Source organism: Marilutibacter maris (assembly GCF_003233695.1).
Classification (GTDB): domain Bacteria; phylum Pseudomonadota; class Gammaproteobacteria; order Xanthomonadales; family Xanthomonadaceae; genus Marilutibacter; species Marilutibacter maris.
The window spans coordinates 2,617,713-2,671,808 of the sequence record NZ_CP029843.1 but is presented as its reverse complement, the minus strand read 5'-3'; the positions used below and the strand labels follow the sequence as shown (position 1 = coordinate 2,671,808).

General features: G+C 70.0%; 57 protein-coding genes, 3 pseudogenes and 1 riboswitch (2 of these 61 running past the window's edge). Of the genes and pseudogenes, 26 read left to right on the top strand and 34 right to left on the bottom strand.

The features are described 5' to 3' along the window. The 7 genes and pseudogenes from miaA to C9I47_RS11695 form a co-directional block, all read left to right on the top strand. Positions 1-840, top strand: a pseudogene (gene miaA, locus C9I47_RS11725) (tRNA (adenosine(37)-N6)-dimethylallyltransferase MiaA) (it extends 122 nt beyond the left edge of the window). 214 nt (positions 841-1,054) lie between these two features. Continuing rightward, positions 1,055-1,342 (top strand): RNA chaperone Hfq, encoded by a 288-nt coding sequence (gene hfq / locus C9I47_RS11720; protein ID WP_111266906.1) that lies wholly within the window; start codon positions 1,055-1,057, stop codon positions 1,340-1,342. 187 nt (positions 1,343-1,529) lie between these two features. Continuing rightward, entirely contained in the window at positions 1,530-2,924 is a 1,395-nt protein-coding gene (gene hflX / locus C9I47_RS11715; protein WP_111266905.1) for a ribosome rescue GTPase HflX, read from the top strand. A 183-nt stretch (positions 2,925-3,107) separates the two neighbouring features. After that, positions 3,108-4,211, top strand: coding sequence for an FtsH protease activity modulator HflK (gene hflK / locus C9I47_RS11710; protein WP_111266904.1), 1,104 nt, complete (start codon positions 3,108-3,110; stop codon positions 4,209-4,211). Continuing rightward, positions 4,208-5,071 carry a protease modulator HflC gene (hflC, locus tag C9I47_RS11705; protein ID WP_111266903.1) on the top strand — a complete coding sequence of 288 codons (864 nt, stop codon included), beginning with the start codon at positions 4,208-4,210 and terminating at the stop codon, positions 5,069-5,071. Before hflK ends, hflC begins: the two co-directional genes overlap by 4 nt. 1 nt (position 5,072) lies before the next feature. Then, complete coding sequence (locus C9I47_RS11700) at positions 5,073-5,267, top strand: DUF2065 domain-containing protein (RefSeq protein ID WP_111266902.1); 195 nt, start codon at positions 5,073-5,075, stop codon at positions 5,265-5,267. Positions 5,268-5,513: 246 nt separating this feature from the next. After that, positions 5,514-6,806 (top strand): adenylosuccinate synthase, encoded by a 1,293-nt coding sequence (locus C9I47_RS11695; protein ID WP_111266901.1) that lies wholly within the window; start codon positions 5,514-5,516, stop codon positions 6,804-6,806. Positions 6,807-6,822: 16 nt separating this feature from the next. On the opposite strand, the gene C9I47_RS11690 is transcribed toward C9I47_RS11695, so the two are convergent. Genes C9I47_RS11690 through ompR form a run of 3 tightly spaced genes read right to left on the bottom strand, consistent with a single transcriptional unit; the run spans position 6,823 to position 9,781 of the window. Beyond that, complete coding sequence (locus C9I47_RS11690) at positions 6,823-7,776, bottom strand: alpha/beta hydrolase (RefSeq protein WP_111266900.1); 954 nt, start codon at positions 7,774-7,776, stop codon at positions 6,823-6,825. Further along, positions 7,773-9,053 (bottom strand): ATP-binding protein, encoded by a 1,281-nt coding sequence (locus C9I47_RS11685; RefSeq protein WP_223250368.1) that lies wholly within the window; start codon positions 9,051-9,053, stop codon positions 7,773-7,775. The genes C9I47_RS11690 and C9I47_RS11685 overlap by 4 nt, the downstream gene beginning before the upstream one ends. A gap of 5 nt (positions 9,054-9,058) precedes the next feature. Further along, positions 9,059-9,781 carry an osmolarity response regulator transcription factor OmpR gene (gene ompR / locus C9I47_RS11680; RefSeq protein WP_111266898.1) on the bottom strand — a complete coding sequence of 241 codons (723 nt, stop codon included), beginning with the start codon at positions 9,779-9,781 and terminating at the stop codon, positions 9,059-9,061. Positions 9,782-9,966: 185 nt separating this feature from the next. Here ompR and C9I47_RS17730 point away from each other — a divergent pair, with 185 nt between their 5' ends. The 3 genes from C9I47_RS17730 (at position 9,967) to C9I47_RS11665 (ending at position 11,761) form a co-directional block, all read left to right on the top strand. Continuing rightward, positions 9,967-10,506, top strand: coding sequence for a hypothetical protein (locus tag C9I47_RS17730; protein WP_111266897.1), 540 nt, complete (start codon positions 9,967-9,969; stop codon positions 10,504-10,506). A 61-nt stretch (positions 10,507-10,567) separates the two neighbouring features. Next, a complete protein-coding gene (locus tag C9I47_RS11670) occupies positions 10,568-10,864 on the top strand; it encodes an EF-hand domain-containing protein (RefSeq protein WP_190238495.1) in 297 nt (98 codons plus the stop codon). 9 nt (positions 10,865-10,873) lie between these two features. Further along, positions 10,874-11,761, top strand: coding sequence for a sterol desaturase family protein (locus C9I47_RS11665; RefSeq protein WP_111266895.1), 888 nt, complete (start codon positions 10,874-10,876; stop codon positions 11,759-11,761). A gap of 14 nt (positions 11,762-11,775) precedes the next feature. Here C9I47_RS11665 and C9I47_RS11660 read toward each other — a convergent pair whose 3' ends face one another. The 4 genes from C9I47_RS11660 to C9I47_RS11645 all read right to left on the bottom strand — a co-directional run bounded on the left by C9I47_RS11660 (position 11,776) and on the right by C9I47_RS11645 (position 17,371). After that, positions 11,776-12,225, bottom strand: a complete 450-nt coding sequence (locus C9I47_RS11660) for a GFA family protein (protein ID WP_111266894.1) — start codon at positions 12,223-12,225, stop codon at positions 11,776-11,778. 165 nt (positions 12,226-12,390) lie between these two features. Further along, complete coding sequence (gene gcvP / locus C9I47_RS11655) at positions 12,391-15,276, bottom strand: aminomethyl-transferring glycine dehydrogenase (protein WP_111266893.1); 2,886 nt, start codon at positions 15,274-15,276, stop codon at positions 12,391-12,393. 51 nt (positions 15,277-15,327) lie between these two features. Beyond that, a riboswitch (glycine riboswitch) is annotated at positions 15,328-15,484 on the bottom strand. 181 nt (positions 15,485-15,665) lie between these two features. Next, the gene (locus tag C9I47_RS11650; protein WP_111266892.1) at positions 15,666-16,931 is read right to left on the bottom strand and encodes a multidrug effflux MFS transporter; all 1,266 of its coding nucleotides are present in this window, start codon (positions 16,929-16,931) and stop codon (positions 15,666-15,668) included. Continuing rightward, positions 16,931-17,371, bottom strand: a complete 441-nt coding sequence (locus tag C9I47_RS11645) for a VOC family protein (protein ID WP_111266891.1) — start codon at positions 17,369-17,371, stop codon at positions 16,931-16,933. The genes C9I47_RS11650 and C9I47_RS11645 overlap by 1 nt, the downstream gene beginning before the upstream one ends. 225 nt (positions 17,372-17,596) lie before the next feature. Here C9I47_RS11645 and C9I47_RS11640 point away from each other — a divergent pair, with 225 nt between their 5' ends. Beyond that, the gene (locus C9I47_RS11640) at positions 17,597-19,975 is read left to right on the top strand and encodes a Tex family protein (protein ID WP_111266890.1); all 2,379 of its coding nucleotides are present in this window, start codon (positions 17,597-17,599) and stop codon (positions 19,973-19,975) included. A gap of 802 nt (positions 19,976-20,777) precedes the next feature. Here C9I47_RS11640 and C9I47_RS11635 read toward each other — a convergent pair. The 6 genes from C9I47_RS11635 to C9I47_RS11610 all read right to left on the bottom strand — a co-directional run bounded on the left by C9I47_RS11635 (position 20,778) and on the right by C9I47_RS11610 (position 25,950). Next, on the bottom strand, positions 20,778-22,793 hold the full coding sequence (locus tag C9I47_RS11635) for a M2 family metallopeptidase (RefSeq protein ID WP_111266889.1): 2,016 nt from the start codon (positions 22,791-22,793) through the stop codon (positions 20,778-20,780). A gap of 87 nt (positions 22,794-22,880) precedes the next feature. Beyond that, positions 22,881-23,384 (bottom strand): hypothetical protein, encoded by a 504-nt coding sequence (locus C9I47_RS11630; RefSeq protein WP_111266888.1) that lies wholly within the window; start codon positions 23,382-23,384, stop codon positions 22,881-22,883. 83 nt (positions 23,385-23,467) lie between these two features. Beyond that, positions 23,468-23,728: a cell division topological specificity factor MinE gene (gene minE / locus C9I47_RS11625; protein WP_111266887.1), complete on the bottom strand. Its 261-nt coding sequence runs from the start codon at positions 23,726-23,728 to the stop codon at positions 23,468-23,470. 2 nt (positions 23,729-23,730) lie between these two features. Beyond that, positions 23,731-24,540 carry a septum site-determining protein MinD gene (gene minD, locus C9I47_RS11620; RefSeq protein ID WP_111268108.1) on the bottom strand — a complete coding sequence of 270 codons (810 nt, stop codon included), beginning with the start codon at positions 24,538-24,540 and terminating at the stop codon, positions 23,731-23,733. Between the two features lie 25 nt (positions 24,541-24,565). Then, the gene (minC, locus tag C9I47_RS11615) at positions 24,566-25,351 is read right to left on the bottom strand and encodes a septum site-determining protein MinC (protein ID WP_111266886.1); all 786 of its coding nucleotides are present in this window, start codon (positions 25,349-25,351) and stop codon (positions 24,566-24,568) included. Next, a complete protein-coding gene (locus C9I47_RS11610; protein ID WP_111266885.1) occupies positions 25,348-25,950 on the bottom strand; it encodes a GNAT family N-acetyltransferase in 603 nt (200 codons plus the stop codon). The genes minC and C9I47_RS11610 overlap by 4 nt, the downstream gene beginning before the upstream one ends. Positions 25,951-26,096: 146 nt before the next feature. Here C9I47_RS11610 and C9I47_RS11605 point away from each other — a divergent pair, with 146 nt between their 5' ends. From C9I47_RS11605 to C9I47_RS11575, 6 genes and pseudogenes are all read left to right on the top strand, one after another. Beyond that, positions 26,097-27,350 carry a sensor histidine kinase gene (locus C9I47_RS11605; protein WP_111266884.1) on the top strand — a complete coding sequence of 418 codons (1,254 nt, stop codon included), beginning with the start codon at positions 26,097-26,099 and terminating at the stop codon, positions 27,348-27,350. A gap of 121 nt (positions 27,351-27,471) precedes the next feature. Continuing rightward, a complete protein-coding gene (locus C9I47_RS11600) occupies positions 27,472-28,113 on the top strand; it encodes a response regulator (protein WP_111266883.1) in 642 nt (213 codons plus the stop codon). Positions 28,114-28,196: 83 nt separating this feature from the next. After that, positions 28,197-28,265 (top strand): annotated as a pseudogene (locus C9I47_RS17935) (DNA-binding response regulator); the annotation flags it as partial. A gap of 479 nt (positions 28,266-28,744) precedes the next feature. Next, positions 28,745-29,911 (top strand): polyketide cyclase, encoded by a 1,167-nt coding sequence (locus C9I47_RS11585; RefSeq protein WP_111266881.1) that lies wholly within the window; start codon positions 28,745-28,747, stop codon positions 29,909-29,911. 121 nt (positions 29,912-30,032) lie between these two features. After that, positions 30,033-30,416: a DUF423 domain-containing protein gene (locus C9I47_RS11580; RefSeq protein WP_111266880.1), complete on the top strand. Its 384-nt coding sequence runs from the start codon at positions 30,033-30,035 to the stop codon at positions 30,414-30,416. A 3-nt stretch (positions 30,417-30,419) separates the two neighbouring features. After that, complete coding sequence (locus C9I47_RS11575) at positions 30,420-31,094, top strand: DNA-3-methyladenine glycosylase family protein (RefSeq protein WP_111266879.1); 675 nt, start codon at positions 30,420-30,422, stop codon at positions 31,092-31,094. Between the two features lie 30 nt (positions 31,095-31,124). Here the strand turns inward: C9I47_RS11575 and C9I47_RS11570 are convergent, their stop codons facing one another. From C9I47_RS11570 to C9I47_RS11540, 8 genes are all read right to left on the bottom strand, one after another. Then, on the bottom strand, positions 31,125-31,925 hold the full coding sequence (locus C9I47_RS11570; RefSeq protein ID WP_111266878.1) for a M15 family metallopeptidase: 801 nt from the start codon (positions 31,923-31,925) through the stop codon (positions 31,125-31,127). Positions 31,926-31,968: 43 nt separating this feature from the next. Further along, positions 31,969-32,499, bottom strand: coding sequence for a hypothetical protein (locus tag C9I47_RS11565; RefSeq protein WP_111266877.1), 531 nt, complete (start codon positions 32,497-32,499; stop codon positions 31,969-31,971). 9 nt (positions 32,500-32,508) lie between these two features. Beyond that, a complete protein-coding gene (locus C9I47_RS18085; protein WP_262982901.1) occupies positions 32,509-32,634 on the bottom strand; it encodes a hypothetical protein in 126 nt (41 codons plus the stop codon). Positions 32,635-32,699: 65 nt separating this feature from the next. Next, positions 32,700-32,876 (bottom strand): DUF4177 domain-containing protein, encoded by a 177-nt coding sequence (locus C9I47_RS11560; RefSeq protein WP_111266876.1) that lies wholly within the window; start codon positions 32,874-32,876, stop codon positions 32,700-32,702. Then, a complete protein-coding gene (locus C9I47_RS11555; RefSeq protein WP_111266875.1) occupies positions 32,869-33,087 on the bottom strand; it encodes an Arc family DNA binding domain-containing protein in 219 nt (72 codons plus the stop codon). The genes C9I47_RS11560 and C9I47_RS11555 overlap by 8 nt, the downstream gene beginning before the upstream one ends. After that, the gene (locus C9I47_RS11550; RefSeq protein ID WP_111266874.1) at positions 33,084-33,452 is read right to left on the bottom strand and encodes a hypothetical protein; all 369 of its coding nucleotides are present in this window, start codon (positions 33,450-33,452) and stop codon (positions 33,084-33,086) included. The genes C9I47_RS11555 and C9I47_RS11550 overlap by 4 nt, the downstream gene beginning before the upstream one ends. 186 nt (positions 33,453-33,638) lie before the next feature. Beyond that, complete coding sequence (locus tag C9I47_RS11545; RefSeq protein WP_111266873.1) at positions 33,639-34,502, bottom strand: SPFH domain-containing protein; 864 nt, start codon at positions 34,500-34,502, stop codon at positions 33,639-33,641. A 126-nt stretch (positions 34,503-34,628) separates the two neighbouring features. Further along, entirely contained in the window at positions 34,629-35,561 is a 933-nt protein-coding gene (locus C9I47_RS11540) for a hypothetical protein (RefSeq protein WP_111266872.1), read from the bottom strand. Between the two features lie 165 nt (positions 35,562-35,726). On the opposite strand from C9I47_RS11540, the gene purT reads away from it, so the two are divergent. Both purT and C9I47_RS11530 read left to right on the top strand, forming a co-directional pair. Then, positions 35,727-36,941, top strand: coding sequence for a formate-dependent phosphoribosylglycinamide formyltransferase (gene purT, locus C9I47_RS11535; protein ID WP_111266871.1), 1,215 nt, complete (start codon positions 35,727-35,729; stop codon positions 36,939-36,941). A gap of 62 nt (positions 36,942-37,003) precedes the next feature. Continuing rightward, a complete protein-coding gene (locus C9I47_RS11530; RefSeq protein ID WP_111266870.1) occupies positions 37,004-37,285 on the top strand; it encodes a hypothetical protein in 282 nt (93 codons plus the stop codon). A 25-nt stretch (positions 37,286-37,310) separates the two neighbouring features. Here C9I47_RS11530 and C9I47_RS11525 read toward each other — a convergent pair whose 3' ends face one another. Both C9I47_RS11525 and C9I47_RS11520 read right to left on the bottom strand, forming a co-directional pair. Next, positions 37,311-38,522: an endonuclease/exonuclease/phosphatase family protein gene (locus C9I47_RS11525; protein WP_111268107.1), complete on the bottom strand. Its 1,212-nt coding sequence runs from the start codon at positions 38,520-38,522 to the stop codon at positions 37,311-37,313. Positions 38,523-38,674: 152 nt separating this feature from the next. Continuing rightward, positions 38,675-39,427, bottom strand: a pseudogene (locus C9I47_RS11520) (arginyltransferase); the annotation flags it as partial. Between the two features lie 198 nt (positions 39,428-39,625). Here C9I47_RS11520 and C9I47_RS11515 point away from each other — a divergent pair. After that, on the top strand, positions 39,626-40,300 hold the full coding sequence (locus C9I47_RS11515; RefSeq protein WP_190238494.1) for an EF-hand domain-containing protein: 675 nt from the start codon (positions 39,626-39,628) through the stop codon (positions 40,298-40,300). A gap of 121 nt (positions 40,301-40,421) precedes the next feature. On the opposite strand, the gene C9I47_RS11510 is transcribed toward C9I47_RS11515, so the two are convergent. From C9I47_RS11510 to C9I47_RS11490, 5 genes are all read right to left on the bottom strand, one after another. Beyond that, positions 40,422-40,925 carry a hemerythrin domain-containing protein gene (locus tag C9I47_RS11510; RefSeq protein WP_111266867.1) on the bottom strand — a complete coding sequence of 168 codons (504 nt, stop codon included), beginning with the start codon at positions 40,923-40,925 and terminating at the stop codon, positions 40,422-40,424. 237 nt (positions 40,926-41,162) lie between these two features. Then, positions 41,163-42,395, bottom strand: coding sequence for an RNA polymerase sigma factor (locus tag C9I47_RS11505; protein ID WP_111266866.1), 1,233 nt, complete (start codon positions 42,393-42,395; stop codon positions 41,163-41,165). A gap of 108 nt (positions 42,396-42,503) precedes the next feature. Then, positions 42,504-43,421 carry a hypothetical protein gene (locus tag C9I47_RS17725; protein ID WP_190238493.1) on the bottom strand — a complete coding sequence of 306 codons (918 nt, stop codon included), beginning with the start codon at positions 43,419-43,421 and terminating at the stop codon, positions 42,504-42,506. Between the two features lie 7 nt (positions 43,422-43,428). Then, positions 43,429-44,340, bottom strand: coding sequence for an acyl-CoA thioesterase II (tesB, locus tag C9I47_RS11495; RefSeq protein ID WP_111266865.1), 912 nt, complete (start codon positions 44,338-44,340; stop codon positions 43,429-43,431). Positions 44,341-44,400: 60 nt separating this feature from the next. Further along, positions 44,401-44,967: an N-acetylmuramoyl-L-alanine amidase gene (locus C9I47_RS11490; RefSeq protein WP_111266864.1), complete on the bottom strand. Its 567-nt coding sequence runs from the start codon at positions 44,965-44,967 to the stop codon at positions 44,401-44,403. Positions 44,968-45,038: 71 nt separating this feature from the next. Between C9I47_RS11490 and C9I47_RS11485 the strand changes: the two genes are divergently transcribed. The 6 genes from C9I47_RS11485 to C9I47_RS11460 all read left to right on the top strand — a co-directional run bounded on the left by C9I47_RS11485 (position 45,039) and on the right by C9I47_RS11460 (position 50,292). Next, positions 45,039-45,563, top strand: coding sequence for an MOSC domain-containing protein (locus tag C9I47_RS11485; RefSeq protein WP_111266863.1), 525 nt, complete (start codon positions 45,039-45,041; stop codon positions 45,561-45,563). A gap of 2 nt (positions 45,564-45,565) precedes the next feature. Then, the gene (locus C9I47_RS11480) at positions 45,566-46,108 is read left to right on the top strand and encodes a hypothetical protein (RefSeq protein WP_111266862.1); all 543 of its coding nucleotides are present in this window, start codon (positions 45,566-45,568) and stop codon (positions 46,106-46,108) included. Between the two features lie 17 nt (positions 46,109-46,125). Next, positions 46,126-48,303 (top strand): bifunctional 23S rRNA (guanine(2069)-N(7))-methyltransferase RlmK/23S rRNA (guanine(2445)-N(2))-methyltransferase RlmL, encoded by a 2,178-nt coding sequence (gene rlmKL / locus C9I47_RS11475; protein WP_111268106.1) that lies wholly within the window; start codon positions 46,126-46,128, stop codon positions 48,301-48,303. 21 nt (positions 48,304-48,324) lie between these two features. Continuing rightward, positions 48,325-48,951: a LysE family translocator gene (locus C9I47_RS11470; RefSeq protein WP_111266861.1), complete on the top strand. Its 627-nt coding sequence runs from the start codon at positions 48,325-48,327 to the stop codon at positions 48,949-48,951. Between the two features lie 154 nt (positions 48,952-49,105). Continuing rightward, positions 49,106-49,969 (top strand): pirin family protein, encoded by an 864-nt coding sequence (locus C9I47_RS11465; protein WP_111266860.1) that lies wholly within the window; start codon positions 49,106-49,108, stop codon positions 49,967-49,969. Then, on the top strand, positions 49,969-50,292 hold the full coding sequence (locus tag C9I47_RS11460; protein WP_211371880.1) for a DUF3861 domain-containing protein: 324 nt from the start codon (positions 49,969-49,971) through the stop codon (positions 50,290-50,292). Before C9I47_RS11465 ends, C9I47_RS11460 begins: the two co-directional genes overlap by 1 nt. Positions 50,293-50,368: 76 nt before the next feature. Here C9I47_RS11460 and aqpZ read toward each other — a convergent pair whose 3' ends face one another. The 6 genes from aqpZ to C9I47_RS11430 all read right to left on the bottom strand — a co-directional run. Further along, positions 50,369-51,103 carry an aquaporin Z gene (aqpZ, locus tag C9I47_RS11455; RefSeq protein ID WP_111266859.1) on the bottom strand — a complete coding sequence of 245 codons (735 nt, stop codon included), beginning with the start codon at positions 51,101-51,103 and terminating at the stop codon, positions 50,369-50,371. 301 nt (positions 51,104-51,404) lie between these two features. Then, entirely contained in the window at positions 51,405-51,881 is a 477-nt protein-coding gene (locus tag C9I47_RS11450) for a hypothetical protein (RefSeq protein WP_111266858.1), read from the bottom strand. 175 nt (positions 51,882-52,056) lie between these two features. Continuing rightward, positions 52,057-52,917 (bottom strand): pirin family protein, encoded by an 861-nt coding sequence (locus C9I47_RS11445; protein WP_111266857.1) that lies wholly within the window; start codon positions 52,915-52,917, stop codon positions 52,057-52,059. Between the two features lie 111 nt (positions 52,918-53,028). Then, entirely contained in the window at positions 53,029-53,574 is a 546-nt protein-coding gene (locus C9I47_RS11440) for a phosphoglycerate mutase family protein (RefSeq protein ID WP_111266856.1), read from the bottom strand. Between the two features lie 13 nt (positions 53,575-53,587). Continuing rightward, entirely contained in the window at positions 53,588-53,950 is a 363-nt protein-coding gene (locus tag C9I47_RS11435; RefSeq protein WP_145985507.1) for a hypothetical protein, read from the bottom strand. Between the two features lie 38 nt (positions 53,951-53,988). After that, positions 53,989-54,096, bottom strand: partial view of a hypothetical protein gene (locus tag C9I47_RS11430; protein ID WP_190238492.1) — the end only. Its footprint extends 276 nt past the window's final position; 108 of the gene's 384 nt are visible here — the last part of the coding sequence; its start codon lies beyond the right edge, outside the window; it ends in the stop codon at positions 53,989-53,991.

Sequence of the window (54,096 nt, the reverse complement as noted above, 5' to 3'; positions counted from 1 at the left end):
CTGGTCTACCGTGGTCTGGACATCGGCGCGGCGAAGCCCGGCGCGGACGAGCGCGCACGAGTCCGCCATCACCTGATCGACCTGCGCGAGCCCTGGCAGCCGTATTCCGCCGCCGAGTTCGCCGCCGATGCCCGCCGCGCGCTCGACGAAATCGTCGGGCGCGGGAGTATCCCGGTTCTGGCCGGGGGGACCGGGCTGTACTTCCAGGCCCTGCTCGAGGGCCTGTCGCCGATGCCCGAGGCCGATCCGGCGACCCGCGCCGCGATCGAGGCCGAGGCCGCTGTGCACGGTTGGCCGGCATTGCATGCCGAGCTGGCCGCGATCGACCCGGAGGCCGCCGCCCGCATCCACGCGACCGATCCGCAGCGGATCCAGCGGGCGCTGGAGGTGTGGCGATTGTCCGGACGCACGATCAGTGACTGGCGTCGGGAGTCGACTCCGCGCCTGCCGTACCGGGTGCTGAAGCTGGTGCTGGCGCCGCGCGATCGCGCGATCCTGCACGAACGCATCGCCCGGCGCTTCGATGCGATGCTCGCCGACGGTTTTCTGGACGAGGTCAGGGCGTTGCGCGCCCTGCCGCAGCTGCAGGCGCATCCGGCGCCGCGTGACCTGCCGGCGATCCGCGCGGTCGGCTACCGGCAGGCCTGGGAGTTCCTCGACGGGCAGGGCTCGGCCGCGGACTTCCGCGATCGCGCGATCTTCGCCACCCGGCAACTGGCCAAGCGCCAGCTGACCTGGTTGCGCGGTCAGCTGGATGCGCGCTGGTTCGACCCGCAGGCCGGGACGGCGGCGCTGGAGGCGGCGTTGCGCCTGTTCGTGGAGCGTCCGGGGCGTCGCTGAGAGGGCGCGCAGGCGGATGGACGGGCAGGCGCGGCGCGCGCGGCAGGGTACACTTGCCGACCGGACGGATTTCACGAAATTCACCGCAGATGCGTTGCCGGCGGTGCCGGTGCGCTACCATCGGCCGGTCGCCGGCATGGGGAGCGTGTCCGGCGGCACGGCCTGCGTCCGGTACGCGGCCCACCTATAACTAGAACAGCATGGGGAAAACTTGATGTCCAAGGGACAATCCTTGCAGGATCCATTCCTGAATGCGCTGCGGCGCGAGCGAGTGCCGGTTTCGGTCTATCTGGTCAACGGCATCAAACTACAGGGCACCATCGAGTCCTTCGACCAGTTCGTGGTCCTGCTGCGCAACACCGTCAGCCAGATGGTCTACAAGCACGCGATTTCGACCGTGGTGCCGGCGCGCAATGTCCGTGTCGGTCCCGGCGGCGGCTACGTGCAGACCGGGCAGGGCGACGGCAACGGCAACGGCAACGGCCAAGACGAAAGCGAATGAACGCCCCGGCGCAGGGAAGCCCCCGGCGGGCTTTCCCTGCGCGGGCGCCGAACGGCGGCCCTTGCGGCCATTGAAATCGGCGCATTCGCCCCGAATTCGGTGGCGATGACACTCCATTCATTGAATCCGCGCGGTTGCGGTACCGGCTTCCGTGTCCGCAGGACGTGCCTGCGGGGGACGCGCGCGCATGTTTGAACGATCCCGCAAGGGCGAGCGTGCGCTGCTGATCCAGCCCTATGCGAACCAGCCGCAATCCGGAGGCGCACCGGACCCGGACCTGCTTGAGGAGTTTGCCGACCTGGCCCGCTCCGCCGGCGCCACGGTCACGGTCCTGCTGACTGCGCGCATCGACCGCCCCAATCCCGCGACCCTGATCGGCAGCGGCAAGCTGGAGGAGGTCAGGGCGGCCGCCGACGCCAGCGGCGCCGACCTGATCCTGGTCAACCACCCGCTGACGCCGGTGCAGGAGCGCAACCTCGAGCGGGCGCTGCAGCGTCGCGTCGTCGACCGCACCGGCCTGATCCTCGACATCTTCGCCCAGCGTGCGCAGAGCCACGAGGGCAAGCTGCAGGTCGAACTCGCCCAGTTGCGCCACCTGGCTACCCGCCTGGTTCGCGGCTGGACCCACCTGGAGCGCCAGCGCGGCGGCTCGATCGGCCTGCGCGGCCCCGGCGAGACCCAGCTGGAAACCGACCGCCGCCTGTTGCAGAAGCGCGTCGACATGCTGCAGAAGCGTCTCGAAAAGGTCGAGGTGCAACGAACCCAGATGCGCCGCGCGCGGGTGCGCAGCGAGTTGCCGCGGGTGGCCCTGGTCGGCTACACCAATGCCGGCAAGTCGACCCTGTTCAATGCGTTGACCGGCGCCGAGGCCTACGCCGCCGACAAGCTGTTCGCGACCCTGGACCCGACCGTGCGCCGGATCGGCCTGGCCGCGGACGCGGGAGCGGCGCGGGGCGGTTCCGGTGGCGGCGTGGTGCTGGCCGACACCGTCGGCTTCGTCCGCGATCTGCCGCACGAACTGGTCGCGGCGTTCCGCTCGACCCTGTCCGAGGCCCGCGAGGCCGACCTGCTGCTGCACGTGGTCGACGCGGCCGATCCGGCCCGTCACGAGCGCATCGCCCAGGTCGACGCGGTATTGGCCGAGATCGGCGCCGGCGATCTGCCGCAGCTGCTGGTGTTCAACAAGATCGACCGCCTCGGCGACGATCCCCACGACGACGGCGCGGGGACTCCGGCGCGGCCGTTCGAACCGCGCCTGGACCGGCCGGCCGAGGGCCGTTCGCGGGTGTGGCTGTCGGCCCGCGACGGACGCGGCCTGGACCTGCTGCGGCGGGCCCTGGCCGAGGCGCTGGAGCTGCGCCACGTCGGAGGCCGGGTGCGGGTGCCGCCGCAAGCGGCGCGTCTGCGCGCGAAGCTGTACGAGCTGGGCGCGGTCAAGGCCGAGGTCGCCGACGAGGACGGCTGGCAGGTCGAGGTCGAGCTGGCGATGAGCGACGCCCGCCGCCTGTTCGCGCAACCGCACGGCGAATGGCTGCGTCCGCTGGTCGAAGACGCGGCGGGCGGGGCCGCCGGGCCCGCTTAGCCGGGCCCTTCCGCGAAGGGCGGTCCCGGGACGTCGCGGTCGATGCCGGTCGTGGCCGCTGGGGCGGCTTGCTTGAGGCCGGTCCGGCCCCCACCTAGAATCCACCGGTGTCGCATCATCCGCATTCAGCGACCGCCGAATCCGGTCGCGACCGCGACAACGCCTTCAGAACTTGGAGCAGGCATGGCCTGGAATACCCCTGGCAACAACGACTCCGGCGGCAACCGCTCGCCGCGACGACAACGTCCGGGCGGTGGCGGTTTCGACGCCATCCTCGATCAGTTCCGCAGTGTCTTCGGCGGTGGCGGCGGTGCCGGCATCGGTCGCTGGGTGCTGCTGGTGCTGGGCCTGTTCCTGATCTTCAACTGCTTCGTGCTGATCGCCGAGACCCAGCGCGGCGTGGTGCTGCGCTTCGGCCAGTTCTCGCGGGTGATGCAGCCCGGTCCGCACCTGAAGCTGCCGTGGCCGCTGGAGCGGGTGACCAAGGTCGACGCGACCCGCATCCGTACCGAGAGTTTCAACGTGCCGGTGCTGACCAGCGACGAGAACATCGTCCACGTCGAGATGAACGTGCAGTACCAGGTCAGCGATCCGCAGCTGTACCTGTTCGGCACCCGCGCCGCCGACGAGGTGCTGCGTCAGGCGGCGCTGAGCAGCATGCGCGAACAGGTCGGCCGTTCCACCCTCGACATCGTGCTGGGCTCGCGCAGCGCGCTGGCGACCTCCTCGCGCGAACAACTGCAGGCCTCGCTGGACGCCTACCGTACCGGCCTGCTGGTGACCGAGCTGAACCTGCCCAACGCGCGTCCGCCCGAGCAGGTCAAGCCGGCCTTCGACGACGTCAACAGCGCGCAGCAGGAGCGTGAGCGCCTGATCAGCGAGGCCCGTGCCTACGCGGCCCGGGTCGTGCCCGAGGCGCGAGGCACCGCCGCCCGCGTGCGTACCGCCGCCGAAGGCTACAAGGCCGAGGTGGTCGCGCGCGCCCAGGGTGACGCCGACCGCTTCTCGCTGCTGGTCGACGAGTACAAGCAGGCCCCCGAGGTCACCCGCAAGCGCCTGTGGCTGGAGACCGTGCAGCGGGTGCTGAGCCATAACCGCAAGATCGTCGGCGGCGATTCGCGCCAGCTGATCTACGCGCCGATGGACGGCGCCCGCGGCGGTTCGCCGGCCCCGGTCGCCCCGGAGCTGCTCGCCCCGACCCTGAGCATGCCCGAGTCGTCCACCCCGCGCCCGGCCCGCACCGGCCGTGAGCCGCGTCCCAGCGGCCGACAGGAGCCCCGTCAATGAAGGCCCCCATCTGGATCGCCGTGATCGTCGCGGCCCTGTTCACCCTGCTCGGCTCGGTCTTCGTGGTGAAGGAAGGCGAGACCGCGATCGTGCTCAACCTCGGCCGTGTGTCCCGCGCCGACCTCGGCCCTGGCCTGCACTTCAAGGTGCCGCTGATCGAGAATGACCTGGTGTTCGACCGCCGCCTGCAGGTGCTCGACACCTCGCCGGAGCGTTACCTGACCTCCGAGCGCAAGGACGTCAGCGTCGACTTCTTCTCGCTGGGCCAGATCGACGACGCCACCGCGTTCTTCCGAGCCACCGGCGGCGACGAGAGCGTCGCGATCAAGCGTCTGGAGCCGATCGTCAAGGATTCGCTGCGCAACGAGATCAATGCGCGCACCCTGCAGCAGGTGGTGTCCGGCGACCGTTCGGAGATGATCGACGCGCAGTTGGACAAGATCAACGAAGGCGCGTCCACGTTGGGCGTGCGCATCGTCGACCTGCGCATCAAGCAGATCGACCTGCCCACCGACAGCGAGGTCATCAACAATGTCTATGCGCGGATGAGCGCGCAGCGTCGCCAGGTCGCCAGCGCCCTGCGCGCGGCCGGCGAGGAGCAGTCCCGCCAGATCCGCGCCGAGGCCGACCGCGAGCAGACCGTGCTGGTGGCCGAGGCCGAGCGCGACGCCCAGCGCCTGCGCGGTGAGGGCGATGCCGAAGCGGCCAGGACCTATGCCTCGGCGGCCAACAAGGATCCGGCGTTCTACGCGTTCCAGCGCAGCCTGGAGGCCTACCGCGAATCCTTCAGGGACGGTCAGGCGCTGATCGTGCTCGACCAGGACGATCCGTTCCTGCAGTACCTCGGGAACGACCGCTGAGGTGAGCGACGAGCTGCTGTCGGCGATCTGTCTGGTCGCCGTGCTCGAGGGGCTGTTCCTGTTCGTCGCCCCGGGCGGATGGAAGCGTGCGGCGGAACAGCTGTATGCGATGCCCGATCGGCAGTTGCGGGTGGTCGGCGGGGTCTTCGTGGCCGCCGGCCTGCTTGCGCTGTGGTGGGTGCGACGGGCGTTGTGAGGCGGCGCCCGAACGGCATCTGAACCCGGGCCACCGGCATGCCGGTGGCGGTGCGGAAGCACTGGCCCTCGGGCCCCGAAACCCGGATAATGCACAAAAGCCGGATGGGCCCGCTCGCCACGAGCCGCCCACCGGCTTTTTCCGTGTCCGGCCCTGCTGCAGCGGCGTGAATCGCGCCTGCCAGGCCCGGTGACGGGCGTTCGCGGCTTGTGCCGCTCCTACGGAACAAATCAGGAGTCTCCCGTCATGGGTCAGTCAGTCGTGGTGTTGGGCGCTCAATGGGGCGACGAGGGCAAGGGCAAGATCGTCGATCTGCTGACCGAGGAGATCGGCGCCGTCGTCCGCTTCCAGGGCGGGCACAATGCCGGCCACACCCTGGTCATCGGCGGTAAGAAGACCGTCCTGCACCTGATCCCGTCGGGCATCCTGCGCGAAGGCGCGCTGTGCCTGATCGGCAACGGCGTGGTCCTGAGCCCGGCCGCGCTGCGCAAGGAGATCGACGAGCTGGAGGCGACCGGCGTGGACGTGCGTTCGCGGCTGAAGATCAGCCCGGCGACGCCGCTGATCATGCCGTACCACATCGCCCTGGACCAGGCGCGCGAGAAGGCCGCCGGCGGCAAGGCGATCGGCACCACCGGCCGCGGCATCGGCCCGGCCTACGAGGACAAGGTGGCGCGTCGCGGCATCCGCGTCGCCGACCTGCATTACCCCGACCAGCTGGCCGAGAAGCTGCGCGCCGCGCTGGACTACCACAACTTCGTGCTGACCAATTACCTGGGCGTGGAAGCGGTCGACTTCCAGAAGACCCTGGACGAGGCGCTGGCGTTCGGCGAATACGTGCAGCCGATGAAGTCCGACGTCGCCGGCATCCTTCACGACCTGCGCAAGCAGGGCAAGCGGGTGCTGTTCGAAGGCGCGCAGGGCTCGCTGCTGGACATCGACCACGGCACCTATCCGTACGTGACCTCGTCCAACACCACCGTCGGTGGCGCGCTGGCCGGCGCTGGCGTCGGTGCGGATGCGATCGACTACGTGCTGGGCATCTGCAAGGCCTATGCGACCCGCGTCGGTGGCGGCCCGTTCCCGACCGAACTGCACGACGAGGTCGGCCAGGGCATCCGCGACCGCGGCCAGGAGTACGGCGCCACCACCGGACGCCCGCGTCGCTGCGGCTGGATCGACATCGTCGCGCTCAAGCGCGCGGTCGCGATCAACGGCATCACCGGCCTGTGCATCACCAAGCTGGACGTGCTCGACGGCATGGAGACGCTGAAGATCTGCATCGCCTACGAGTACCGCGGCAAGCGGACCGAGTACGCGCCGCTGGACGCCGCCGGCTGGGACGAGTGCACCCCGGTCTACCTGGAGTTCCCGGGCTGGGAGGAGAACACCCACGGCATCACCGAGTGGGACAAGCTGCCGCCGGCCGCGCGCGCCTACCTGCGTGCGCTGGAGGAACTGGCCGGCTGCCCGCTGGCGATCGTCTCCACCGGTCCGGACCGCGAGCACACCATGGTGCTGCAGGACCCGTTCGCCTGAACGGTGCCGTTGCGCGTCACCCCGACGGCCCCGCTTCGGCGGGGTCGTTCGTTTCCGGGCGCCGGGCCGGCTGCGGTACGGGCAGGCATGCGCGTATGAAGGCATCGACCGCCTCGGTATAGGCGCCGGCCAGCCCGAGTTCGCGGTTGATGTCGCGATGCGACAGCGGCTGGGGCAGTACCCGCATCGAGACCCCCAGCGCCACCGCATCGCGTGCGAGCGCGCGGCCCGATGGACAGGCGTCGATCCGGCGCGACGAACAGACGATCAGCATCGGCAGCGCGTCCGGCGACAGACGATGCCGCGGCGAGGCGGCCCTCCAGTCCGCGGCAACGCGACCGAAGGCGCGGTCGTACAGTCTCGGGTGGCGGGGAGCCTGCATCATCTCCACCACGTCCATCGCGGCGCTGTCCAGGGACACGGCCCCACGGGGGCGGCGTGCGCCGGCGGCGGCCAGCAGGGCGGGGTCGGCCCCGAGCAGGGCGACCAGATGGGCGCCCGCAGAATGCCCCATCAGCACGAAGGCATCGGCGTCGGCACTCCACGACCGCGCCAGCCGTTGGGCGTGGGCGACCGCGCGGGCGATGTCGCCGGCCTGTTCGAGCGGGCCGGCATCGGGCAGCAGCCGATAGTTGCTGGAAATCACCACGAAGCCACGCGGCAGCCAGTAGGCGAGCTTGTTCGCCATCAGGTTGCGGTGCGCCTTGTCTCCGACCGCCCAACCGCCGCCGTGGACAAGGAAGATCACCGCGGCGTCACGGGCGTCGGCTGGGACATAGACATCGAAGCGCTGGCGCCGGTCGTGGCCGTAGGCGATGTCGCGCAGGACGCGGGTGCCGTCCGGCAGCGCCGGCGCCGCGGTGGCGGCCCCGCCTGGATCGCTGCCGCGGGCGGGTGGCGCGGTGTGAAGCAGCAGCGCTGCCAGGGTCAGCGCGAGCACGCCGGAGCGGGGCGACCGGATGGGTTTCATCGACCCGCTCCCATCCCTGCTTCGGCCATCCCGTCCGCGCGCAGTACCAGCGTCGCGCGCAGGCCCTGGGGCGCGTTGGACGCCAGTTGCAGTTCGCCTCCGTGCTGGCGGGCGACCCGTTCGACGATCGCCAGGCCCAGGCCGGTGCCTTTACCGCCATGCACGAACGGCTGGCGCATCCGTGTCGCGTTCGCGGCGTCGATGCCGGGGCCATGGTCGGCGACCTCGACACGCCAGTTCGCGCCGTCTCGCTCCAGCCGCAGCGAGAACGGCGGGGCACCGTGCCGCTGCGCGTTGCCCAGCAGGTTCTCCAACGCGCGCATCAAGGCCAACGGCCGTCCCCGCAATGGCGCCTGTTCCGGCAGCGCGCTCGCCCAGCCGTCGGGCATCGCCGAGACGGCCTGGCGGCACAGCGCGCTCAGGTCGAGCGACTCCATCGCCTCGTCGCGGCCGTCGCGGGCATAGGCGATGAACTGCGACAGGATCGCGTCGATCTCGCCGATGTCCCGGTCCATGCCGGCGCGCAGCTCCGGGTCGGCATCGGGCAGCAGGGCGAGCGCGAATTGCAGACGGGTCAGCGGCGTGCGCAGGTCGTGCGAGATGCCGGCCAGCATCAGCGTGCGTTCCTCGGCCGCCTCGCGCGCCTCGGTGCTGGCCCGGTCCAGGGCACGCGCCAGCTCGGCGACCTCGCGCGGGCCGCTCGAAGTGTCCAGCGGCGGCGATTCTCCGCGAACGAAGTCCGGGGCCGCGTGCGCCAGTCGTCGCAACGGCATGACCAGTCGACGCGCGAAGTGGGCGGCGGCGAGCCAGACCAGCAGCGCGCAGCCCAGCAGCAAGCCGATCGAGAAGCGACGCACCCGATGATCGCGACGATCGACCGGGAACGAGACCCAGATCGCCGGGGTGGTGTCGAGCCGAAGCCAGGCGACACTGCGCCCGCTGTCGCGCGATATCCGCAGCTCGCGTCCCGGCGACAGCTGCTGCGGAGCCTGCTCCTGCAACGCCCGCAGCAGCGGCGCGAAACGCGGCCGCGCCTGTGCCGGGGCGTCCATGCGCACTTCCAGTCCGCCGTCGCGCAGGACCTGCATCGCGCGTTCGTTCGATTCGCTGCGCGCGACCTCTTCGGCGACATCGGCAAAACCCTGCATCGCGCGCAGCAACTGGGCACCGGCCGGCTCCGACACCAATACGCGACTGAGCACGATCGCGATCGCCAGCGTTCCGGCGAGTACCAGCGCGATCACCAGCACCAGCTGCGAGAACACACTGCGCGGCATCGCCTTCACGCGTCCTGCTCCGGCGGCACGAACACATAGCCCACGCCCCACACCGTCTGCAGGAGCCGGGGCCGGCTCGGCTCGTCCTCGATCAGCCTGCGCAGCCGCGCGACGGTCACGTCGATGCTGCGTTCGAACGCTTCGTGCCCGCGTCCCCGCGCCAGGCTCATCAGGCGGTCGCGGCTGAGCGGCTGGTGCGGATGGCGGACCAGCACCGAGAGCAGGGCGAACTCGCCGGAGGTCAGGCGCAGGGTTTCCCCGCCGCGGCGCAGCTCGCGCCGGCCCAGATCCAGGCTGAAGCCGGCGAACGCGACCTCGCCCGCGTCGGCCAGGGGCGCGCCCGGCGCGTGCGGACGGGTACGCCGCAGCACCGAGCGGATGCGTGCCAGCAGTTCGCGTGGATTGACCGGTTTGGGCAGGTAGTCGTCGGCGCCGATCTCCAGTCCGACGATGCGATCGATCTCGTCGCCCTTGGCGGTCAGCATGACGATCGGAATCGCATCGTCCCGGCCACGCAACTGGCGGCAGATATCCAGTCCGCTTTCGCCCGGCAGCATCAGGTCGAGCACGACCAGGTCGTAGTGCCCTCGATCCAGCGCCTGGCGCATGCCGCTGCCGTCGCCGACTCCGCGGACCTCGAAGCCCTGGCCTTCGAGGTAGCGCTGCAGCAGCTCGCGCAGACGCACGTCGTCGTCGACCAGCAGCAGGTGGGGGGCGGTTTCGTCCATGCGCTCACTATCGCGGCAGTCGCGGCGAGCAGGCAAACCCGCGGCGCCGGCAATTTGTAAGCGGATGTTTCCGGGAGCGGGCCGCGAAACATCCGCTCGCGGACCGGACATATCCGGGCGCGGTCGCGGCGCTAGCGTGGAATCACCCCGATGCCGCATGCATCGTCCGTTCCGAGGAGTGAACCATGAGCAGGATCCCGTTGTTGTTCGTTGCGACCGGTCTGACGATCGCACTGGTTGCCGCCATCCCCGACGCATCCGCCCAACGTCGCGCGCATGTGCGTGCCGGTGGCGCCACCGCCGATGGCGGCTATCGCGCCGCCAGCGGAACCACCGCCAGTGGCGAGCGCGGCCGTTTCGCCCGTGGCCACGCGGTGGAGAGCGACGGGCAGGGCAATGTGAGCGGCGCCAGCGGCGCCGCGGTGCAGGGTGCCAACGGCGGGCTGGGACAACGCCAGGGCGGCTTCTATCGGAACGCCGACGGCAGTGGCGGCCGCCAGGGCAGCGCGAGCATCGAAGGCGCCGACGGCGGCGCCGCCAGCTCCAGTGGAAGCATGACCCGCAACACCGACGGCACCTACGCCGGTCAACGCCAGACCCAGGCGACCGGCAAGGAGGGCAACAGCTATAGCGGTTCGACCAGCTACGACTCCAGCCAGGGCGTGCAGCACACCGCGACCTGCACCGATGCCACCGGCAACGTCATCGACTGCCGCGGCAACTGAGTTCCATGAGCGCGGGGCCGACCGCGTTCGGCTCCGCGTCCCGACATCTTCAGGAGGCATCATGTTCCGTACCCACATCACGGCATTCCTCGCCATCAGCATCGTCCTGTCGCCGCTGACGGTCTCCGTCGCGCATGCCGGGGACGACCGCGCCGCTCGTCTGCAGGACGCCGCCAAACAACGGCTTCGAGCCGCCGACAGCAACCAGGACGGCTACATCGATCGCGCCGAGGCCGAGGCGGGGCTACCGCGTGTCGCCCGCCGCTTCGATGAGATCGACAGCGACGGCGACGGTCGCCTCGCCAGCGCAGAGCTCGATGCCGCGGTCGAGAAGATGCGCCAGGCCCGCAGCCGCTGAGGCGCAGGCATGGATATCGCGATGCCGGCGTTGCTGCTGCTCCCTTTGCCCCTGCTGGCGCTGGTGGCCGCCGCCGAAGGCTGGCTGCGCAAGCGGCGTGGGCTGGGCCAGGACTGGAAGGCCTACTGGGCTTCGCTGGGCGACGCGCTGGGTCGACAGGCCTTTGGGCTGGTGATCAGGGGCGGCATCGTCGGCCTGGTGCTGCAGGCGGTCTGGCCGTTGCGCGTCCATACCTTCTCGATGGACAGCGCCTGGCACTGGGCGCTGCTCTTCGTCGGCCAGGAATTCTGCTACTACTGGATGCATCGTGCCGACCACCGGATCCGCTGGTTCTGGCTCAATCACGCCGTCCACCACTCGTCGAACCAGTACACGTTGGCATCGGCCTATCGGTTGGGCTGGACCGGCAAGCTGACCGGCGCCGGACTGTTCTTCGCGCCGCTGGTCTGGGTGGGGTTTCCGGTGCCGCTGGTGGTCGCCGCGCTGGCCGCGAACCTGCTGTACCAGTTCTGGCTGCATACCGAACTGATCGGGCGCCTGCCGCGCGCGCTGGAGTGGGGGCTCAACACGCCGGCGCACCATCGCGTCCATCACGCCCGCAACCCGGCGTACCTGGACTGCAACTACGGTGGCGTGCTGATCGTGTTCGATCGCCTGTTCGGCACTTTCCGCGAGGAACGCAGCAGCGACCCGGTTCGCTATGGCCTGGTCGAACCGCTGTACAGCTACAACCCACTGCGGATCGCCCTGCATGCCTGGATCGCAATGTTCGCCGAGCTGCGCTTGGCGCGCGGTATCGGGCAGTGCTGGCGGGTGTTGTCCGGTCCGCCGGAATACAGCCCTGAGGGAAAACGGGTTCCAGCGGTGGGCGACGGCATCTCCAGCGACGATCGCTGACGGCCGTGCGCTGATCAGAGAGCGTCGATGGACACCGGGAGCTGGACGTCGGCGATCCACAGCTGGCGCCAGCGCTCGACCTTCTGTTCCGCTGTCAGCTGTTGCGGCGATGCCGGGACCGCCCCGGCGAGTGCCGTCGCATCGTCTAGGCAGCCGGCGTTGACCGCGGCCCAGATGCGGCCCTGTTCGGCATAGCCGACCGCGACCACGACGCCGCAGTGCGCGCACAGCAGCAGGCGCGCGGTCTCGCTGCCCTGGCGATAGGAACGCAGCGCTGAGGCCGGTTCGGCTTCGACACGCAGGCTGCCGGCAGGGTCGGATATCCAGGCCGCGCCGTGCTTGCGGCAGAAGTCGCAGTCGCAGGCGCGCGGGGCCAGCTCGCGTGGCTCCAGCGTGGTGGCGAAGGCGACCCGGATCCGGCCGCAGTGGCATCCGCCGGAGAGGGTGGCAACGGCTGCGGTCATCGTGTCAGCTCCTGGAGGCGGCCCCGGGAACGCCGCTGCGGGGCCGGGTCGGCGGCGACGTGCATGCGCCCAAGCATCGCATGGGCCGACGGCGCGCGGCCAGCGGTGGAAACGAAGAGGCCCCTCGCGGAGAGGGGCCTCGGAATGGAGCGGGGTGCGATGCGGTCAAGCTTCGACCGCGTCGTCCTCGTCCTTGAACGCGTCCACCGGGATGCAGCTGCAGAACACGTTCTTGTCGCCGTGCACGTTGTCCACGCGCGCGACCGGAGGCCAGTACTTGGATTGCTTCAGCACCGGCAGCGGGAACGCCGCCAGCTCGCGCGGATAGGCGTGCGCCCACTCGCTGCCGGCGACCATCGTCGCGGTGTGCGGGGCGTTGACCAGCGGATTGTCGTCGCGCTCCAGACGGCCGTCCTCGACCGCGCGGATCTCCTCGCGGATCTCGATCATCGCGTCGACGAAGCGGTCCAGCTCGTGCATCGACTCGCTCTCGGTCGGCTCGACCATCAACGTGCCGGCGACCGGGAAGCTCAGGGTCGGGGCATGGAAGCCGAAGTCGATCAGGCGCTTGGCCACGTCCTCGGCGGAGATGCCGGTGGCGTCCTTGAGCGGACGCAGGTCGAGGATGCACTCGTGCGCGACCAGGTCGTTGCGTCCGGTGTAGAGCGTCTTGTAGTGCGGCGCGAGGCGGCGGGCGACGTAGTTGGCGTTGAGCAGGGCGACCTGGGTCGCGCGGCGCAGGCCCTCGCGGCCCATCAGGGCGATGTACATCCAGCTGATCGGCAGGATGCTGGCACTGCCCCAGGTCGCCGCGCTGACCATGCCGACACCGCCGTCGGCCTGCTCGGCATCGCCGCCGAAGGCCTTGGGCAGATACGGCGCCAGGTGCGCCTTGACCGCGCAGGGGCCGACGCCGGGACCGCCGCCGCCGTGCGGAATGCAGAAGGTCTTGTGCAGGTTCAGGTGCGAGACGTCCGAGCCCCACTTGCCGGGCTTGGCGAGGCCGACCAGCGCGTTCATGTTGGCGCCGTCGGTATACACCTGGCCGCCATGCTGGTGGACGATGTCGCAGATCGCGACCACGTCCTCCTCGAACACGCCGTGGGTCGAGGGGTAGGTGATCATCAGCGCGGCCAGACGATCGCTGTACTTCTCGGCCTTGGCGCGGATGTCGTCGAGGTCGACGTTGCCGTTGGCGTCGCACTTGGTGACCACCACCTGCATGCCGCACATCTGCGCCGAGGCCGGATTGGTGCCGTGCGCGGACTCGGGAATCAGGCAGATGTCGCGCTGCGGCTGGCCGTTGGCGCGGTGATAGGCGCGGATCGCCAGCAGGCCGGAGAACTCGCCCTGGGCGCCGGAGTTCGGCTGCAGGCTGACCGCGTCGTAGCCGGTGCACTCGACCAGCATCCGCTCCAGACCGTCGACCAGCTCGCGGTAGCCCTGCATCTGGTCGGTAGGGGCCAGCGGATGGACGTTGGCGAACTCCGGCCAGGTCACCGGGATCATCTCGGCGGTGGCGTTGAGCTTCATCGTGCAGCTTCCCAGCGGGATCATCGTGCGATCCATCGCCAGGTCCTTGTCGGCCAGCGCACGCATGTAGCGCAGCAGTTCGTGTTCGCTGTGATGGGTGTTGAACACCGGATGGGTCAGGAAGTCGCTGTCGCGGCGCAGCCCGGCCGGCAGCGCGTCGCTCGCGGCGGCGTCGAGCGCGTCGACGTCCAGATCCGCCCCGAACAGACCGGCGATCGCGACGATGTCCTCGCGGGTGGAGGTCTCGTCCAGGCTGATGCCGACCCGGCCGGCGTCGATCCGGCGCAGGTTGATGCGCGCGGCCTCGGCGCGGGCGTGGATCGCCGCGGCGTCGACGCCGCTGACGTGCAGGGTGTCGAAGTAGCCGTCATCGATGCTCACGCCCGCCGCACCTAGGCCGGCGGCCAGGATCGTCGCCAGGCGGTGCGTGCGACGGGCGATCCGGGTCAGGCCCTCGGGGCCGTGGTAGACCGCGTACATGCCGGCCATCACCGCCAGCAGCACCTGCGCGGTGCAGATGTTGCTGGTCGCCTTCTCGCGGCGGATGTGCTGTTCGCGGGTCTGCAGGGTCAGGCGGTAGGCCGGCTTGCCCTCGGCATCGACCGAAACGCCGATCAGGCGGCCCGGCATCGAGCGCTTGTAGGCGTCGCGGCAGGCCATGAATGCGGCATGCGGGCCGCCGTTGCCGAACGGCACGCCGAAGCGCTGGCTGTTGCCGACCACGATGTCGGCCCCCCATTCGCCGGGCGCGGCGATCAGGGTCAGGGCGAGCAGGTCGGTGGCGACGCAGACCAGGCCGTTGCGGGCATGCACCTTGTCGGCCAGCGCCCTGTAGTCGTGGATGCGGCCGAAGGTGTCCGGGTACTGCAGCAGCACGCCGTAGCTGTCGACATCGGCCGCCTCGGCATCGGCGCCGACGTGCAGTTCGATGCCCAGCGGCTCGGCGCGGGTGCGCAGCACCTCGAGCGTCTGCGGGTGCACGTTCTCGGAAACGAAGAACAGGTTCGATTTCGAGCGCGACGAGCGCTTGGCCAGGGTCATCGCCTCGGCCGCGGCGGTGGCCTCGTCCAGCAGCGAGGCGTTGGCGATCTCCATGCCGGTGAGGTCGGCGCACATGGTCTGGAAGTTGATCAGCGCTTCCATGCGGCCCTGCGAGATCTCCGCCTGGTACGGGGTGTAGGCGGTGTACCAGGCCGGGTTCTCGAGGATGTTGCGCAGGATGACGTTCGGCGTGTGGGTGCCGTAGTAGCCCTGGCCGATGAAGTTGCGGAAGACCTGGTTGCGATCGGCGATCGCGCGGATCTTCGCCAGCGCCTCGACCTCGGTCAGCGACTCCGGCAGCGCCAGCGGGTCGCTCGACTTGATGTTGGCGGGCACGATCGCGTCGGTCATCGCGTCCAGCGAGTCGTAGCCGATCACGCCGAGCATCTGCGCGATTTCGGCGTCGTTGGGGCCGATGTGGCGCGCGATGAAGGCGTCGTGGTGCTCGAGCTCGCGCAGGGAAGGCGTCTGGGTCATGGCAAGGGGCGTCCGGAAGTGGCGGTGGCCGGGCGTGCGTCGCCGCACGTGGAGCGCCCCTCTGTCCTTTTGCCTGAGAGTTTGGAAGCGTGCCTCGACAGGCGGCCGGGGGAGGATTCACCTCCTGGAGGCCCCGCTTCTTGCCCCTTCGGCGCCGGTGGGGCCCGACTGAAAGCGACGGGCCGCCGGTCTCTCCAGAGTTTTGGAACCACGGGTGGTGCTGGGCCTGAGCGATTACGGGCGTTGCGCCTTCGGCAGCGGCCGGGAACGCGGTTTGCGGCTGCGTTCGTGCCGGTCGCTTCTCCCACCACGTGGACCCGGCGATTATAGCCGCTCGGATCGGCGATGGGCGGCCGTGGCGGTGCCGGTTCAGCTCGGGCGTGGGCCGCTCACAGCCGGTCGGTCGGCTCCAGCGCGGCCGGTTCGGCGGGACAGGCGGGGCTGCCGCCGAAGCTGATCTCCCAGCGCCAGAACGCCCAGCCCAGGAACGCGAACACCGCCGCGCCGGCCGCCAGCCACAGCGGTTCGCGACTGAGCAGCGGCGAGATCACGCCGGCGACCAGCGAGTGCAGGACCAGGCCGGTGAAGGCCTGCAGCGACGAGGCCGATCCACGCTGGCGCGGATACATGTCCAGGATCGCCAGGGTCAGGATCGGGAACACCAGGGCGATGCCGAACGCGTTCAGCACCATCGGCAGGATAGCCCACGGTATCGAAGGCTGGTCGACCATCGCGGTGTAGGCGATGTTCGCCAGCACCGCGACGCCGCAGCAGGCGAAGCCGATCCGCGACAGCCGGGTGCCGCTGATCCGGCCGGCGGCGCGCCCGGAGGCGAATGCGCCCAGCACCATGCCGCTGATCATCGGGATGAAGAACCAGCCGAACTGCGACTCGCCCAGGCGCAGGATGTCCACCACGAACACCGGTGCCGAGGCGATGTACAGGAACAGGGCGGCGAAGTTGAACGCGCCCGCCGCCGCCAGTCGCTGGAAGCGCGGGTTGGCGAAGATCGCGACGTAGTCGCGCAACAGGCGCCGCGGCACCAGCTGCAGGCGCGCCTGCGGCGGGTGGGTCTCCGGCAGCACCACCCAGGTGCCGGCGAACAGCAGCAGCGAGAACAGCACCAGGAACCAGAAGATCGCCGGCCAGTGGCTCCAACCCAGGATCCAGCCGCCGATCACCGGCGCCACCGCCGGCGCGATGCCGAAGATCATCGAGACCTGGCTCATCAGCCGCTGGGCATCGTCGCCCTGGAGCACGTCGCGGATCACCGCCCGGCCGACGATCATGCCGACCCCGGCCGACAATCCCTGCAGGACGCGGAAGGCCAGCAGGGTATGCAGGTCCGGCGCCAGCGCGCAGCCGACCGAGGCCAGGGTGAATACCGCCAGTCCGGTCAGGATCACCCGGCGGCGCCCCAGCGCGTCCGACAGCGGTCCATGGACCACGCTCATCAGGGCGTAGGCGACCAGGTAGGCGCTGAGGGTCTGCTGGATGGCGACGCGGTCGACCCCGAACTGCGTGCGCATCGCGCCGAAGGCCGGGAAGATGGTGTCGATCGCGAACGGACCGAACATCGCCAGCCCGCCCAGCAGCAGCGCCAGGCGGCGCAACGGGATCGCGGGGGGCTGGGTGTCGGAGCGCGACTCGGGCATCAGGCCTTCGCCGCCGTGTCCGGCGGTCCCTTCAGTTCGACCATGTTGCCTTCCGGGTCGTACAGGTACTGCGAGGGGCCTTCGCCCTCGGCGCCGTAGCGGGAGCCGAACTCGCCGACACGGGTGCCATGCGCCTGCAGGTGGGAGACGATGGCGTCGCGGTCGAAGGGTTCGATCGCCAGGCAGAAGTGATCGACGTTGCGGCCTTCCTCGCCGGGCGCGGCGCCGCCGATGCGGCCGATGCGGCCCTCGATGTCGACCAGGTCGATCAGCGCGCTGCCGACCCGCAGTTGCACCATGCCGATCGCCGGCTGGCGCTTCTCGACCGAGCAGCCCAGTACATCGCGGTAGAAGGCCTCCATCCGGACGATGTCGCGCACGCGCAGGACCACGTGGTCGAGCCGGAGCGGCTTGAACGGGGGAAGATCCGAGGCGGACATCGGCGGGCTCCGGGCAGTGGGGAGAGAGTGGCCTGTCATGGTACCGGTCCATCGCTCGCGAGGGCGCCAGATACCGCAAGACACTCCATCCCGTGACCGGGCCGATCCGGCGCAGCGGCTGCATGGCCGTGGCGGACCGGGTAGGGCGCGGCTTGTCAACGGGTATCGCCGGGGCCCCGGGGTTGCCACAATCGGCGCCCCGTACCCAAGACACTGCACGTCCCGATGTCCGACAGCCGTTCCGCTTCGCCCGCCATCGCCACCCGCATCGCCCGCCAGATCGCCGAGGAGATCGATGCCCAGCCCGCGCAGGCGGTCGCCGCGATCGGCCTGCTCGACGAGGGCGCGACCGTGCCGTTCATCGCCCGCTACCGCAAGGAAGTCACCGGCGGCCTGGACGACACCCAGTTGCGCAATCTCGAAACCCGCCTGACCTACCTGCGCGAGCTGGAGGACCGCCGCGCCGCGGTGCTGGCCAGCATCGACGAGCAGGGCAAGTTGAGCGACGAGCTGCGCGCCGACATCGAGGCGGCCGACAGCAAGGCGCGGCTGGAAGACCTGTACCTGCCGTACAAGCCCAAGCGCCGGACCAAGGCGCAGATCGCCCGCGAAGCAGGCCTGGAGCCGCTCGCCGACAGCCTGCTGGCCGATCCGGCGCAGGAGCCGGAAGCGGCCGCCGCCGGGTACGTGGATGCGGACAAGGGTGTCGCCGACGCCAAAGCCGCGCTCGACGGCGCGCGCGCGATCCTGATGGAACGCTGGGCCGAGGACGCGGCCCTGGTCGGCGAGCTGCGGCAGTGGCTGCAGGAGGTCGGCACGATCCGCTCGCGCGTGGCCGAGGGCAAGGAGGCCGAGGGCGCCAAGTACCGCGATTACTTCGAGCATGCCGAACCGCTGTCGAAGATTCCCTCGCATCGCCTGCTCGCGCTGTTCCGCGGCCGTCGCGAGGAGTTCCTGTTCCTCGACCTGGACCCGGGCAGCGACGCCGAGGCCGGCCACCAGCAGGCCGAGGGCCGGGTCGCCGTCCATGCCGGCGTGCGCGCCCAGGGCCGCCCGGCCGACAAGTGGCTGCTCGATACCTGCCGCCTGACCTGGAAGGCCAAGCTGCACCTGCACCTGATGCTCGACCTGTTCGGCCAGGCCCGCGAGAAGGCCGAGGCCGAGGCGATCGAGGTGTTCGGCGACAATCTCAAGGACCTGCTGCTGGCGGCGCCGGCGGGGCCCAAGGCCGTGCTCGGACTCGATCCGGGACTGCGCACCGGGGTCAAGGTCGCGGTGGTCGACCGCACCGGCAAGCTGGTCGATACCGCGACGATCTATCCGCACGAGCCCAAGCGGCAGTGGGATCAGTCCTTGCACGCGCTGCGCGCGCTGTGCGTCAAGCACGGCGTGGAGCTGGTCGCGATCGGCAACGGCACCGCCTCGCGCGAGACCGACAAGCTGGCCGGCGACCTGATCAAGCTGGTGCCCGAGCTGAAGATGCAGAAGATCGTGGTCAGCGAGGCCGGTGCGTCGGTGTATTCGGCGTCCGAGTTCGCGGCCAAGGAATTCCCGGGCCTGGACGTGTCGCTGCGCGGCGCGGTCTCGATCGCACGGCGCCTGCAGGACCCGCTGGCCGAGCTGGTCAAGATCGAGCCCAAGGCGATCGGCGTCGGCCAGTACCAGCACGACGTCGACCAGTACCGTCTGGCGCGTGCGCTCGACGCCAAGGTCGAGGACTGCGTGAACGCGGTCGGCGTCGACCTCAACACCGCCTCGGCGGCGTTGCTGGCACGGGTGTCGGGGCTGTCGTCGACGGTGGCCGAGAACATCGTCGTGCATCGCGACCAGAACGGACCGTTCGCCAGCCGCAAGGCGCTGTTGAAGGTGGCCAGGCTGGGTGAGAAAACCTTTGTGCAGTGCGCCGGCTTCCTGCGCATCAACGGCGGCGAACAACCGCTGGACGCGTCGGCGGTGCATCCGGAGGCCTACCCGGTGGTCGAGCGCATCCTCGCCGCCTGTGGCTGCGGGGTGAAGGACCTGGTCGGCGACAGCGCCCGTCTGCGCGGACTCAGGGCCGAGCAGTTCACCGACGAGACCTTCGGCGTGCCGACCGTGCGCGACATCCTCAAGGAGCTGGAAAAGCCCGGTCGCGATCCGCGCCCCGAGTTCAAGGCGGCGAAGTTCGCCGACGGCGTCGAGGACATCAAGGACCTGCGCGAGGGGATGATCCTGGAAGGCGTGGTCAGCAACGTGGCCGCGTTCGGCGCCTTCGTCGACATCGGCGTGCACCAGGATGGCCTGGTCCATATCTCCGAGCTGGCCGACCGCTACGTCAAGGATCCGCGCGAGGTGGTCAAGGCTGGCGACGTGGTCAAGGTGCGGGTGCTGGAGGTCGATATCCCGCGCAAGCGCATCGCGTTGTCGCGGCGCCTGGAGCCGCGGTCCGACCAGGCAACCGCGCCACAACGCGAGTCGCGCGGACAGCGTGACGATCGTGGCCCGTCGGGCGGACGCGGCGGCGCCCGTCAGGGCGGGCGCCCCGCCGGGAACGCCGGGCGCAGTGCGCCGCCGCCGAACAATGCGTTGGCGGCGGCCTTTGCCAAGGCCAAGGGGCAGGGCTGATCGCCCTGCTTGTGGGCGGTTGTCGTTGATCGATTGCGCGGGCTTGGGGGTTGCCTGGTTTCTGGCTTCAGTGGAAGCCGGTGCCGGCGGCCGCCCGTCGGGAAATTCACCCTGCGCGGGAGTCGGGATCCGAGGTTCCGGCGCTTTTCGAATCTAGATCAAAGGCTTCCGCCTTCGGCGGGTTCCTTTTGTCTTGGCAAAAGGAACCAAAACCGCCCGCTCCTGACGCCCGCCGGGCCGGCTGCGCCGCCCCGGTCCCCTGTGCTTCTCGATGACGACGGCACGGCGCCCAAACTCGCTTCGCTCAGACATGGGCGCCTCTACGGCCGTCGTCCTCTGCGATGCGGACTGGGGCACATCCATGTGCCCCACCTGCGCTATGAGCGCAGGCGCCTGGCGGCGGTCCAAATCGCTCCAGGCGATTTGTCGGCGGGCTTTAAGTCGCTGAAGGTCAACGGCAACAGCTGACCTTGACGTTCCTGGTACATGGACGGCCCTCATGGCTGCAGACCCGGAGGGCGGCGCGCATGGACGCGCGCCGTTTTTCGATCACGGCAGGGATGCCGTGTCGAAAAATACCGGAATACCATCCGTTTGCGATTGAGCTCTGTCGGGAAAGGCCCTTTCTTTTGGCGACTTTTCTTTGGGCCAGCAAAGAAAAGCCGCCCGCCGCCTTGGTGGCGGAAGCCTTTGATTCTGATTCAAATAGCAGAAACCCGTGGTCATGCGCAAAACGGTGACAAGGTGAAACAAGAAAGGGCCGGCGATTGCCGGCCCTCTTGTTGAGACTCTGCTGTGGGGATCAGCCCTTGGCCGGCTGATCCTGCTCCGTCGCGGCCTCGCCGCCATCGGCGGCGGGAGCGGCCGGTGCCGGGGCGGCACTGGCCTGCCAGCCGCAGGTCTTGCCCTCGTTCTGCTGCTTCAGCCAGTCCTGCAGCGGCGCGAAGTATTCCAGCACCGCCGAGGCGTCCATGCTCTCGCCGCCGGTCAGTTCCTTGAGGGTCTGCTGCCACGGCTGGCTGGCGCCCTTGCTCAGCATCGCCTGGAACTTCTCGCCGGCTTCCTTGTTGCCGTAGAAGCTGCACTGGTAGAGCGGGCCCTCGTGGCCGGAAGCGTCGCACAGCGCCTTGTAGAACTGGAACTGCAGCACGTGCGAGAGGAAGTAGCGGGTGTACGGGGTGTTGCCCGGCACGTGGTACTTGGCGCCCGGATCGAAGAACTCCTCGCCACGCGGGGTGACCGGGGCGACGCCCTGGTACTTGGCCTTCAGGTCCCACCACGCCTTGTTGTATTCCTCGGGCTTGATCGTGCCGTCGAACACGCCCCAGCGCCAGCGGTCGATCATCAGGCCGAACGGCAGGAACGAGACCTTGGCCAGCGCCATCCGCATCTGCGCGTTGATCAGCGCCTGCTCGCTCTGCTGCTGCTCGCCGACCAGGTCGATCGAGTTCAGGTACTCCGGCGTCATCGCCAGCACGATGGTGTCGCCGATCGCCTCGTGGAAGCCGTCGTGGGCGCCGGTCTGGAAGATCGGCGGCTGGTCCTTGTACAGCATGTAGTAATAGACGTGGCCGAGCTCGTGGTAGATCGTGGTGAAGTCTTCCTCGTTCGGCTTGATGCACATCTTGGTGCGCACGTCGTCGGCCATGTCCATCGGCCAGGCGCTGGCGTGGCAGACCACGTCGCGGTCGCGCGGCTTGATGAACTGGGTCCGGTCCCAATAGGTGGCCGGCAGCTTGGGCATGCCCAGCGAGGTGTAGAAATCCTCGGCGCGCTCGGTCATCTGGCGGGCGGTGGCGAGGTCGGCGGCGCGCTCCATCTCGACCAGATCGGAGGCATCGCGCTCGCCGCGGTGCTTGGCCATCTGGGCGGAGAAGTTGTTCTGCCACTGGCTCTCCAGCGCGCCGGTGACGTCGAGGCTGCCGGCGTTCTTGTACGGGGCGAGGATGTCCCAGAGGTTGCCCCAGTCCTGCTGCCACATGTTGCCCATCAGGTGGGCCGGCAGCATGCCGCCGGCGACCTCGCCCTTGTCGGCGCCGTACTTGGCTTCCAGGCGGGTGCGGGTATAGCAGTGCAGCTGTTCGTACAGCGGCTTGACCTGGCCCCACAGGCGGTCGGTCTCGGCGGCGATCTCGACCGGGGTCATGTCGTAGCCCGAGCGCCACATCTCGCCGGCGTCGGCATAGCCCATCTCCTGGGCGCCTTCGTTGACCAGTTCGACGAAGCGGGTGTAGTCCTTGCGCATCGGCACCGAGATCGTGTGCCAGCCCTGCCAGGCATCGAGCTGGTCGGCGTAGTCGCGGTCGTGGCGCAGCACGTCCTCCAGCTCGCCGAGCTGACGGCACTGCTTGTCGTCGCCTTCGCCGGTGCAGTAGCTGCCGGCGCCGTACATGCCTTCCATCTTGGTCGCCAGCGAAGCCAGCTCCTCCAGCTTGGCCGGGTCCTTGGGCGCCGGCATCGAGGTGCCGAGCTTGAGCAGCTGGATCGCGCGCGCGGTCTGCGGCGACATTTCCTGGCCCTCGAACTTCCTGGACTGCTCGATCCAGCTGTTGAGCTGGGCCAGCATGCGCTCGTTGGCCTTGGAGGCGATCAACTGGCTGTCGCTGTTGATATAGGTGGAGGCGAGCCACTGCGCGGAGGTGATCTCCGGGGTCATCGCGCGCATTTCGTCGTTGACGCGGGCGACGAACTGGTCGGCGGTCTCGCCTTCGGGCGCGACCGAGGTGCCGGCGGAGTCGTCGCTGCCGTCGCGGGAGCAGGCGGACAGGCCGAGCACGGCGATGACGCTGAGCGCGAGTAGCGCGCGGACGGGTTTCATGGGTGACTCTCCTCGAACAGGGCGCATCGATGCGCTGAAACGACAAAGGCTAGAGGCCGCCCGGAGCGGGCGCAAGTGACGGCGGGACTAGTGCCCGGCGGTGACGGTCGTGACGGCAGGAGGCGTCAACACCCGCCGCGCGATGTCGGCGAGGCCGCGCGCCTGCAGCCACTGCCAGGCGTTGTCGGCGTCGTGCTCGAAATAGGCCCGGGCCGAGCCGAGCCGGAAGGTGTAGCCCCAGGCGTCCATGTCGGCGAGCACGCGCGCGCGGCCGACCCCGGGCAGGGCGTCGCCGAGCAGGGCCTGCAGCACGCAGACCGCGTCCTCCTCCTCGATCGAGTCGGTGGCGTCGGTGTGGACCGCGGCGCGGCGTTCCGGCGGCAGTACGATCAGGTGCGCGGCCTCGTGCAGCAGGGAATGCACGGGGGTATCGCCGCGCGCGTAGACCGTGCTGCCGATCAGTCCGGCCTCGCAGTCGCCCCAGTAGCTGCCGGGAATCGCGGCGCCATCGGCGACGCGCTCCAGCCGCAGCCCGTAGCCCGCGAGCAGGTCGGCGACCGCGTCGAAGGCGATGTCGGCGAGGGTCAACATGGGATGAGGAGCGAGTGACAAGGAGTGAGAAGTGAGAGAAGTGCACTCTCTCTTCTCACTTCTCCCGTGCTCACTTGCGCCGTTCACGCTTGCGCGGTGTTCTCCGGCAACGAGACCGAGATGTCGAGCACCTTGTTTTCGCCTTCGCCGATCAGGTCGACCTTCACCGCCTCGGCGTCGACGTTGACGTACTTGCGGATCACCTCGAGCAGCTCGCGCTGCAGGGTCGGCAGGTAGTCGGGGCCGCCGCGGGTCGCGCGCTCGTGGGCGACGATGATCCGCAGGCGGTCCTTGGCGACGGACGCGGTCTGTTTCTTGGCCAGCAGGAAGTCGAAAATCCCCATCATCAACCTCCGAACATCTTGCTGAAGAAGCCCTTCTTCTCGACGGTGGTGAAGCGCATCGGGCGGGTGTCGCCGAGCAGGCGGGCGACGGCGTCGTCATAGGCCTGGGAGGCGTCGGACTCGGTGTCGAGGATGACCGGCTCGCCCTTGTTGGAGGCGTGCAGGACATCGCTGGACTCGGGGATCACGCCGATCGTCTTGAGGCCGAGGATCTCCTCGACGTCGCCGACGCTGAGCATCTCGCCGGTATCCACGCGCTTGGGGCTGTAACGGGTCAGCAGCAGGTGTTCCTTGACCCGCTCGCCGTTCTCGGCCTTGCGGGTCTTCGACGACAGCAGGCCGAGGATGCGGTCGGAGTCGCGCACCGAGGAGACTTCCGGGTTGACCACGACCACGGCCTGGTCGGAGAAGTACATCGCCAGGAAGGCGCCCTTCTCGATGCCCGCCGGCGAGTCGCAGACGATGTAGTCGAAGCCGTCGTCGGCCATCTCCTTGAGGACCTTCTCCACGCCTTCCATCGTCAGCGCGTCCTTGTCGCGGGTCTGCGAGGCGGCGAGCACGTACAGATTGTCGAAGCGCTTGTCCTTGATCAGCGACTGCTTGAGCGTGGATTCGCCGTTGACCACGTTGACGAAGTCGTACACGACGCGGCGCTCGCAGCCCATGATCAGGTCGAGGTTGCGCAGGCCGACGTCGAAATCGATGACCGCGACCTTGTGCCCGCGACGGGCGAGGCCGCAGGCGAGGCTGGCGCTGGTGGTGGTCTTGCCGACGCCGCCCTTGCCTGAGGTGACTACGATGATTTCGGCCAAGTTCAAGTCCTCCAATGGAGCGGCATCAGTCAAGTGCCGCGATTTTTAGTTGTTGGTCTTCCAGCCAGACCTGAACGGCCTTGCCGCGCAGGTCGGAAGGGATGTCCTCGAGCACCCGGTAGTGGCCGGCGATGGCCACCAGCTCGGCGTGGAACTCTCGACAGAAGATACGGGCTTTTTCGTTGCCCTGGGCGCCCGCGAGCGCACGCCCGCGCAGCGGCCCGTAGATGTGCACCGAGCCGTCGGCGATGACCTCGGCGCCGGCGCCGACCGAGGTCAGCACGGTCAGGTCGCGGTTGTCGGCATAGACCTGCTGGCCGGAACGGACCGGCGCAGCCTGGATCAGGCCCGGGCTGGGGGCCTGGCCGGGCGCGGCCGGTGCCGGGGCGCTGGCCGCCGGAGCGGGGCGGGCGGCTTCCTGCGGCGGCGGGGCCGCCGCCGGTGCCGGGGCGCTGCCGTCGGCGCGCTCGTACTGGGCGCGGAACTTGGCCAGCAGGGGCAGGCCGAGCGCCTCGGACAGGCGCTCGGTCGCGGTGGTGCCGTAGGCGAGCGCGACCGGCAGCACGCCGGCCTCGCGCAGGCCATCGAGCAGGGCGCGGGCGGTGGCGACGTCGGGCACCTGGGACAGGCCGCCGAAGTCGATCACCACGGCGGCGCGGGCGAACAGGCGGGGCGCGCGCTGGACGCGCTGGCGCATTTCCTCGATCAGACGGTCGACGTCGAGGGTGCGGATGCGGAGGTTGGCGATGCCGACCTGGCCGATCTTCAGTTCGCCCGCCTGTTCATAATCACCCATCGCGACGGCGCTCATCGACCGGAGGTTCCGGTCAGGCGCGGCGGCGTCGCCACGGTGCGGCGGGCGCGGACCCAGTCCTCGTCGGGCAGGTTGTCGCCGTAGGTCTCGCGGACCCACTCGTAGCTGCACAGCGACTTCATCAGCATCGCGGTGCGGACGCCGACCTCGGGCATCACGTGCTGGCCGACCTCGCGGAAGCCGAAGCTGCCGTGGAACAGCAGCGCCGGGTCGTGGCCGCCCTCCAGGAACACCTCGCAGGCCATCTGCGGGTAGCGCAGCTCGGCATAGCTCTGGGCATCGGCGTAGAGCGCGCGGCCGACACCGCCGCCACGGCGGCGGCTGGCGACCACGATGCGGTCGATGTAGAAGAACCCCGCGTGGCGCTCGTGGAACCAGCGGAAGTTGCTGCTGTCGTGGTCCGAGCCGCTACCGACGCCGATCAGGAAGCCCGCGAGCGTGCCGTCGCGCAGGGCGACGCGAAAGTACTCGGCGCTGTCGTAGAAGTGGCGTACCCGGGCCGCGTCCAGCGGCAGGATGGCGGGTCCGGCGGCGTTGTTGAGGGCAAGGACGGAATCCAGCTCGTGCTCAAGCACGTCGCGGACGACGATCGACATTCCTGACTCCATGATGTTTCGGGCCGGCGCATGCGGCGCCAGCGAAGCGGATTATCGCATGGCTGCGGGGCCTGGGCGACTGCGCAATGACGATTCCATGACTTTCGGACGGCTACGCAAACCCCTGATGGGGCTAGCATGCCGGCATGTTGAACCTCCTGAACCATTCCCGACTGCTGCGCTATGCGGGCCTGTTCACCTGGGCGATGGTGGGGTGCTGGCTGCTTTCGATCTGGCTCGACCCGGCGGTGATCGAGGCCCTGCCGGAGGGCGACGTGGCCGCCCCGCACCTCGCGGTCGGGCGCTGGCTGGCGGTCTATCTGAGCTTCGGCGCGGTGTACTGGTCGATCACCCGCTCGCTGGGGTCGCGGCGGACCACCTGGCTCGACCACATCCTGCTGTTCATCCTGACCCTGTGCGCGATCAGCGTCAGCTACTTCTCCAGCACCGGGCTGGGCAGCATCCTGCTGATGGTGGTGGCGGGGCTGCTGCCCTGGCTGCTGACCCTGCGGATGGGACTGGTGTGGCTGATCGGCAGCAGCGCCTCGATCATTCCGGTGTTCGCGGGCCCGATCGGCATGCCGCCGATGATCGCGGTGGTGCAGTCGCTGGTCTACATGGGCTTCTCCAGCTTCGTGTTCGTGACCGCCTTCGTCGCCCGCCAGCAGTCGCTGGCCCGGGAGGAGCAGCGCAGGCTGAACTCGGAGCTGCGCGCGACCCGCGCCCTGTTGGCGGAGAGTGCCCGGGTCAACGAGCGCACCCGGATCTCGCGCGAGCTGCACGACCTGCTCGGCCACCACCTGACCGCGCTGAGCCTGAATCTGGAGGTCGCGGGGCATCTGTCCGAGGGACGGGTGCGCGAGCACGTCCGCCAGGCCCACACCCTGGCCCGGCTGCTGCTGACCGACGTCCGCGAGGCGGTCAGCCAGCTGAGGGAGGGCGGGGCGATCGACCTGGAGGCGGCGCTGCGCCCGCTGGCGGAGAACGTGCCGTCGTTGCGCATTCACATGGACATCGAGTCGCCGCTGACCCTGGACGACCCCGAGCGCGCGCACATCCTGCTGCGCAGCACCCAGGAGATCATCACCAACACCATCCGCCACGCCGGCGCGGCCAACCTGTGGGTGAAGGCCTACCGCGACGGCGACATGATCGTGATGGAGGCCCGCGACGACGGCCGCGGCGCCAGTTCGCCGGTATCCGGCAACGGTCTGCGCGGCATGCGCGAGCGGCTGGGCCTGTATGGCGGCGACCTGAAGATCGAAACCCGCCCGCAGGCGGGCTTCGCGTTGCGCCTGGCGCTGCCGGCCACGGTGCTCGCTTCGGCGTCGGCGGAGTCCGCCGCGAGCGTCCAGGCGGCCGACCGGCCCGGACCGGACGCACGGGGAGACGCGGCATGACGGCATCGTGCGCCCGGGCCGTATCGACGTACACTTTTCCAATCTCGCCTGTTCGGCAGTCCCTCCGGTTCCCGCAAGGGCCGCGGTGGGGGCGGGGGCAGGCTCTCAAAGGAGCGGCGGCATGATCCGCGTATTGCTTGTTGATGATCAGACCCTGGTCCGGCAGGGGGTTAGGTCCCTGTTGTCGCTGGCCGAGGGCATCGAGGTGGTGGCCGAGGCCGGCGACGGGCGCCAGGCGGTGGAGATGGTGCCGGAGGTCAGGCCCGATGTGGTCCTGATGGACATGCGCATGCCGGTGATGTCGGGGCTGGAGGCCCTGCAGGCGCTGGCCCGCAGCGACAGCCTGCCGCCGACCATCATCCTGACCACCTTCGACGACGACCAACTGGTGCTGGCGGGCCTGAAGGCGGGCGCCAAGGGCTATCTGCTCAAGGACGTCTCGCTCGAACAACTGGTCGACGCGATCCAGACCGTGGCCCAGGGCGGTTCACTGGTGCAACCGGCGGTCACCCAGCGGCTGCTGTCGGGGCTGGAGCACATGCGCAACGAGTTCGTGAGCCTCGACCGGCCGGACCCGCTGACCGACCGCGAGACCGAGATCCTGCGGCTGATGGCCGGGGGCTTCTCCAACAAGGAGATCGCCAATTCGCTGGGCGTGGCCGAGGGCACGATCAAGAACCACGTGTCCAATATCCTGTCCAAGCTCGGCGTGCGCGACCGTACCCGTGCGGTATTGAAGGCGTTCGAGCTGCAACTGGTCTGAGCGACAGGATACCCGGCCCGCCGCAGCGCGGCGGGCGTTCGTTGCCAGGCGAGGCGATGCCTCGCAGGCGCTGGCGCCTCACCCTGTCCAAGCTCGGCGTGCGCGACCGCACCCGGGCGGTATTGAAGGCGTTCGAGCTGCAACTGGTCTGAGCGACAGGATGCCCGGCCCGCCGCAGCGCGGCGGGCGTTCGTTGCCAGGCGAGGCGATGCCTCGCAGGCGCTGGCGCCTCACCCTGTCCAAGCTCGGCGTGCGCGACCGCACCCGGGCGGTATTGAAGGCGTTCGAGCTGCAACTGGTCTGAGCGACAGGATACCCGGCCCGCCGCAGCGCGGCGGGCGTTCGTTGCCAGGCGAGGCGATGCCTCGCAGGCGCTGGCGCCTCACCCTGTCCAACTCGGCGTGCGCGACCGTACCCGGGCGGTACTGAAGGCGTTCGAGCTGCAACTGGTGTGAGCGGCGCAGCGCGGCCCGGGCCGGCGGCGCGATTCGCTGGCGGCCGCCCCGGAAACGCCGGTGCGGTCCGGGCGTGGAACTCCTGCGAAAGGGTAATGCGCCCGCCCCGGCTTCCTTGTTAGGATTAGGGGTCTGCGCCCCGGTCTGGTCCCGGGTCGGCCCTGGAGAAAACCTGAATGACCCGTCTGATCGAGATCCTGATTTCCATTGCCATCGTGACCGTGCTGTTCCTGACGGTCGGCGTCCTGCTGCCCGATCGCCGCCACCTCGAGGAAAGCGTCGAGTCCAACCGCAAGCTGACGATCGTGTACGACACGCTCAACAGCCTGCGCCGCTTCGACGACTGGAACTCGCTGGTGCTGCACGATCCGGGGATCGAGCTGAAGCTGTCCGGCCCCGAATCCGGCGTCGGCGCGCGCCTGGACTACCAGTCCCAGGTCGAGGAGCTCGGCAGCGGCAGCTGGGAGATCACCGGCAACGAGCCGAACAAGAGCGTGAGCTACGCGCTGACCTCCAATCCGAAGGGCAACAACCCGTTCCGCGGCCGCGGCAAGAACGAGCGGACCACCTACACCCTGACCCCGACCGGCCGCAGCGGCCGCAACGTCATGATCACCCAGACCTATGACGTCGACTACGGTTGGGACCTGCTGGGCCGTTACGCCGGCATGTACGTGACCAGCAACTTCGGTCAGGACATGAAGCTCAGCCTGAGCCGCCTGAGCAACATGCTGGCGACCGTGCCGAACCACGACTACTCGGTGTTCGGCAAGGACGATCCGAGCAAGGCGCCGCAGCTGTCGCAGCGTCCGGCCCAGAACCTGCTGATCGTGCGCGCCGCGGTGCCGCGCGACAACGACGCCGTCGCCACCCAGATGAAGAGCAACATGGAGTGGATCAAGAAGGTGATGGACGCCAACGGTCTGGTCGCCGCCGGTCCGGTCCGCGTCATCACCAACGAGTTCGGCGCCGAGACCTATTCCTTCGACGTTGCCCAGCCGGTGCGCAAGAAGGGCGACGGCGACAGCAAGGACAATGGCAACGGCAAGGAGGGCGAGGACAAGGCCGAGGCCACCGCCGCGGTGCCGGCGACCGACGCCGAGAAGCTCGAGATCAAGGTCGAGGGTCCGGTCGAGGCGGTCTACGCGGAAGGCTCGAAGGTCGCGATGGTGCCGTTCGTGGGTCACATGGCCAACCTGGCCAAGGTCCGCGACGCGCTGCGCGCCTGGGCCCTGACCCACGGCTACGAGACCGTCGACCGTCCCTATGAGGACTGGAACAACGGCATCGAGAAGGGCTTCACCCTCGAGGGCGACTTCAACGTCTATTGGATGGTCAAGTAAGTCCCCCGCCACCGGCGCCGCGCGAGCGGCCCGGCAGCCTCGAAAAGCGCCGCCCCGTGCGGCGCTTTTTGTTTGCGGGACTGCTATCGTCGTGGGCCTTGTGACTGCCGCCGGGTTCGCGATGTCCGCCAGTTCCGCAACGCTTCTTCCACCGGCTTCGCGCGGGTCGCGCGCGCTGGCCGGCGCCGGCGCGGTGCTGGCCGCCGTGTCGGTGGCGCTGGCGGCCTACGCCTCGCACGGCGCCGACGGTGAGGCGAGGACGCACCTGCAGACCGCCGCGGCGTTCGCCTTCGGTCACGGTCTGGCGCTGTGCGCGCTGGCCCCGCAGGCGCGGCGCCGGTTCGGGCGCTGGGCACTGGCGGGCCTGCTGTTGGGCGTGTTGTTGTTCTCCGGCAGTCTGGTCGCCGCGCATGCGTTCGGCTGGCCGACCCGGCTCGCGCCGGCCGGCGGCAGCCTGATGATCCTGGCGTGGCTGGCCTACGCCGTCGACGCGGCGAGGCGCTGAGCGATGCCGCGCCACGTCCGTGGATTCGACACCGAGGCCGCGCACGCGCATCTGGCGCGTCGCGACCGCAAGCTGGGTCGCTGGATGCGCCGGATCGGCCCGATCGAGGCCGACCCGCGCTGGCGCGGGCGCTTCGATCCGGTCGACGCGCTGGCGCGGGCGATCCTGTTCCAGCAGCTCAGCGGCAAGGCGGCATCGACGATCGTCGGCCGGGTCGAGGCTGCGATCGGCAGCAAACGCCTGCATTTCGATACCCTCGGCCGCATCGACGATGCCGCGCTGCGCGCCTGTGGTGTATCCGGCAACAAGACCCTGGCGTTGCGCGACCTGGCGTTGCGCGAGTCGCGCGGCGAGATTCCGACGCTGCGGCAGATGGCGTACCTGGACAACGAAGAGATCATCGAGGCACTGGTACCGATCCGGGGCATCGGCCGCTGGACGGTGGAGATGATGCTGATGTTCCGGCTCGGGCGGCCGGACGTGTTGCCGATCGACGATCTGGGCGTGCGCAAGGGCGCCGGCATCGTCGACAAGGCCGAGCAGGCGCCGACGCCCAAGGCGCTGCTCGAGCGCGGCGAACGCTGGGGTCCGTACCGCACCTACGCGAGCCTGTACCTGTGGCGGATCGCCGACAGCGCCAGCGAGGCGGCAACGCCGACCAACCGCTCGCAGGGGTAGGAGGGCGCGCTCCGGGCCGACCGGGCCTGCCTAGGCGCGATGCCACGCCCAGTGCCAGGGCTCGTAGACGATGCCGTGGGGATTGTCGCGCGGATAGCTCATGGTGAAGCCGTGGCCGGCGGCGTTGTCGCACAGCCAGGCGAACGCTTCTGTGTCTTCGAACGATTCCTCGGCGGGCGGCTCGCCCGGGGCGCCGATGTCCAGCGCGAGTCCGGAGTGGTGCTCGCTGTAGCCGGGGGCGGCGTTGACCCGCAGAATCTGTTCGACCTCCAGGCCGCGCGCGCGTTTGCGCTCGAAGATGCCCAACTGGTAGTCGTGGCTGCGGTAGCCGGAGATCGCCTCCAGGACGATGCCGTCGGCGAGCGCCTCCGCCTGCAGGTGGCGCCAGCCCCGGGCCGCCTCGACGTGCAGCCACAGCGGTCGCCGGTAGCGGTCGAAACCGGCCAGCGCCAGCCAGTCGGGTTCGGCGACCAGGGGCAGCCCGGTGCGCTCACCGTAGCCGTGGTCCAGGCCCAGTACCCGCAACCGCTGTTCGAGCCGTGCGAGCGGCAATTCGCCGACGCGCTCGATGCCGCTGCGGCGATGCGTGGGGACCGCCTCCAGCGCCGCCAGCGCTTCGTCCAGGCCCGGCTCGCGCGCCAGTCGCGGGACCAGGGCCAACAGGCCTTCGTCCAGTTCGGCGGCGAGGTAGTGGCCATCGCGCTTGCGTCGCAGCACATAGCGGGCGCGGGCAAGGGCACGGGCGTCGCGGTTGCCGCGGGCGCGCAGCCGCCGCGCCGGCCACAGTTCGATCTCGGCGCTGTTGATCAGGATGTCGGGCGTGCCGCGCATGCGCCCAGCTTAGCGCCGCGACCGGCAGGCGTCATCGACGCGTTCAGTGCGAAGGCGGCGCCAGCGTGTTCAGCGCATCGAGCAGTTGCCGCGGCTGCTGCAGCGACAACAACACCCCGGGGCCGTCGCGCAGCGGCAGCCACAGTACCCGGTGGCGGTCGGTGAGCAGGCAGAACATCCGGCTGAAATCGCCGCGCGAGATGAACCAGCCGGCACGGAAGCCGGGCAGGCCGGTACCCAGGCCCCTCAGTACCGGCTGCAGTTCGATCCGCTCGTCGAGGTCGACCACCCGCGCCTTGTCCAGGGCGAGTTCGCGCACGTCGACCCGGCGCGTGTTGAAGCCGGCCTGGACGATCAGGGTATGGTCCCGGAGGGCGACCCGGCGCCGGCGCAGCAGCCAGGGCAGGCCGACGGCGACCGGGACCAGCAGCGCCGGAGCGAGCCATGCCGAAGGCTCCTGCCAGGCCTCGCCGATCGTCAATCCGGCGGTCATCAGCACCAGCGGCACCGCCAGCAGGAGCGTCAGGCCGATCCAGGCGACAGTGCCGGGCGGGGTGACGGTGAACTCACGCATGGCCACGTCTCAGCCGGCCCAGCGCAGCGCGAGGCCGGTCAGCAGCAGGAGAACCGAGGCGATGACAAGCGCCGCGACGATGCCGCGGGCGCGCTCGGGATGACGGCGCTGGATCAGTCTGACGATGTGCAACATGTGGGCCTCCTGCGGTTGTCCCGATGTCGGGGCGAGGTGGGCGATCGCGCGTGGGCGCGCGGCGCTCAGACGGGTTTCTTGAAGAACAGCCGGATCTCGTGGGTGGTGCTGGACTGGATCACCGTGACCAGTTCCCAGCCCTGTTGGCCGTGCTTGTCCAGTTCCTGCTGCACGCGCTCGGTCTGGTCGTTGAACAGCTTGTACGCGACCGCGACGATCTTGTGCTGCCAGCGGTTACTCATCCTGGGGTTCTCCATCGTGGGCGTCGTCCGCGGGGGGCGGCGACGGGGGGGGCTGGGGCTGCGACAGGCGGCCGGCCTTGCGCAGCGCATCGCGCAGCACGTATTCGATCTGGGCATTGAGACTGCGCAGTTCGTCGTCGGCCCAGCGTTGCGCCGCGGCCAGGACCTCGGCGTTGATGCGCAGCGGATAGGCTTTCTTCTTCTCGCTCACGAGGGGTCGTCCCCGTTGCCCGGATCGTGTCCCTGCGGCGGCAGGTAGTCGTGGCGGGCGCGGCGCACCGCCACCAGCAGCGCGACGCCCAGGCCGTTGACCGCCACCAGCAGGGCGATGGTGACCAGGGCCAGGCGCGACTGTTGCTCACCGGCCCAGTACATCCCGGCCGCGCCCAGCAGCAGGGCGACACCGACCAGGGCCAGCAGCCGTGCCATCCGTGCCGCGACCCGCTGCGGGTCGCGCAGGCGCCGCGCATCCAGGCCGTTGAGCCAGTGCAGGTCGCCGCTGCCGACCCGGAACGCGATCGCGAACATCGGCAGGCTGCTGGTGGCGAGGATGGTGGGGATCAGGAGGTCGGTCATCTGTGGGTATCGAGTGCAGGGATGCGCGATTGGTTGAGAAAGTTGCCCCGGAAGCGCGTGCTCTTGCGCAGGGATGCGCGATTGATTGAGAAGGCCGCCCCGGAAGCGCGGGCTCATGTACAGGGATGCGCGATTGATTGAGAAGGCCGCACACGGACGTGCGGGTTCTCGCGCACGGATGCGCGATCAGTAAAGCGTGCCGGCATTGACGATCGGCTGGGTGCTGCGGTCGCCGCACAGGACCACCAGCAGATTGCTGACCATGGCCGCCTTGCGCTCCTCGTCGAGGTCGACCACGCCGTTCTTCTGCAACTCCTCCAGCGCCATCTCGACCATGCCGACGGCGCCGGCGACGATCCGCGTGCGTGCGGCGATCACCGCGTTGGCCTGCTGGCGCTGCAGCATCGCCTGGGCGATCTCCGGGGCGTAGGCGAGGTGGCTGATGCGCGCCTCCAGCACATCAACGCCGGCCGAGGTCAGGCGCTCGTCGAGGTGCACCTTGAGGCGGTCGGAGATCTCGTTGGGATGACTGCGCAGGGAGATCTGATCGTCCTCGTGCTGGTCGTAGGGGTAGCTGGTCGCCATCGCGCGCAACGCCGCCTCCGACTGGATATGGACGAAGCTCTCGTAGTCGTCGACGTTGAACACCGCCTCGGCCGAGTCGACCACCTTCCACACGATCACCGCGGCGATCTCGATCGGGCTGCCGTCGAGATCGTTGACCTTGAGCCGGCCGCTCTCGAAGTTGCGCACCCGCAGCGACACCTTGCGCTTGCTGTAGAAGGGGTTGTTCCAGCGCAGGCCGTTGTCGTGGACGGTGCCGACGTACTTGCCGAACAGGCTCAGCACCGCCGACTGGTTCGGTTGCACCGTGTACAGGCCGGCGAGCATGAAGACCACGCCGATGATCAGCGGGATGGTGACCAGCAGCAGGGCCGGGGTGTCGGTGGCGACCGCGCGTACCGCGGCGTAGCCGGCCAGCAGGACCACGAGCAGCAGGACCGCGAGCAGCGGGATGCCGGGCAGGGAGCGGATCGGATTTTCCTTCATGGCGGTGTCCTCGAGTGGATGCCTGATAATTTGATATCAAATTGATATCAAGTCAATAGGAATAGGGCAAGCGCTGCCGCCCGGCACCTCCGCTACGCCAGACTTCTCTGTGTTTTTATTTTGAAATCAGTCGCTTGCTGGATCGTCGCCACCGTCGCGGGACGGCGCGCGGATCAGGTAGAGCGGTGCCGGGATGAACTCGCCGGTCGCGAACACGCCGCTGCCGTCGCGGTTCCAGCCCATCGCCTCGGCCTGCGGCAGCCATGGAAGGGCCACCAGCGTCGGTGCGCGCGAGACCGCCTGGCCCCAGCCCTCGGCGCCGATGCGCGGGTACAGCAGGAGGTCCTTGTAGGTCATCACCGCGAGCGTGCGGCCGTCCGTAGCGACATCGGCGGCGGTGACCTGGTGCTCGACCCTGAGGCGCCGCGAGGCGTTTTCCGGCAGGTCCGTCGCCGGCGTCGGCACCCCGGCCAGCTCGCCGATTGGACTGGCGGTCTGCAGGCCGGTGCCGTACGGCCGCAGCGGCAGCGAGAACAGCTCCGGCGGGGTGCGCTTCTTCGACACCAGCAGGACCTGGCCGGCCTCGGCGTCGACCGCGACCGCCTCGCAGTCGCGTGCGCCGTCGGGCCAGCGGAAGGCGATCGACCAGGCCGGGGTCAGGCGCGCGTTCTCCAGCGTCTCCGGCTCCTCGAACACGTGCAGTTGCAGGCTGCGGCGCAGGCCACCGTTGTCGCCGGTGTCGGCGACCAGCAGATAGGCGGTGCCGTCCAGCTCGAAGCTGGCCATGTCTTCCCAGTCGGTCTTGGTCACGCCCTCGACCCCGAAGGTCGCCAGCCGGCTGCCGCTCTCGTCGGTGGCGAACAGGCGTTCGGGATTGCCGCCGTCGTCGTGCATCCAGATCACCCCGGGATGGCGGCGCGACACGGCGAGGCCGCTGATCTCGTTCATCTGCGGGTCCAGCAGCATGCCCATCCAGCGATGGCCGGGGGCGTCGGCGTCGCTGCCGCGATCGCCGCAGCCGGCCAGCGCCACCGCCAGTCCCAGTGCGATCGCGGCCATGCGCGGGCCGCGTCCGCCGGGCGGGGCGCTCCTGCGATGCGGCGATGGCGGCATTGGCGACATGGCCGAAGGATGGCATGGCCCCGCCGGGCACCCAAGCGGGTCGGGCCGGCGGGCCGTGGAAGTTAGACTAATGCCCCAATTCCCGCCATCGAGGCCCCCGGCATGACCACCCTTGGAACTCCGCTCTCGCCCCACGCCTTCCGGGTCCTGCTGCTGGGCTCGGGCGAGCTCGGCAAGGAGGTCGCGATCGAGCTGCAGCGCTTCGGGGTCGAGGTGGTCGCCGCCGACCGCTACGCCGACGCGCCGGCGATGCAGGTCACCCATCGCAGCCACGTGCTGGACATGCTCGACGGCCAGGCGGTGCGCGACCTGGTCGCCAGCGAGCGGCCGGCGCTGATCGTGCCGGAGATCGAGGCGATCCACACCCAGACCCTGGTCGAGCTGGAGCGCGAGTTTGCCGAGCGCGGCTCGGACATCCGGGTGATCCCGACCGCGCGCGCCGCGCGCCTGACCATGGATCGCGAAGGCATCCGCCGGCTCGCCGCCGAAACCCTGGGGCTGCCGACCTCGCCGTACCGCTTCGTCGACAGTGTCGAGGACTACCGCGCCGCGGTCGCCGAGGTCGGGCTGCCGTGCGTGGTCAAGCCGGTGATGTCGTCCTCCGGCAAGGGCCAGAGCACCCTGCGCGGCGAGGCCGATATCGAGACCGCTTGGGACTACGCGCAGACCGGCGGCCGCGCCGGCGCCGGTCGCTGCATCGTCGAGGGCTTCATCGACTTCGACTACGAGATCACCCTGCTGACCGTGCGCCACGCCGGCGGCACCGCGTTCTGCGCGCCGGTCGGCCACCTGCAGCGCGACGGCGACTACCGCGAGAGCTGGCAACCGCAGCCGATGTCGGCGCGCGCGCTGGAACGCGCGCAGCGGATCGCCCGCGCGATCACCGACGATCTCGGCGGTTGGGGCCTGTTCGGGGTCGAGCTGTTCGTCAAGGGCGACGAGGTCTGGTTCAGCGAGGTCTCGCCGCGTCCGCACGATACCGGCCTGGTCACCCTGGCCTCGCAGGTGCTCAGCGAGTTCGCCCTGCATGCGCGCGCGATCCTCGGTCTGCCGATCCATGCCGATGGCGACGGCTGGATTGCCCATGTCGGCCCGACCGCGTCCTGCGCGGTGCTGGCCCAGGGACATGGGGTGCCGGTGTTCTCGCACGTCGACGCCGCCCTGGCCGCGCCGGGCACCCAACTGCGCCTGTTCGGCAAGCCCAGGGTGGAGGGGCAGCGCCGGGTCGCGGTCACCCTCGCGCACGGCGCCGACGTCGACGCGGCCCGCGCCGTTGCGCGCGAGGCGGCCGAGCGGCTGAAGGTCGAGCTGCGCTGATGCCATGCCGGCAGGCTGGCCGGCGACTACCGAGTACTGTTCGAACCGATCAAGGAGATCCGATGAACGACACCCGCGGGTATGCCGTGTTCCTGTTTCCCCAGGCCGTCGAAGCGCTTGGAGGCGCGATCAAGCCCTATCTGCAGGGCGAGGTCGGCGGCGAGCACGTGATGTGCCGCGAAATCGACACTGGTGGCGCCTTCATCAAGATGATCCTCGACGGCCGCACCGAGAAGGGCGAGATGGTCGAGCTGGAGCTGATGGTGCCGGCCAGCATGGTGCGGATGGTGGTGTCGGCGCGCAACGAGGAATCCTTCGGCTTCGGGCCGCGCTCGGCGCACTGAGCCGCCGGGCGCCCGCCGTCGGCACTCAGCGCCCGCTCGCGCCGTCGCTGCTCCACTCGACATCGACCCACACCAGGCGGTGGTCGCTGGCGCCGACGAGCTCGGCGCCGGGCTGGTCGGGCTGCGGCCAGTACACGCCGCTGTCGCGCACCGCCATGCCGGTCGACGGCAGCACGTAGTCCAGTCGCAGCGTGCCCACGCGCTCGCCGTAGTCGCCGGTCGCGTGCGCGGGGGCGCCATGCCGGGAGATGTTGCGATAGCGCGCGGCCGCCGCGACCGCGCCGTCGCTGCGCGGGGTCGGCATCCGCGCCACCCGCGGATGCTCGAGCAGCTCAAGGATCGCGCCATGGTCGCCGTCGCCATCGGACGGGTCGTTGTTGAGGTCGCCGACGATCACGAAGCGGGCATCGGCACCGAGGCCGCCGCAGCGCCCGGCGTCGTCGCACAGCCAGGGCGCGTCAGAGCCGTCGATGTATTCGCGCCAGAGCCGGATTTCGTCGGCGTTGCGCGCGCCGTTGCGGTCCTCGGGGCCGTCGAACACCGGTGGTGTCGGGTGCGCGGCGAGCACGTGCAGGGTGCCGCCGGGCAGCTTCACCGGCACGTCCCAGTGCGACTTCGACGACAGCCGCAGCTGCGACCAGAGCGACGGCGGATAGTGCGCCGCGCCGGTGGCCGGATCGTGCGGCTGGCGCGCATTGGGCATCGCGCTCCACTTCAGTCCTTGGAAGGTGCGCGCCGCGTCGGCATCGATCGGGTGCTTCGACAGCACCAGCATGCCGTACTGGCCGGGATGCAGGCCGTAGCCCCATGCATCGTTGCCGCGCGCGCGGCCGTCGCCGCCGACCTCGCCGTTGCCGTCCAGGTCCAGTCCGCTCGGCACCCCGGTGTTGACCGGGGCGAGGTAGCGGTACGGATAGCGCAGCGGCTCGCCGCCGCCGGGCTGGGCGAGCTCCAGATAGCGGCGCTGGAACAACTCCGCGGCGCGGTGGCCGTCGTCGTAGTCGAACTCGTTGAGCAGGACGATGTCCGGGCGCACGCGCTGCAGCACCGCGGCGATCCGCCCGGCATCGGCGTCGCCGCGTTCGAGCCGGGCGATCAGGCCGCCGGTGGCTTCGTCGTAGAGCGAGGTGTTGTAGGTGGCGAGGCGGAGCGGAGTCGTCGGTCGGGCGGTCATCGGTTCTGCGGGGGCCGGGGCGCGGTGCGCCTGCACCCGCAGGCAACCGGCCAGCGCCAGCATGGCGAGACCGGTGGCGAGGGTTGCGATGGCGGAGGCGGTGCGCTGGGGCGTCAGGAAGCGGCTGTGGATGCGGGTCATGCGGTGCCGGAGTCGTTGTCGTTGTCGTTTGGGGTGCCGCCGACCGGCGCGGTGCCGTCGTCGAGCCGCTTGTCCGATGCGCCGTCGGCTTCCTCGAAGGCGTGCCAGCCGCGTCCGTCGAAGCTTTCCAGCGGATGGAACCGGCGCTTGTAGTCCATCTTGGCGTGGCCGGCGATCCAATAGCCGAGGTAGAGGTGCCTGCGGCGCTCGCGGCGGGCCCACTCGATCTGCCTGAGGATCGCCAGCGTGCCGAGGCCGCGTTGCGTGAAGTCGGGGTCGAAGAAGGTATACACCGCCGACAGCGCATTTTCGGTGACATCGGTGACCGCGACCGCGAGCAATCGGCCCGGACGCGGCGGGCCGGCCTCGCGCAGCTCCATGAAGCGGCCATCGCTCCAGCTGCCGACCAGGAACTGGTCGAACTCGACCGCGCCGTGTCCGTCCATGCCGCCGCCGGCGTGGCGCGCGGCCAGGTAGCGCCGGTACAGCGCCAGTTGCTCGTCGGTGCGCACCGGCTGGCAGATCCGCATCTCGATGTCGCGGTTGTGCTTCAGGCAGCGGCGCTGGCTGCGGCTTGGCCGGAAGCGGTCGACCGGGATGCGTACCGCCACGCAGGCGCGGCAGCCGTGGCAGTGCGGCCGGTAGACGATGTCGCCGGAGCGGCGGAAGCCCCATTCCAGCGCCAGCGGATAGCGTTGCGCCAGGCGCGGGTCGCGCGGATCGAGCACCAGGTCGCGCGCGGCGCGTTCGGGCCAGTAGCCGCAAGCGTGCTCGCCGGTGTGGAACAGGCGCAGGTCGTTGTCGTCGGGGGCGGGTGTCTTGCCCATGGGCTCAGTCTAGGGCCTGCGGGGGCCGTCGGTGCGGATCGGGCGGTCGTCCGCTGTCCATTGCCTGAATCGTCCCGGCGCGACATTGGACCCTTGTTGTCAACGCAAACGGTGCGCGGACGTTGATGGGGACAACGGCGCATGCAGTGCAGTCCGAATACGCCCTCATCCGACGCGCCGAGAACCGGAGATCACCCGATGAAATCTTACAAGCACGTCCGTTCCACCCCCGTGGTCGCGGCCCTCGCCGTCGCCACCCTGGTCGCCATCGCCGGCACCGCCTTCGCCGCGGGCGCCGAGGACGACATCGTGGCGGGCTGGCGCGGCCCGCAGCAGCGCATGGACAGGCTCGACACCAACGGCGATGGCGCGATCGATCGCAACGAGGCGGCCGCGGCGCCGCGCCTGGCCGAGCACTTCGACAAGCTCGACCGCAACGGCGATGGTCGCATCGACGCCGGCGAGCGGCCGGCGCGCCGTGGCCACCACCGCGGTCGCGGCGGCCGTGGCGGCCACGGCGGCATGCAGCGCATCGTCGCGCTCGACGACAACCAGGACGGCCGCATCAGCAAGGCCGAGGCCGCCGACATGCCGCGTCTGGCCGAGCGTTTCGACGACATCGACGGCAACCGCGACGGTTACATCGTCCGCAGCGAGCTGCGCGCCCACCACGAGCGCAAGCGCGCCGAGCGCACGGCCAAGGCCGCCGAGCGTCGCGAGGCCAGGTTCAAGGAGATCGACAGCAATGGCGATGGCCGCCTGAGCCGTTCCGAAGTCGAGGCCGGCATGCCGCGCATGGCCAAGGCCTTCGCCTTCATGGACGAGAACCGCGATGGCTACCTGAGCCGCGAGGAGTTGCACCCGAAGCGTTGAGGCCCGGGCCCGGCGCCGGCCGCGGAGGCGGCGCCGGAAAAAACAACGCCGGCCGGGCATCGTGCCCGGCCGGCGCCGCCGTGTCGGTGTGCGGCCGCTCGGCGGCCGTGCCCGGGATGGATCAGGCCGACTGGTAGAGCGGATACAGGTTGCTCTCCTCGCGCTCGATGCGCTGGGCGAGCAGGGCGCCGACCGCGCCGTAGTCATTGACGAACTGCTCGCGGACCGTCGCGTCGAACGCGGCGAACTGGTACTTCTTGACGAAGTCGACCACCCCGCGCGCGATGGTGTTCATCTCGCGGCGGAAGTCGCGCATCAGTTCCATGTCGTGCGCGTCCGGGAGGTTCTGTTCCAGGTACACGTAGAACCGCACGTTCTCGGTCAGGATGTGGGCCTCGAAGCGGGTCTTGAAGTTGACCAGTTCGCTGCGGATATCGCCGAACTGGCCGGCTTCCAGCAGGGTGCCGATGCGCTGGTAGAGCGCGACGAGATCTTCGTGATCACCCTTGAGCCGTTCGATCAGCGTCGGGTCGTAGCTGATGCCGCGTGGTGTCCCGGCATGATGCGTCGCTACGGGCGCCGGCTGGGACTCCTTCTTGCCGAACAGCCTGTCAAAAAAACCCATGGTGGTGCTCCCCTGTTAGGTTGGCCGCTGAATAGACAGCCCAGTATCGACACTGTCGGCCGCAGGTGCTGCGACCAACAGGTGGATATGTGATCAGTGGCGCAGTTTGCCGTCGTCCGGACCGGCTTCGATGCACGATCGCACCCCCCAGATTCCCGCAGAGTCGCCGCTGCGTCGTGAAGGCGTCGTCAACTCCGCATCATCGACATCGCAGATCCCGCGCGACGGTGCGATGGCTCAAGCGTTGAAGCCGCCGCTTCTCCATATCGCCCAGGCCATTCCCGCGATGGCGATCAGGCTGGCGGCGGCCATCGCCCTTCGGCCCAGCATGTACGGATACCAGCGGAGCAGGCGGCGGTTGGCCGGATCCTCCAGCATCGGCGCCATCATCCGCTGCATCGGCACCAGCCACTGGTAGTTCATCACCGCCAGCCCCACCAGCGTGACCGCGCTCAGCGGCGCCCAGCCGCGCGTCGACTGGCTGGTCAGCATCATGGCGACCGCCCACACCGCGGCGGTGCTGGTATGCATCCAGAAGAAGCGGTGGATGCGGCGGCGGTCGTCGGTGTTGCGCGCGAAGCGCAACATGTACCACAGGGTGAACGCCCAGCCGGCGAGGCCGCCGATCGCGCCGCCAATGAAGGCGCCGCTCGCCGACGCGCCGTGGAACAGGGGCTTCAACGTCATTGCCAGCGATCCTCCGGCAACGCCTCCGGACATGCCCGAACCGACCACGGCGCCGCTGCCCAGCTTGCCGACACCTCCGCCGAGCAGGCCGGAACCGATCGCAGCGGCCGCGCTGACCGCCGGCGAGGCCAGCGCCAGTCCGCCGATCACGGTGGCGGTGAAGGCCGCGCCGGGCGCGCTGCTGCGGGCGAACTCGCCGAACCGCGCCAGCATCTGTTCGCGCACCTGTGCCCGCGCCCGCGACAGGCGCTTGCGCACGGCGGCGTCGCTCAGGCCGAGCAGGGCGGCGACCTGCTTCGAGCGCTGACCTTCGCGGTAGTACAGCAGCAGGGTTTCGCGGCTGTCTTCCGGCAGCGTCGAGATGATGTCGGCGGCGGCCCGCTCTTCCTCGGTCTGCAGCATCCGTTGGGCGGGCGAGGGCGACGGGTCGGCGGCGATGTTGATCGCCACCTCGGCGCCTTCGCCGGTCATCGGCCGGTGTCGTGCCGCGCGCAGGTAGTCGCGGGCGAGATTGCGGGTGATCTGGCGCAGCCAGGGCAGGAAGCTGGCGTGGTTCTTCAGTGTGTCCAGGCCCTGCCAGGCCTTCAGGAACGCCTCCTGGGCGATGTCCTCGCTGGTGGGCACATCGCGCACGATCGCCAGGGCGATCGCGGTGACCGGACTCTGGCAGGCGACGACGATCCGCGCGTAGGCGTCGCGGTCGCCGCGGCGCGCGGCGGGCAGGTGGGTTGCGATCAGGCGGTCGATCGGGGCGTCGAAGTCGAGGGCCGGATGGGCGCTCATGGCGGGCTCGTGGGGCGTGCGGCATGCACGGTCGCAACCAGGACGGGCCGGCACGGTGAATGTGACCGCCGGTGACGCCGGCCCCGGTCGTACCCCCGCGGCAATGGATCAGATCGCGACGTCGCGCGGCACCGCGGTCACCTGCCAGCGGTCGTCGATCCGGCGCACTTCCAGGGTGCGGTAGTTGGCGAACATCCGGTGGTGATAGGCGCTGAAGTCGGCGACGCCGGCATCGGCGGCGGAAGGGCGGAAGTAGCTGACGTCGACGATCAGTGCCGGCTGGCCGCTGGCGGCATGGGTGCTGCCCTCGGTTTCCTCGGCATTGCGCACGCAGGCGGAGGCGGAAACCAGCCGCAGCGCGCCGTCGGCCGGCAGTGCCGCCTGCAGCGACTCGATCATCGGCGCCGGCGCATCGCGGCCGTCGATCGACAGGCAGGCGATGTCCAGGCGCGACCGCGGCAGTTCGCGGGCGAAGATCGCCTCGGCGACCGCGGGCGGGGTGGCTCGGGCGCTGCCGTCGAACGGCGGTTCCAGTGCCTGCGAGGGGGCTTGCGGCGTGTCCGGCGCGTCCGGCGAGGCCGCGGGCACCGGCGCCGCCGCTTCCGTTTCCGCCGCCGCCTGCGGCTGCGGCCGGTTGCGGATCATCGATACCGTCATCACCCCGGCGGAGACCAGCAGCACGGCCAGCAGGCCGTACTTGATCCGCACGACCCGGCGTCGGCGCGCATCGGCCTGGGCGACCTGCGCATCATCGCCGCGGAAGGTCGCGACGAAGCTGTCGCGATGGCGGGTGGAGTCGATCAGGCCGGCCTCGCGCAGGATCTCGCGGGCGCGGACCTGGTCGTCGGACTTGACCACCCAGACCGCCGGCTTGGGCACATCGGCGTCGCGATAGCTGAAGGTGCCGCGACGGTTGCCGCGATAGGACCGGCCGTCGGTGATCCGCACCTCGATGCCGGCGTCCTCGAGCAGACGGGCGACGCCTTCGACGTTCTCCAGACGCGGGCTGCTGAATACCTGGCGCATGCGGGCCTCAGCCCTTGGCCGGAACGTGGCGCGCGGCGTCGGCGTCGGCGACCACCCGGATCAGACCTTCCTGGGCGGTGCTGGCCACCAGCCGGCCCTCGCGGTCGAAGATCTGTCCGCGCGCCAGGCCGCGACCGGCCTGTGCGCTGGGGCTGTCGATCGAATACAGCAGCCAGTCGTCGGCGCGGAACGCTCGGTGGAACCACAGCGCGTGGTCGAGCGAGGCCATCTGCACGTTCGGCTGGTAGTAGCTGATGCCGTGCGGGAAGGTCGCGGTACCGAGCAGATGGAAGTCGGAGGCGTAGGCGAGCAGGGCGCGATGCAGTTCGGGCGCATCGCCAACCCTCTCCGCGAGCTTGAACCAGACCTGCTGGAACGGCGGGCGCTTGGGCGGATTGAGCTCGTCGCGCGGATACACGTGGCGGAACTCGAACGGGCCGCCGCGCGACAGCCAGCGCTGGATCTTGGTCGGCAGCTTGGCCATCACCGCGTCGGGCACCGGCGGTGCCGGGGCGATGTCCTCGGGCATCGGCACCTCGGGCATCGACAACTGGTGCTCGGCGCCGGATTCCTCCTTCTGGAACGAGGCTGCGAGGAAGAAGATCGGTTGGCCGTGCTGGATCGCGGTGACCCGGCGCACCGAGAAACTGCCGCCGTCGCGGGTGCGATCGACCTGGTAGACGATCGGCGCCTCGATATCGCCGGCCTTGAGGAAGTAGGCGTGCAGCGAATGCGCCGCGCGCGGCTCCTTCATCGTCGCCTGCGCGGCCGACAGCGCCTGGCCCAGCACCTGGCCGCCGAACACGTACTTGGTGCCGATGTCGCGGCTCTGGCCGCGGAACAGGTTGTCCTCCAGGCGTTCGAGCGACAGCAGCTCGACGAGCTCGTGGACGACGGGTTCGGGGGCGGCGGAAGTCATGCGCGGGCATCGACGGCAGGGCGGGCCAGTATAGCGGCCGCCCCGGCGGGGCCGGCCGCCTCAGGGGGACGGGAGGCGCCGCAGCGGCAGCGCGGCCAACACCCGCGCCCACGGGAACATCGGCCCGGGGTCGCGCTTGCGGCGCACGAGCAGCGAGGGATCGTCGCGGGCCTCGATCTCGTCGGTGTCCAGGTCCTCGTGGCCGGCGATCAGTTGCAGCGAGGGCAGTTGCATGCGCAATTGCCCGATCAGGCCGGTCAGGCTCGCGATCTGGGCATCGCCGTAGGGCTCGTCCATCGCCTGGTGGGCGGCGTCGTGCCAGTGCGGCCAGCGTCCCCGGTTGACCAGCTCGATGCCGATCGAGCGGGCGTTGTAGCCGCGCACGTGGTGGGCGATGCGGGCGATGTCGACCCATTGCTGCACGCTGCCGTCGCGGTCGACGTAGAAATGCCCGCTGTTGCCGGTGCCGCTGCCGGGGTAGTGGATGCGCTCGCCGAACTCGCGGGCGAGTGCCAGATCGGGCAGCTCGGTGCAATGGATCACCACCAGATCGATCGTGGCGGTGTCGCGTGTCTGCAGGCGGTCCTGGTAGGGCAGGGGCGCATGAACAATGGAGGGGGCCGGCATGGCCGGATGCTACCATCCGCTCCCGGCTTTGCCGTGCCCCGGGCACGCCGCCGCGCCTACCGGAATCCGCCATGTCCCAGCCCCCCGCCGACTCCGCACTCGGCAAACTGATGGCCAACCTGCCCCGCGCCGGGCGGGTCGAATGGATCGGCCTGCGTCCCGCCCGCGACGTGCCGATGCAGGTCGTAGACCGGGTCGAGGCCAGCGCCGGTGGTGGCCTGGCCGGCGACCGCTACGGCGGTGGCAGCGGCAAGCGCGGGGTGACCCTGATCCAGGCCGAGCACCTGCCGGCGATCGCCGCGCTGGCCGGCCACCTTGTGGTCGAGCCGATGACGCTGCGTCGCAACCTGGTGGTCTCGGGCATTCCGCTGGTCGCGCTGAAGGGGCGCCGCTTCCGCATCGGTGGGGTGGTCCTGGAAGGCACCGACCCCTGCGACCCGTGCTCGCGGATGGAAGACGCGCTCGGTCCCGGCGGCTACAACGCGATGCGCGGCATGGGCGGTTTGTGCGCGCGGATCGTCGAGGGCGGCGCGTTCGCGCTCGGCGATACGGTGGAGGCGCTGCCGGCCAGCGCCGACGGTGGCGGGAACGATTGAACATGCGCGGGCACTGCATTCTTTCCCACGGTTTCGAGAGCGGCCCCGACGCGACCAAGGTCACCGCCCTGGCCGAGGTCGCCGAACGGTCGGGCTGGAGCCACGAGCGACCGGACTACAGCGACCTGGATGCCCGCCGCGAGGTCAGCGAGCTGGGCGACGTGCCGGCGCGGCTGCAGCGCCTGCTCGCGCTGGCGGATGCCGCCGCGGCGCGCGGGCCGCTGTTGCTGGCCGGCTCCAGTCTGGGGGCGTGGATATCCGGGCAGGTGTCGTTGCGGGTCCCGGTGGTGGGCCTGTTCCTGATGGCGCCGCCGGTACGGATGGGCGAGGCGCCGCGCCTGGATGGCGCCGCCGTGCCGACCTCGATCGTCCACGGCTGGCACGATGAGCTGATCCCGGCCGCGGAGGTCGTTGGCTGGGCGCAGTCGCGCGATGCCCGCCTGCTGCTGGTCGACGACAGCCACCGTCTTTCCGGTCACGTCGAGGCCAGTGCCGAGGCCTTCGCCGCGCTGCTGCGTTCGCTGGACGGAGCCGCCCGCGCATGAGCGCCGATATCGCGAACATGGGCGCCGACCAGCGCTTCTTCGCCAGTTGCGGCAAGGGCCTGGAATACCTGCTCGCCGACGAGCTGCTCGCGCTGGGCTGTACGTCGGCGAAGGCGACCATCGCCGGCGTCAACGCCGTGGGCTCGCTTGCCGATGCCCAGCGGGCGGTGCTGTGGTCGCGGCTGGCCAGCCGGGTGCTGTGGCCGCTGACCGAGTTCGAATGTCCGGACGAGGCGGCGCTGTACGCCGGCGCGCGCGCGATCGACTGGGCCGCGCATCTGGAACCGCGCCACGCGATCGCGATCGATGCGCATGTCTCCGGCACCGCGATCACCCACGCGCGCTACGCCGCCCAACGGGTCAAGGACGCGGTCGTCGACGCGATGCGCGAGACCACCGGCACACGTCCGGACGTCGATCTGGAGATGCCCGATCTGCGCCTGAACCTGGTCGTGCGCAAGGGCCGCGCGATCCTGTCGGTCGACCTGGGCGGCGGACCGCTGCACCGGCGCGGCTGGCGCCGCCAGCAGGGCGAGGCGCCCTTGAAGGAGACTCTGGCCGCGGCGGTGCTGCTGCGCGGACAGTGGCCGAAAGTCCAGGCGGCCGGTGGCGCACTGCTGGACCCGATGTGCGGCAGCGGCACCCTGGTGATCGAGGCCGCGCTGATCGCGGCCGATGCCGCGCCGGGGCTGTCCCGCTACGAGGGGCTGGCGCCGACGCGCTGGCGCGGGTTCGACGCCGGATGCTGGCGCGCGCTGGTCGAGGAGGCGCAGGCGCGCGCCGAGGCCGGGCGGGCGGCGCTGCCGCGGCGCTTCTGCGGCCGCGATATCGATCCGCAGGCGATCCGCGCCGCGCGCGACAATGCCGCGCGGGCCGGCGTGGGCGATGCGATCGACTGGCAGGTGGCGGACGTGACGACGCTGGAGCCGGCGATGTTGCCGACCGCCGACGCGCCCGGTCTGGTCGTCTGCAACCCACCCTACGATGCCCGCCTGGCCGCGGACCCGGCGCTGTACCGCGCGCTGGGCGATGCGCTCAAGCGCGCGGTGCCGGACTGGCGTGCCAGCCTGCTGTGCGGCGATGCCGAGCTGGCCCGCGCCACCGGCCTGCGCGCGGCCAAGGTCTATCCGGTCTTCAACGGCGCGATCGAGTGCGCGCTGATCGCGGTCGATCCGATCCGTCCCGCGGCGCGCGCGGACGAGGGCCCTCGCGAGCTCAACGAAGGCGCGACGATGGTCGCCAACCGGCTGCGCAAGAACCTGCGCAAGCTGAAGGCCTGGCGCCGACAGGGCGGGATCGACTGCTTCCGCGTCTACGATGCCGACCTGCCCGAGTACGCCGCCGCGATCGATGTCTACATCGCCGCCGACGATCGGGACGCCGCGCCACGCACCTTCCTGCACGTGCAGGAATACGCCGCCCCGGCGAGCATCCCCGAGGCCGACCAGCGCCGTCGCCGCAACGAACTGCTGGCCGCCGCGCGCGAGGTGTTCGCGGTGCCGCGCGAGCAGTTGGCGATCAAGACCCGCGCGCGCGGCAAGGGCGGCAGCAAGTACGGCGCCTTCGACCAGCGCGGCGAGTTCGTCGAGGTGCGCGAGGGCGCGGCACGCTTGCGGGTCAACCTGTTCGACTACCTCGACACCGGTCTGTTCCTCGACCACCGGCCGATGCGCCAGCGCCTGCACGACGAGGCGCGCGGCAAGCGCTTCCTCAACCTGTTCGGCTACACCGGCGCCGCCACCGTGCAGGCGGCGGTCGGCGGCGCGGCCGCGACCACCACGGTCGACCTGTCGGCGACCTACCTGCAGTGGTGCGCCGACAATCTCGCCGCGAACCGGATCGGCGGCCGCGACCATGCCCTGGTCCAGGCCGACGTGATGGCGTGGCTGGCTGCCGACCGGGGCCGGTACGGGCTGGTGTTCTGCGATCCGCCGACCTTCTCCAACTCCAAGCGTGCCGACGACTTCGACGTGCAGGCGCGGCACGTCGAGCTGCTGCGGCTGGCGATCGCACGACTGGCGCTGGACGGGGTGCTGTACTTCTCCAACAACTTCCGTCGTTTCCGTCTCGATGAGGCGGCGGTGGCGGCATTCGCCGAATGCGAGGAGATCAGCGCGTCGACGATCCCGCCTGATTTCGAACGCAATCCGCGCATACACCGCTGTTGGCGACTGCGCCCGCGGCAGCCAGACTGAACCGCCGTACGGAGCACTCCCATGGATCTGTGGCAGGCCTTCCTGACCGTCACCGTCGTGCATCTGCTGGCCGCCGCCGCGCCGGGGCCGGACTTCGTGCTGGTTTCGCAGCAGTCGCTGGTCCATGGCCGCCGCGCCGGCGTGCTGTGCGCGCTGGGCATCGCGCTGGGGCTGTCGATCCACATCGTCTACTCGTCGCTGGGCGCGGCCTCGCTGGTCAGCCAGTCCAGCGTGTGGCTGACCGTCGCCAAGTACGCAGCGGCCGCCTACCTGATCTATCTGGGCATCCGCGGGCTGCGCAGCCGTCCGGCACCGCCGATGGAGGCGGCGCCGGCGCCCGAGCGCCGGCCGGCGCTGAAGCTGGTGGCGATGGGCTTCACCTGCAATGCGATCAACCCGAAGGCGCCGTTGTACTTCCTGTCGCTGTTCACCCTGGTGTTGTCGCCGCAGATGCCGGCGGTGCAACTGGTCCTGCTCGGTGTCTGGATGATGCTGGTGCAGTTCGGATGGTTCGCGACGGTGGCGTTGCTGCTGTCCAAGCCGGCGGTCCGGCGGCGCTTCCAGCGGATCGGGCACTGGGTCGACCGCGCCCTGGGCACGCTGATGCTCGGCTTCGGGCTGCGCATCCTGTTCGCCCGCGGCAGCTGAACCCGGGCGGCGGCGGCCGGTCCTGAACGCGGCGGGCGCGCAGTCATTGTTCCGGTATTGGAACTAATATCCGTGTTGATGGGTGCTCCGTTTCGATAATGGCGGCGCATCCTGTGTCCAACGCCGATCCCGGCGCCCAGATGAGGACACTCCCATGACCACGACCGCTGCCGACCGCCGCAATGCCCGCGTCAACCGACTGGTGCGCGGTGAGGCGACCTCGGACGGTGCCGGCGTCCGCCTGACCCGGGTGATCGGCGGCCCGGCGCTGCCGGACCTGGATCCGTTCCTGCTGCTGGACGAGTTCGGTACCGACCGTCCCGAGGACTACCTGGCCGGCTTTCCGGACCACCCGCATCGCGGCTTCGAGACCGTGACCTACATGCTCGACGGCCGCATGCGGCACAAGGACAACCATGGCAACGAGGGCGTGCTGGTGCCCGGCGGCGTGCAGTGGATGACCGCCGGGCGCGGGCTGGTGCACTCGGAAATGCCCGAGCAGGACGAGGGCCGGATGCGCGGCTTCCAGCTGTGGGTGAACCTGCCGGCGAGCGCCAAGATGAGCGAGCCGAAGTATCAGGAGTTCGCTCCCGGGCGGATTCCGCAGGTCGAGCCGGCACCCGGGGTGTCGGTGAAGGTGATCGCCGGCGAGGTCGACGGCACCCGCGGGCCGATCGCGCAGCCGGCGACCGATCCGGTGTATCTGGACATCGCGCTGGAACCCGGTGCGGTCTGGAGCCACGACCTGCCCGAGGGGCACAACGCATTCGCGTATGCCTACGAGGGCGAGGCGACGGTCGGCGATGGCGAGGATGCGCGCGCGCTGCCGACGCAGACCCTGGCCGTGCTCGGCGGCGGCGAGCGCCTGCGCCTGGTTGCCGGCGCGACGCCGGCGCGGCTGATCCTGGTCGCAGGTCGCCCGTTGCGCGAGCCGGTCGCCCGTTACGGCCCGTTCGTGATGAACACCAAGCAGGAGCTGATGCAGGCCTTTGTCGATTTCCAGGAGGGCCGGTTCTGATGGCCGTGCGCGAGCATCGTTACCGGATCACGGTCGAGCACCTGGCGGCACCGCGCGCGGATGCGACACTGCATCCGCCGCTGGTGTTCGAGGACGGCAATCATGACGACCTGTTCCGGATCGTCGGCCTGCAGCGCGCCGGCGGCCGCTTCGCCAGCGACGACGAGGCGGCCGCGTTCGCGGTCGGGCTGAAGCTGTTGAGCGAGGCGGTCCTGCGCAACCGCGACGACGCCCTGCTGCAATCGCTGAAGCCGGCGTTGGGCGATTTCATCCGCCGACTGAAGGCGGCGGCCGGGAGTGGCGGTCCCGGCGCGGTCGACTGAAGGCCGGCGCGGCGATCCACCGGAAACGACAAGGCCGCACCCGTGGGCGCGGCCTTGTCGATGCTTCCGGCAGGACTCAGTTGTCGCCGACCACGTCCGGCCGCTCCGGGCCCAGTGCCTTGTAGAGGAAGCCGCCGAGCAGGCCGCCGAGGATCGGCGCCAGCCAGAACAGCCACAACTGCGACAGAGCGCCTGAGCCTGCGAACAGCGCCACGCCGGTCGAGCGGGCCGGGTTCACCGAGGTGTTGGTCACCGGGATGCTGATCAGGTGGATCAGGGTCAGTGCCAGGCCGATCGCGATCGGGGCGAAGCCCGCCGGTGCCCGGCTATGGGTCGCACCCATGATCACGACCAGGAACATCGCCGTCATCACCACCTCGCACAGGAACGCCGCGGCGACGGTGTAGCCGCCCGGCGACAGTGGCCCGAAGCCGTTGCTGGCGAAGTTGCCGGCCGCCGCCGGGTCGGGCGCGAAGGCCGCGGAGCCGCTGGCGATCTGCCAGAGGATGAAACCGGCGAACAGCCCGCCGAGCACCTGGGCGACGATGTAGGGCAGCAGGTCGCGGGTCGGGAAGCGTCCGCCGGCCCACAGGCCGAAGCTCACCGCCGGATTGAAGTGCGCGCCGGAAATGTGCCCGAACGCGTAGGCGCCGGTCAGCACGGTCAGGCCGAATGCCAGCGATACGCCGAGCAGGCCGATGCCCAGGGGATTGCCATCGCCCCCGAAATTGGCCGCCAGCACCGCACTGCCGCAGCCGCCCAGCACCAGCCAGAACGTGCCGATGAACTCCGCACCGAGTCGTTTGATCATGGACTTTCTCCCCGAAAGTAGAGGTGGTCGGCCAGTGCCGCGCACTGCCGGACAGCGGCCACTGCCGACGCTAGATCAAAGACCGTGCATGCGTGTTCCAAATTGGTTAAACGGTGTGCGGCGGCGGTTTGCGCTCACAAGGGGCGGCCGTTGGCGCACGCACGCGCCTGTGCCGGGCCCGGACCGGGGCTCGGCCGATGCGATCCCGACGCATTGCGTCCGTCGTGGTGGCGGCCGGTCGCGGCGCCTCCATCACGAGGCGCCGCTCCGGTCACGCTGATCCCGGCCCGGGGCCGCCCGCTCAGTTGCTGCTCAACTGCCGCTGCTGCGGATCGAATCGCAGGGTCGAGGTCTGCTGGTAGGACTCCTGCAATTGCTGCTCGTCCTGGGCCTGGACCCAGATGTGGGCGACGCGGTTCTTGCCCACCTCGAGCAGGGTCTCGCGGGCGATCACGTCCGGCTTGCCGGCCAGTTCGCTGCGATACCAGACCACCTGATGCCCGTCGATCCTCCCGTCCTCGGCCCTGTTCGAGCGCTTGGGCTCGAACGCCGGGTCCTTGGAGATGTACATGCCGAAGGCCTCGCTGCCGTCATCGCGCATGGCGCGGCAGAAGTCGGCGTCTCCCATGCCCTGGTATTCCCAGGTCAGCCCGGTATCGGCCGGAAGTTCCGGACACCCTCCCTGGACATCCTGTGCGTGCGCATCCGTGATCGAGAGCAGGCCCAGCAAGGGCAGGCTCAGCACGCAGAACGTCTTGCAACGTGTCCCCATCTTCATGAAACCCCCTGGTTACCGCATGACTCCGGTCTGTGTGTGTTCCGGTATGGGCGTGTCGGCCACGCGTGACCGACGTCACGACCATAATGCAGTCGAGGGGGTCTTGACAAATCATGAACAAATCCAAATGCGCGATTCGCGTCACGATTCCGGAAATGATCCGGCCGGTGGCCGATCAATGGTCGGGCAGGGGGATGAACTCGTCGTCGCCCTCGATCTTGCCGAACCGGCCTTCCAGCCAGTCCTGCTTGGCCTGTTCGATCCGCTCCTTCGAGCTGGAGACGAAGTTCCACCACAGGTGGCGACGGCCATCCAGCGGCTCGCCGCCCAGCAGCATCGCCTTGAGCGGGGTCTTCGCGCGCAGGCGGGCACGGCGGCCGGGGTCGAGCACGATCAGGTGCTTTTCCGGGATGTCGGCGCCGTCGAGCTGGGCATCGCCCTCCAGCACGTAGAGCGCGCGTTCGGCATGGCGATCGTCCAGCGCCAGTTCGGCATCGGCATCGAGGTCGATCGCGACGTACAGGGTGTCGGCGAAGACCTTCACCGGCGCCTCCTCGCCGAAGCCGCGACCGGCGACCACGCGCAGCCAGCTGCCGTCGCGGCGCTGCTGGGGCAGGGTCGCGGCGGGGTGGTGGTGGAAGGACGGGGCGGTTTCCTCGTCGGCCAGCGGCAGCGCGACCCAGGTCTGCATGCCGTGCAGCGGGTGGCTGCCCTCGCGCAGCGCCGCCGGAGTGCGCTCGGAATGGGCGATGCCGCGGCCGGCGGTCATCCAGTTGACGTCGCCGGGGTTGATGTCCTGCACGCTGCCGAGGGTGTCGCGATGGTTGATCGTGCCTGACCACAGGAAGGTCACCGTCGCCAGTCCGATATGCGGATGCGGGCGCACGTCGATGCCGCGGCCGGGCTCGAACAGGGCCGGCCCCATGTGGTCGACGAACACGAACGGGCCGACGCTGCGGGCCTGCAGGGTGGGGACGGCGCGGCGGACCTGGAAGCCGCCGAGGTCGTGGGTGCGGGGGGCGATGATCGTGGTCATGGTCGGGCTTCGCGATTCGGAAGCCGTCAGCTTGGCACCGCTGGCGTGAAGGCGGGCGCCGAGGATCGCGACACAGCGTTGCAGGCGCAGGCGTGCCGCCGCCGCCGGGCCTCAGGGCAACGGGATGTCGCTCAGGCGGACGCGACCGTCGCCATCGATGTCGATGAGGTAACGGTGGTCGTACTCGTCCTCGCCCATCGCTGCGACCTCGCAGGCGCACAGGGCGGCGGCGATCGCGGGCGCGGTATTGCTGTGCCCGACCACCAGCACCGTGCCGCGCGGATGCGCGTCGCGCAGTGCGTCGACCAGTGCCGGCGCCGGCTGTCGCGGGTCGTACTCGGTGATCTGCAGGCCATGCATGTGCGCGGTCGGCAACGCAGTGTCGCGGGTGCGGCGATACGGGGTCGCGTAGACCGCCACCACCGGATCCTCGGCGAGCGAGGCGGCCAGCCGCGCCGCGCGCTGGCGGCCGGCGTCGGTGAGGCTGGGGTCGGAGGCGGCCGCCGTGCCCGTCTGCTTCTCGGCATGGCGGACGACGACGAAGCGCGAAGCCGGGGCGGTGGTTCCGGGGCCGCGAGGTGTGGGTACGCCGGCGCAGGCGACAGCCGCCAGGGCCAGGAGGGCGGCGCAGCCGCGTCGGAATGCGGAACTTCTCATGGGGGCATCGGCCTCAGTCCGTTCGCTTGGCGGCCGCCAGCGCGATGGCGGCGGAGATCATCAACACGGCGGCGACCGCGAAGGTCGGGTGCCCGGCCAGGAATCCCGGCGTGTCCATCGGCGCCAGGCTGTCCGGGCCGTGGCCGGAGAAGCGGTGCAGCAGGAGCGACACGCACAGCAGCGGCAGCGCCAGGACGTTGGCGATCGTGCCGGCGCGAAGCAGCCCGAGGCGCGATGGGCGCCGGCCCGGAGCATGCGCAGGACGGCCGGAGCGGTTCCCGCGCCCGCGCCTCAGCAGGCAGGCGATGGCGATCGCCAGTCCGATGGCGGCCGATGCGATGGCCAGCAACAGGGTCGCGGAGTGGAGCAGGTCCATGGCGCCGATCATCGGCCGCCGGGCCGGCGCTTGTCATCTCAGCGCGCAGGCGGCGCGACGTGCACGGGCTGGACGCCACCGTCGTGGTCCGGCGCTGCATCCGCCTGCAGCGTGGGGTCGTCGATCTCGATCACCGCATAGCGCTC

Bases quoted from the DNA above. Each gene is read 5' to 3' on its own strand.
- tesB (WP_111266865.1), bottom strand. From the start codon at position 44,340: ATGACTTCCGCCGCCCCCGAACCCGTCGTCCACGAGCTCGTCGAGCTG.
- hflX (WP_111266905.1), top strand. From the start codon at position 1,530: ATGTTTGAACGATCCCGCAAGGGCGAGCGTGCGCTGCTGATCCAGCCC.
- ompR (WP_111266898.1), bottom strand. From the start codon at position 9,781: ATGGACGAAACCGCCCCCCACCTGCTGCTGGTCGACGACGACGTGCGT.
- C9I47_RS11550 (WP_111266874.1), bottom strand. From the start codon at position 33,452: ATGACCGACCTCCTGATCCCCACCATCCTCGCCACCAGCAGCCTGCCG.
- C9I47_RS11575 (WP_111266879.1), top strand. From the start codon at position 30,420: ATGCCGCGCCACGTCCGTGGATTCGACACCGAGGCCGCGCACGCGCAT.
- C9I47_RS11635 (WP_111266889.1), bottom strand. From the start codon at position 22,793: ATGAAACCCGTCCGCGCGCTACTCGCGCTCAGCGTCATCGCCGTGCTC.
- C9I47_RS11610 (WP_111266885.1), bottom strand. From the start codon at position 25,950: ATGTCGATCGTCGTCCGCGACGTGCTTGAGCACGAGCTGGATTCCGTC.
- C9I47_RS11630 (WP_111266888.1), bottom strand. From the start codon at position 23,384: ATGTTGACCCTCGCCGACATCGCCTTCGACGCGGTCGCCGACCTGCTC.
- C9I47_RS11650 (WP_111266892.1), bottom strand. From the start codon at position 16,931: ATGCCCGAGTCGCGCTCCGACACCCAGCCCCCCGCGATCCCGTTGCGC.
- C9I47_RS17725 (WP_190238493.1), bottom strand. From the start codon at position 43,421: ATGCGCCAGGTATTCAGCAGCCCGCGTCTGGAGAACGTCGAAGGCGTC.
- C9I47_RS11660 (WP_111266894.1), bottom strand. From the start codon at position 12,225: ATGACCGCAGCCGTTGCCACCCTCTCCGGCGGATGCCACTGCGGCCGG.
- C9I47_RS11545 (WP_111266873.1), bottom strand. From the start codon at position 34,502: ATGAAGGAAAATCCGATCCGCTCCCTGCCCGGCATCCCGCTGCTCGCG.
- minC (WP_111266886.1), bottom strand. From the start codon at position 25,351: ATGAGCGCCGTCGCGATGGGTGATTATGAACAGGCGGGCGAACTGAAG.
- C9I47_RS11580 (WP_111266880.1), top strand. From the start codon at position 30,033: ATGTCCGCCAGTTCCGCAACGCTTCTTCCACCGGCTTCGCGCGGGTCG.
- C9I47_RS11465 (WP_111266860.1), top strand. From the start codon at position 49,106: ATGACCACGACCGCTGCCGACCGCCGCAATGCCCGCGTCAACCGACTG.
- C9I47_RS11690 (WP_111266900.1), bottom strand. From the start codon at position 7,776: ATGAAACCCATCCGGTCGCCCCGCTCCGGCGTGCTCGCGCTGACCCTG.
- C9I47_RS11440 (WP_111266856.1), bottom strand. From the start codon at position 53,574: ATGAGAAGTTCCGCATTCCGACGCGGCTGCGCCGCCCTCCTGGCCCTG.
- minE (WP_111266887.1), bottom strand. From the start codon at position 23,728: ATGGGGATTTTCGACTTCCTGCTGGCCAAGAAACAGACCGCGTCCGTC.
- hflC (WP_111266903.1), top strand. From the start codon at position 4,208: ATGAAGGCCCCCATCTGGATCGCCGTGATCGTCGCGGCCCTGTTCACC.
- C9I47_RS11460 (WP_211371880.1), top strand. From the start codon at position 49,969: ATGGCCGTGCGCGAGCATCGTTACCGGATCACGGTCGAGCACCTGGCG.
- C9I47_RS11510 (WP_111266867.1), bottom strand. From the start codon at position 40,925: ATGGGTTTTTTTGACAGGCTGTTCGGCAAGAAGGAGTCCCAGCCGGCG.
- C9I47_RS11565 (WP_111266877.1), bottom strand. From the start codon at position 32,499: ATGCGTGAGTTCACCGTCACCCCGCCCGGCACTGTCGCCTGGATCGGC.
- C9I47_RS11600 (WP_111266883.1), top strand. From the start codon at position 27,472: ATGATCCGCGTATTGCTTGTTGATGATCAGACCCTGGTCCGGCAGGGG.
- C9I47_RS11515 (WP_190238494.1), top strand. From the start codon at position 39,626: ATGAAATCTTACAAGCACGTCCGTTCCACCCCCGTGGTCGCGGCCCTC.
- C9I47_RS11695 (WP_111266901.1), top strand. From the start codon at position 5,514: ATGGGTCAGTCAGTCGTGGTGTTGGGCGCTCAATGGGGCGACGAGGGC.
- C9I47_RS11480 (WP_111266862.1), top strand. From the start codon at position 45,566: ATGCGCGGGCACTGCATTCTTTCCCACGGTTTCGAGAGCGGCCCCGAC.
- C9I47_RS11450 (WP_111266858.1), bottom strand. From the start codon at position 51,881: ATGAAGATGGGGACACGTTGCAAGACGTTCTGCGTGCTGAGCCTGCCC.
- C9I47_RS11530 (WP_111266870.1), top strand. From the start codon at position 37,004: ATGAACGACACCCGCGGGTATGCCGTGTTCCTGTTTCCCCAGGCCGTC.
- C9I47_RS11505 (WP_111266866.1), bottom strand. From the start codon at position 42,395: ATGAGCGCCCATCCGGCCCTCGACTTCGACGCCCCGATCGACCGCCTG.
- C9I47_RS11585 (WP_111266881.1), top strand. From the start codon at position 28,745: ATGACCCGTCTGATCGAGATCCTGATTTCCATTGCCATCGTGACCGTG.
- hflK (WP_111266904.1), top strand. From the start codon at position 3,108: ATGGCCTGGAATACCCCTGGCAACAACGACTCCGGCGGCAACCGCTCG.
- C9I47_RS11525 (WP_111268107.1), bottom strand. From the start codon at position 38,522: ATGCTGGCGCTGGCCGGTTGCCTGCGGGTGCAGGCGCACCGCGCCCCG.
- C9I47_RS11485 (WP_111266863.1), top strand. From the start codon at position 45,039: ATGTCCCAGCCCCCCGCCGACTCCGCACTCGGCAAACTGATGGCCAAC.
- C9I47_RS17730 (WP_111266897.1), top strand. From the start codon at position 9,967: ATGAGCAGGATCCCGTTGTTGTTCGTTGCGACCGGTCTGACGATCGCA.
- C9I47_RS11560 (WP_111266876.1), bottom strand. From the start codon at position 32,876: ATGAGTAACCGCTGGCAGCACAAGATCGTCGCGGTCGCGTACAAGCTG.
- C9I47_RS11665 (WP_111266895.1), top strand. From the start codon at position 10,874: ATGGATATCGCGATGCCGGCGTTGCTGCTGCTCCCTTTGCCCCTGCTG.
- gcvP (WP_111266893.1), bottom strand. From the start codon at position 15,276: ATGACCCAGACGCCTTCCCTGCGCGAGCTCGAGCACCACGACGCCTTC.
- C9I47_RS11435 (WP_145985507.1), bottom strand. From the start codon at position 53,950: ATGGACCTGCTCCACTCCGCGACCCTGTTGCTGGCCATCGCATCGGCC.
- C9I47_RS11470 (WP_111266861.1), top strand. From the start codon at position 48,325: ATGGATCTGTGGCAGGCCTTCCTGACCGTCACCGTCGTGCATCTGCTG.
- rlmKL (WP_111268106.1), top strand. From the start codon at position 46,126: ATGGGCGCCGACCAGCGCTTCTTCGCCAGTTGCGGCAAGGGCCTGGAA.
- C9I47_RS11645 (WP_111266891.1), bottom strand. From the start codon at position 17,371: ATGTCCGCCTCGGATCTTCCCCCGTTCAAGCCGCTCCGGCTCGACCAC.
- C9I47_RS11490 (WP_111266864.1), bottom strand. From the start codon at position 44,967: ATGCCGGCCCCCTCCATTGTTCATGCGCCCCTGCCCTACCAGGACCGC.
- C9I47_RS11670 (WP_190238495.1), top strand. From the start codon at position 10,568: ATGTTCCGTACCCACATCACGGCATTCCTCGCCATCAGCATCGTCCTG.
- C9I47_RS11685 (WP_223250368.1), bottom strand. From the start codon at position 9,053: ATGCCGCGCAGTGTGTTCTCGCAGCTGGTGCTGGTGATCGCGCTGGTA.
- C9I47_RS11640 (WP_111266890.1), top strand. From the start codon at position 17,597: ATGTCCGACAGCCGTTCCGCTTCGCCCGCCATCGCCACCCGCATCGCC.
- C9I47_RS11540 (WP_111266872.1), bottom strand. From the start codon at position 35,561: ATGGCCGCGATCGCACTGGGACTGGCGGTGGCGCTGGCCGGCTGCGGC.
- C9I47_RS11605 (WP_111266884.1), top strand. From the start codon at position 26,097: ATGTTGAACCTCCTGAACCATTCCCGACTGCTGCGCTATGCGGGCCTG.
- C9I47_RS11445 (WP_111266857.1), bottom strand. From the start codon at position 52,917: ATGACCACGATCATCGCCCCCCGCACCCACGACCTCGGCGGCTTCCAG.
- C9I47_RS18085 (WP_262982901.1), bottom strand. From the start codon at position 32,634: ATGTTGCACATCGTCAGACTGATCCAGCGCCGTCATCCCGAGCGCGCC.
- aqpZ (WP_111266859.1), bottom strand. From the start codon at position 51,103: ATGATCAAACGACTCGGTGCGGAGTTCATCGGCACGTTCTGGCTGGTG.
- hfq (WP_111266906.1), top strand. From the start codon at position 1,055: ATGTCCAAGGGACAATCCTTGCAGGATCCATTCCTGAATGCGCTGCGG.
- purT (WP_111266871.1), top strand. From the start codon at position 35,727: ATGACCACCCTTGGAACTCCGCTCTCGCCCCACGCCTTCCGGGTCCTG.
- C9I47_RS11570 (WP_111266878.1), bottom strand. From the start codon at position 31,925: ATGCGCGGCACGCCCGACATCCTGATCAACAGCGCCGAGATCGAACTG.